Source organism: Rhizobium sp. ZPR4, assembly GCF_040215725.1.
Classification (GTDB): domain Bacteria; phylum Pseudomonadota; class Alphaproteobacteria; order Rhizobiales; family Rhizobiaceae; genus Rhizobium; species Rhizobium rhizogenes_D.
The window spans coordinates 3,047,655-3,105,325 of sequence record NZ_CP157967.1 but is presented as its reverse complement, the minus strand read 5'-3'; the positions used below and the strand labels follow the sequence as shown (position 1 = coordinate 3,105,325).

Annotated in this window: 44 protein-coding genes, 1 tRNA gene and 1 pseudogene (2 of these 46 cut by a window edge); 22 read left to right on the top strand and 24 right to left on the bottom strand. The window is 58.6% G+C overall.

Annotated elements, in window-relative coordinates; translation table 11 throughout:
* The 3 genes from ABOK31_RS15140 to ABOK31_RS15130 form a co-directional block, all read right to left on the bottom strand.
* On the bottom strand, positions 1-4,548 hold the beginning of the coding sequence (locus ABOK31_RS15140; RefSeq protein ID WP_350019260.1) for an amino acid adenylation domain-containing protein. It extends 6,555 nt beyond the left edge of the window; only the first 4,548 of its 11,103 coding nucleotides appear in the window; it begins with the start codon at positions 4,546-4,548; its stop codon lies beyond the left edge, outside the window.
* Positions 4,541-13,042, bottom strand: a complete 8,502-nt coding sequence (locus ABOK31_RS15135) for an amino acid adenylation domain-containing protein (RefSeq protein WP_349956542.1) — start codon at positions 13,040-13,042, stop codon at positions 4,541-4,543. The genes ABOK31_RS15140 and ABOK31_RS15135 overlap by 8 nt, the downstream gene beginning before the upstream one ends.
* A gap of 106 nt (positions 13,043-13,148) precedes the next feature.
* The gene (locus tag ABOK31_RS15130) at positions 13,149-14,048 is read right to left on the bottom strand and encodes a prephenate dehydrogenase dimerization domain-containing protein (protein ID WP_349956541.1); all 900 of its coding nucleotides are present in this window, start codon (positions 14,046-14,048) and stop codon (positions 13,149-13,151) included.
* Positions 14,049-14,525: 477 nt separating this feature from the next.
* Here ABOK31_RS15130 and ABOK31_RS15125 point away from each other — a divergent pair, with 477 nt between their 5' ends.
* Both ABOK31_RS15125 and ABOK31_RS15120 read left to right on the top strand, forming a co-directional pair.
* Positions 14,526-15,656: a hypothetical protein gene (locus ABOK31_RS15125; protein WP_349956540.1), complete on the top strand. Its 1,131-nt coding sequence runs from the start codon at positions 14,526-14,528 to the stop codon at positions 15,654-15,656.
* Between the two features lie 125 nt (positions 15,657-15,781).
* Positions 15,782-17,218 carry a fatty acid desaturase gene (locus ABOK31_RS15120; protein ID WP_349956539.1) on the top strand — a complete coding sequence of 479 codons (1,437 nt, stop codon included), beginning with the start codon at positions 15,782-15,784 and terminating at the stop codon, positions 17,216-17,218.
* A 140-nt stretch (positions 17,219-17,358) separates the two neighbouring features.
* On the opposite strand, the gene ABOK31_RS15115 is transcribed toward ABOK31_RS15120, so the two are convergent.
* Positions 17,359-18,573, bottom strand: a complete 1,215-nt coding sequence (locus tag ABOK31_RS15115) for an isopropylmalate/homocitrate/citramalate synthase (protein WP_349956538.1) — start codon at positions 18,571-18,573, stop codon at positions 17,359-17,361.
* A gap of 431 nt (positions 18,574-19,004) precedes the next feature.
* Here ABOK31_RS15115 and ABOK31_RS15110 point away from each other — a divergent pair, with 431 nt between their 5' ends.
* From ABOK31_RS15110 to cysC, 3 genes and pseudogenes are all read left to right on the top strand, one after another.
* Positions 19,005-19,253 (top strand): hypothetical protein, encoded by a 249-nt coding sequence (locus ABOK31_RS15110; RefSeq protein ID WP_349956537.1) that lies wholly within the window; start codon positions 19,005-19,007, stop codon positions 19,251-19,253.
* Between the two features lie 7 nt (positions 19,254-19,260).
* Positions 19,261-19,983, top strand: coding sequence for an alpha/beta fold hydrolase (locus tag ABOK31_RS15105; protein ID WP_349956536.1), 723 nt, complete (start codon positions 19,261-19,263; stop codon positions 19,981-19,983).
* Between the two features lie 98 nt (positions 19,984-20,081).
* Positions 20,082-20,723 (top strand): annotated as a pseudogene (cysC, locus tag ABOK31_RS15100) (adenylyl-sulfate kinase); the annotation flags it as partial.
* A 118-nt stretch (positions 20,724-20,841) separates the two neighbouring features.
* Here the strand turns inward: cysC and ABOK31_RS15095 are convergent.
* On the bottom strand, positions 20,842-22,380 hold the full coding sequence (locus ABOK31_RS15095; RefSeq protein WP_349956535.1) for an IS3 family transposase: 1,539 nt from the start codon (positions 22,378-22,380) through the stop codon (positions 20,842-20,844).
* A 328-nt stretch (positions 22,381-22,708) separates the two neighbouring features.
* Here ABOK31_RS15095 and ABOK31_RS15090 point away from each other — a divergent pair, with 328 nt between their 5' ends.
* Positions 22,709-23,998, top strand: coding sequence for a DUF932 domain-containing protein (locus tag ABOK31_RS15090; RefSeq protein WP_349956534.1), 1,290 nt, complete (start codon positions 22,709-22,711; stop codon positions 23,996-23,998).
* Between the two features lie 106 nt (positions 23,999-24,104).
* Here ABOK31_RS15090 and ABOK31_RS15085 read toward each other — a convergent pair whose 3' ends face one another.
* The 3 genes from ABOK31_RS15085 to ABOK31_RS15075 form a co-directional block, all read right to left on the bottom strand.
* Positions 24,105-26,444: a S8 family peptidase gene (locus tag ABOK31_RS15085; protein WP_349956533.1), complete on the bottom strand. Its 2,340-nt coding sequence runs from the start codon at positions 26,442-26,444 to the stop codon at positions 24,105-24,107.
* 9 nt (positions 26,445-26,453) lie between these two features.
* Positions 26,454-27,440, bottom strand: coding sequence for an ATP-binding protein (locus ABOK31_RS15080; RefSeq protein ID WP_349956532.1), 987 nt, complete (start codon positions 27,438-27,440; stop codon positions 26,454-26,456).
* Between the two features lie 467 nt (positions 27,441-27,907).
* Positions 27,908-27,982: transfer RNA gene (locus ABOK31_RS15075), tRNA-Gly, on the bottom strand.
* A gap of 244 nt (positions 27,983-28,226) precedes the next feature.
* Between ABOK31_RS15075 and ABOK31_RS15070 the strand changes: the two genes are divergently transcribed.
* The 4 genes from ABOK31_RS15070 (at position 28,227) to ABOK31_RS15055 (ending at position 30,967) form a co-directional block, all read left to right on the top strand.
* Complete coding sequence (locus ABOK31_RS15070; RefSeq protein ID WP_174178195.1) at positions 28,227-28,736, top strand: prolyl-tRNA synthetase associated domain-containing protein; 510 nt, start codon at positions 28,227-28,229, stop codon at positions 28,734-28,736.
* 160 nt (positions 28,737-28,896) lie between these two features.
* Positions 28,897-29,871 (top strand): thioredoxin, encoded by a 975-nt coding sequence (trxA, locus tag ABOK31_RS15065; protein ID WP_349956531.1) that lies wholly within the window; start codon positions 28,897-28,899, stop codon positions 29,869-29,871.
* Between the two features lie 238 nt (positions 29,872-30,109).
* Entirely contained in the window at positions 30,110-30,769 is a 660-nt protein-coding gene (locus tag ABOK31_RS15060; protein WP_174178191.1) for an LON peptidase substrate-binding domain-containing protein, read from the top strand.
* A 9-nt stretch (positions 30,770-30,778) separates the two neighbouring features.
* Positions 30,779-30,967: a Trm112 family protein gene (locus ABOK31_RS15055; RefSeq protein WP_037154712.1), complete on the top strand. Its 189-nt coding sequence runs from the start codon at positions 30,779-30,781 to the stop codon at positions 30,965-30,967.
* 7 nt (positions 30,968-30,974) lie between these two features.
* Here ABOK31_RS15055 and ABOK31_RS15050 read toward each other — a convergent pair whose 3' ends face one another.
* Positions 30,975-32,225 carry an MFS transporter gene (locus tag ABOK31_RS15050; protein WP_349956530.1) on the bottom strand — a complete coding sequence of 417 codons (1,251 nt, stop codon included), beginning with the start codon at positions 32,223-32,225 and terminating at the stop codon, positions 30,975-30,977.
* Between the two features lie 240 nt (positions 32,226-32,465).
* Here ABOK31_RS15050 and ABOK31_RS15045 point away from each other — a divergent pair, with 240 nt between their 5' ends.
* Positions 32,466-33,344 (top strand): LysR family transcriptional regulator, encoded by an 879-nt coding sequence (locus ABOK31_RS15045; RefSeq protein ID WP_349956529.1) that lies wholly within the window; start codon positions 32,466-32,468, stop codon positions 33,342-33,344.
* A gap of 99 nt (positions 33,345-33,443) precedes the next feature.
* Here the strand turns inward: ABOK31_RS15045 and ABOK31_RS15040 are convergent, their stop codons facing one another.
* Positions 33,444-34,658: a ubiquinone biosynthesis hydroxylase gene (locus ABOK31_RS15040; RefSeq protein WP_349956528.1), complete on the bottom strand. Its 1,215-nt coding sequence runs from the start codon at positions 34,656-34,658 to the stop codon at positions 33,444-33,446.
* A gap of 83 nt (positions 34,659-34,741) precedes the next feature.
* Here ABOK31_RS15040 and tesB point away from each other — a divergent pair, with 83 nt between their 5' ends.
* The 6 genes from tesB to ABOK31_RS15010 all read left to right on the top strand — a co-directional run bounded on the left by tesB (position 34,742) and on the right by ABOK31_RS15010 (position 42,337).
* On the top strand, positions 34,742-35,626 hold the full coding sequence (gene tesB, locus ABOK31_RS15035; protein ID WP_349956527.1) for an acyl-CoA thioesterase II: 885 nt from the start codon (positions 34,742-34,744) through the stop codon (positions 35,624-35,626).
* Positions 35,627-35,840: 214 nt separating this feature from the next.
* Complete coding sequence (locus ABOK31_RS15030; protein WP_015341499.1) at positions 35,841-36,191, top strand: P-II family nitrogen regulator; 351 nt, start codon at positions 35,841-35,843, stop codon at positions 36,189-36,191.
* Positions 36,192-36,218: 27 nt separating this feature from the next.
* Positions 36,219-37,571, top strand: a complete 1,353-nt coding sequence (locus ABOK31_RS15025; RefSeq protein ID WP_174178184.1) for an ammonium transporter — start codon at positions 36,219-36,221, stop codon at positions 37,569-37,571.
* Between the two features lie 272 nt (positions 37,572-37,843).
* Positions 37,844-40,519: a DNA translocase FtsK gene (locus ABOK31_RS15020; RefSeq protein ID WP_349956526.1), complete on the top strand. Its 2,676-nt coding sequence runs from the start codon at positions 37,844-37,846 to the stop codon at positions 40,517-40,519.
* A 137-nt stretch (positions 40,520-40,656) separates the two neighbouring features.
* Positions 40,657-41,331 (top strand): outer membrane lipoprotein carrier protein LolA, encoded by a 675-nt coding sequence (locus tag ABOK31_RS15015; RefSeq protein WP_349956525.1) that lies wholly within the window; start codon positions 40,657-40,659, stop codon positions 41,329-41,331.
* A 202-nt stretch (positions 41,332-41,533) separates the two neighbouring features.
* Entirely contained in the window at positions 41,534-42,337 is an 804-nt protein-coding gene (locus tag ABOK31_RS15010) for an exodeoxyribonuclease III (RefSeq protein WP_174178178.1), read from the top strand.
* A 15-nt stretch (positions 42,338-42,352) separates the two neighbouring features.
* Here ABOK31_RS15010 and ABOK31_RS15005 read toward each other — a convergent pair whose 3' ends face one another.
* Together ABOK31_RS15005 and ABOK31_RS15000 are read right to left on the bottom strand one after the other, a co-directional pair.
* Positions 42,353-42,808, bottom strand: coding sequence for a cyclic nucleotide-binding domain-containing protein (locus ABOK31_RS15005; protein WP_174178176.1), 456 nt, complete (start codon positions 42,806-42,808; stop codon positions 42,353-42,355).
* A gap of 7 nt (positions 42,809-42,815) precedes the next feature.
* A complete protein-coding gene (locus tag ABOK31_RS15000; protein WP_092717256.1) occupies positions 42,816-43,499 on the bottom strand; it encodes a response regulator transcription factor in 684 nt (227 codons plus the stop codon).
* Between the two features lie 148 nt (positions 43,500-43,647).
* Between ABOK31_RS15000 and ABOK31_RS14995 the strand changes: the two genes are divergently transcribed.
* Both ABOK31_RS14995 and ABOK31_RS14990 read left to right on the top strand, forming a co-directional pair.
* On the top strand, positions 43,648-44,196 hold the full coding sequence (locus ABOK31_RS14995; protein WP_174178174.1) for a L,D-transpeptidase family protein: 549 nt from the start codon (positions 43,648-43,650) through the stop codon (positions 44,194-44,196).
* A gap of 144 nt (positions 44,197-44,340) precedes the next feature.
* Complete coding sequence (locus ABOK31_RS14990) at positions 44,341-45,171, top strand: aldo/keto reductase (RefSeq protein ID WP_174178172.1); 831 nt, start codon at positions 44,341-44,343, stop codon at positions 45,169-45,171.
* Positions 45,172-45,255: 84 nt separating this feature from the next.
* Here the strand turns inward: ABOK31_RS14990 and ABOK31_RS14985 are convergent, their stop codons facing one another.
* Positions 45,256-45,882 carry an NADPH-dependent F420 reductase gene (locus ABOK31_RS14985; protein ID WP_349956524.1) on the bottom strand — a complete coding sequence of 209 codons (627 nt, stop codon included), beginning with the start codon at positions 45,880-45,882 and terminating at the stop codon, positions 45,256-45,258.
* A gap of 100 nt (positions 45,883-45,982) precedes the next feature.
* Here ABOK31_RS14985 and ABOK31_RS14980 point away from each other — a divergent pair, with 100 nt between their 5' ends.
* Entirely contained in the window at positions 45,983-46,879 is an 897-nt protein-coding gene (locus ABOK31_RS14980; protein WP_349956523.1) for a LysR family transcriptional regulator, read from the top strand.
* A 45-nt stretch (positions 46,880-46,924) separates the two neighbouring features.
* Here the strand turns inward: ABOK31_RS14980 and ABOK31_RS14975 are convergent, their stop codons facing one another.
* Entirely contained in the window at positions 46,925-48,379 is a 1,455-nt protein-coding gene (locus ABOK31_RS14975) for an MFS transporter (RefSeq protein WP_349956522.1), read from the bottom strand.
* Between the two features lie 135 nt (positions 48,380-48,514).
* On the opposite strand from ABOK31_RS14975, the gene ABOK31_RS14970 reads away from it, so the two are divergent.
* Positions 48,515-49,441 carry a LysR family transcriptional regulator gene (locus tag ABOK31_RS14970; protein WP_174178164.1) on the top strand — a complete coding sequence of 309 codons (927 nt, stop codon included), beginning with the start codon at positions 48,515-48,517 and terminating at the stop codon, positions 49,439-49,441.
* Here ABOK31_RS14970 and ABOK31_RS14965 read toward each other — a convergent pair.
* Positions 49,411-49,902, bottom strand: coding sequence for a MarR family transcriptional regulator (locus tag ABOK31_RS14965; RefSeq protein WP_174178162.1), 492 nt, complete (start codon positions 49,900-49,902; stop codon positions 49,411-49,413). The two genes, ABOK31_RS14970 and ABOK31_RS14965, sit on opposite strands and share 31 nt — an antisense overlap.
* A gap of 83 nt (positions 49,903-49,985) precedes the next feature.
* Here ABOK31_RS14965 and ABOK31_RS14960 point away from each other — a divergent pair, with 83 nt between their 5' ends.
* Entirely contained in the window at positions 49,986-50,885 is a 900-nt protein-coding gene (locus tag ABOK31_RS14960; RefSeq protein WP_349956521.1) for an EamA family transporter, read from the top strand.
* 75 nt (positions 50,886-50,960) lie between these two features.
* Here ABOK31_RS14960 and leuC read toward each other — a convergent pair whose 3' ends face one another.
* The 9 genes from leuC to ABOK31_RS14915 all read right to left on the bottom strand — a co-directional run.
* Complete coding sequence (leuC, locus tag ABOK31_RS14955; RefSeq protein ID WP_174178158.1) at positions 50,961-52,370, bottom strand: 3-isopropylmalate dehydratase large subunit; 1,410 nt, start codon at positions 52,368-52,370, stop codon at positions 50,961-50,963.
* A gap of 69 nt (positions 52,371-52,439) precedes the next feature.
* Positions 52,440-52,562: a hypothetical protein gene (locus ABOK31_RS14950; RefSeq protein ID WP_280117190.1), complete on the bottom strand. Its 123-nt coding sequence runs from the start codon at positions 52,560-52,562 to the stop codon at positions 52,440-52,442.
* An 83-nt stretch (positions 52,563-52,645) separates the two neighbouring features.
* Positions 52,646-53,524, bottom strand: a complete 879-nt coding sequence (locus ABOK31_RS14945) for an amino acid ABC transporter permease (protein WP_349956520.1) — start codon at positions 53,522-53,524, stop codon at positions 52,646-52,648.
* A 34-nt stretch (positions 53,525-53,558) separates the two neighbouring features.
* Positions 53,559-54,356, bottom strand: a complete 798-nt coding sequence (locus ABOK31_RS14940) for a transporter substrate-binding domain-containing protein (RefSeq protein ID WP_349956519.1) — start codon at positions 54,354-54,356, stop codon at positions 53,559-53,561.
* Positions 54,357-54,696: 340 nt separating this feature from the next.
* Complete coding sequence (gene rplS, locus ABOK31_RS14935; protein ID WP_174178152.1) at positions 54,697-55,242, bottom strand: 50S ribosomal protein L19; 546 nt, start codon at positions 55,240-55,242, stop codon at positions 54,697-54,699.
* Between the two features lie 268 nt (positions 55,243-55,510).
* The gene (trmD, locus tag ABOK31_RS14930) at positions 55,511-56,203 is read right to left on the bottom strand and encodes a tRNA (guanosine(37)-N1)-methyltransferase TrmD (protein ID WP_349956518.1); all 693 of its coding nucleotides are present in this window, start codon (positions 56,201-56,203) and stop codon (positions 55,511-55,513) included.
* Between the two features lie 24 nt (positions 56,204-56,227).
* Positions 56,228-56,821, bottom strand: coding sequence for a ribosome maturation factor RimM (gene rimM / locus ABOK31_RS14925; protein WP_174178140.1), 594 nt, complete (start codon positions 56,819-56,821; stop codon positions 56,228-56,230).
* Positions 56,822-56,943: 122 nt separating this feature from the next.
* A complete protein-coding gene (rpsP, locus tag ABOK31_RS14920; protein ID WP_113345201.1) occupies positions 56,944-57,306 on the bottom strand; it encodes a 30S ribosomal protein S16 in 363 nt (120 codons plus the stop codon).
* Positions 57,307-57,434: 128 nt separating this feature from the next.
* A protein-coding gene (locus ABOK31_RS14915; protein WP_015341476.1) for a chorismate mutase crosses the window boundary here: on the bottom strand, positions 57,435-57,671 show its 3' portion. 66 nt of this gene lie beyond the right edge of the window; only the last 237 of its 303 coding nucleotides appear in the window; its start codon lies beyond the right edge, outside the window; the stop codon is at positions 57,435-57,437.

Sequence of the window (57,671 nt, the reverse complement as noted above, 5' to 3'; positions counted from 1 at the left end):
CTGTTCGGGGTCTGCCACGATGCCCTCCAGGAGGAGGCGATAGTGGTCCTTCAGACGTTCGATCGTGTCGTGCTCGAACAGATCGGTTGCATATTCCAGGGTGCCGGCGAGGCCGTTCTCCGTCTCCTGGAGATAGAGCGAGAGATCGAACTTTGCGGTGGCACGCTGTTCGGTGACGCGACGCAGGGTCATACCGGGGAGTTCCAACCTCTCCTGTGGCATGTTCTGCAGCACGACGAGCGTCTGGAAGATAGGCTGACGGCTCAGGTCGCGTGCCGGCCTGACCTCTTCGACCAGTCGATCAAAGGGCATCTCCTGATGTGCGTAGGCTTCCAGGGCGCCGTCACGGACCTGTCGCAGCAGCGTCCGGAAGTCGGGATCGCCGGCAAGACTTGTCCGCAAGGCCAGCATGTTGATGAAGAAGCCGATCAGGTCTTCGGTCTCGGCATGGGTGCGTCCCGCAACGGGGGTGCCGACAACGATATCGTCCTGTCCGCTCCACCGTGACAGGACGACTTTGAACGCCGCCAGCAGCACCATGAACAGGGTTGCACCCTCCTGGCGGGCCAGCACTGCGAGCGCCCCCGTCAGTTCCTTCGGCAGTTCGAAGGTGCAGCTGGCACCGCGATAGCTCTGGGTCAACGGACGGGGACGGTCGGTCGGAAGTTCGAGGGCGGGCGGTGCACCCGCCAGACGAGCCTTCCAGTAGGAGACCTGCCTGTCGAGCACCTCGCCCTGCAGCCAGCGTCTCTGCCAGACGGCGAAGTCGGCATATTGCACTGGCAGTCCGGCCAGAGGCGAAGGCCGGCCTTCCATGAAGGCGGTATATAACGCGCCGATCTCACGGATCACGATGGACATCGACCAGCCATCGGAGACGATGTGATGCATCGTCACCAAGATGATGTGCTCCTGGGCCGAAAGCCGCAACAGGGTTGCGCGGATCAGGGGGCCCTGCACCAGATCGAAGCGGTGCGCCGCCTCGTCCTGCTCGGCCCGCCGGATCGTGTCGGCGCGCTGGGCCGGGTCAAGACTGGACAGATCCATCAGCGCCAGCCGGAATGGGGCCGTCTCGTCGATTGCCTGGAAGACCTGGCCGTCGCGAGTGACGAAACGGGTGCGCAGAACCTCGTGTCTGCGCACGAGCTCCGCGAAGGCCCGCTCAAGGGCGACCACGTCGAGATTGCCGTCCATCCGCACCGCCGCGGCGATGTTATAGGCCGCACCGAGCGCTTCCAGCTGTTCCAGCACCCAGAGCCGGTTCTGCGAGAACGACAACGCGATCTCACCATCCCTCGCAACCGGCATAAGACGGGGGGACGTTACTCCTCGCTCTTGCCGCTGGATAATCTCGATGCGGTGTCCAAGTTCAACCACCCTTGGATCCTCGAAGAGGGAGCGCAACGGCAATTCGATGTTGAAGATGCTTCGGACCCGGGCGACCATGCGCATGGCCAGCAAGGAGTTTCCGCCGAGTTCGAAGAAGTTGTCATTGACACCGACCTGACTGACCTGGAGGACGTCGGCCCAGATGGCGGCGAGGATCTCTTCGGTGGGAGTGCGCGGAGCGATGTAGTCGGCGCGTGCCAGGCCGTTATCGTTGTTGGGACGGGGAAGAGCAGCGCGATCGATCTTGCCGTTCGCGGTCAGGGGCATCGCCTCGAGCGCGACAAAGGCGGCCGGCGCCATGTAGTCTGGCAAGGTGTTGAGGATATGAGCCCGCAAGTCCCTCGGGCTCGCCTCGCCGACAACATAGGCGAGGAGACGCTTGTCACCGGTCTGGTCCTCATGGGCGACGACGACAGCCTGGCGAACGTCTGGGTGGGACAGCAGCACGGCCTCGATCTCGCCGAGTTCGATGCGGAACCCGCGGATCTTGACCTGGTGGTCGGCGCGGCCGAGGAATTCCAGATTGCCATCCTTGCGCCAGCGCCCGAGATCGCCGGTGCGGTAGAGCCGGTCCCCTGAGCCGAATGGATTTTGCACGAAGCGTTCAGCTGTCAGGTCGGGGCGGTTGAGATAACCGCGAGCCAGGCCGACGCCGCCAATGTAAATCTCGCCGGTGGCGCCAATCGGAACCGCACACATATGACGATCCAGAACATAGACTTGAGTATTCGACAGTGGTCGGCCAATCAGCGGTAACCCGTTGGAAGTAACCGGATGAATTAAGGACCAAATAGTCGTTTCAGTGGGGCCATATAAGTTCCACGCTCTTCGCTCGTGTTTCGAAAAGAATTGGAGGAGATCCTTTGTGACCGCCTCTCCGCCACAAAGAATTTTCACATCTTCGTTGGGAAGCCATTCCGATGACTGCAACATTATCCAGGTGGACGGAGTCGCTTGTATTGTTGAGATCTTATTTTCTGAAAGGAAAAGCTTCAGTCTGGTACCGTCATTCGCTATAGAGCGCGAAACAATTAACAATTTTGCTCCCGTGATCAGAGGCAGAAAAATCTCCAGTTCTGCAATGTCGAAAGTGATCGGCGTGAGGGCGGCGAGGACGTCGTCGCATGTGAAATCTAAGCGAACTTGTACAGCGACCAGTAAGTTCACCACGCCTTCATGGATGATCATGACGCCTTTTGGCTGTCCTGTTGATCCGGATGTATAGATGACATAGGCGAGGCTGATGGGGTCGGCGCCGGAAGCTGGGGGGGTGTCGGGGCAGGCCTCGATGACATCGTGATGGGCATCGAGATCGACGATGTTCTTGACCTGGTCGGGCAAGCTTGGGCGCGAGACTGTGCGGGTGACGACGACATGGGCTGCGGCGTCGCGCAGCATGTAGGCCAGCCGGTTCCTGGGGTAGGCCGGATCGAGCGGCAGGTAGGCGCCTCCGGCCTTCAGGATGGCGAGCATGGCGACGATCATCTCGGCAGAGCGGTCGACACACAGGCCGACAATAACCTCCGGGCCGACGCCCAGGCTCTGCAGGTGATGCGCGAGCTTGTTCGATCGCCGCTCAAGCTCCCGGTATGTGAGTTGCTGCTGATCATAAATGACGGCGACGGCGTCGGGGGTGAGGGCGGCTTGATCGGCGAAGAGCTCGTGCAGGAGCTTGTCGCGGGGGAAGTCGGCGGTGGTGTCGTTCCAGACGTCGAACAGCAGGTGCTGCTCGGCGTCTGTCAGCATCGGCAGACGGGATATTGGCTGTTCGGGGTCTGCCACGATGCCCTCCAGGAGGAGGCGATAGTGGTCCTTCAGACGTTCGATCGTGTCGTGCTCGAACAGATCGGTTGCATATTCCAGGGTGCCGGCGAGGCCGTTCTCCGTCTCCTGGAGATAGAGCGAGAGATCGAACTTTGCGGTGGCACGCTGTTCGGTGACGCGACGCAGGGTCATACCGGGGAGTTCCAACCTCTCCTGTGGCATGTTCTGCAGCACGACGAGCGTCTGGAAGATAGGCTGACGGCTCAGGTCGCGTGCCGGCCTGACCTCTTCGACCAGTCGATCAAAGGGCATCTCCTGATGTGCGTAGGCTTCCAGGGCGCCGTCACGGACCTGTCGCAGCAGCGTCCGGAAGTCGGGATCGCCGGCAAGACTTGTCCGCAAGGCCAGCATGTTGATGAAGAAGCCGATCAGGTCTTCGGTCTCGGCATGGGTGCGTCCCGCAACGGGGGTGCCGACAACGATATCGTCCTGTCCGCTCCACCGTGACAGGACGACTTTGAACGCCGCCAGCAGCACCATGAACAGGGTTGCACCCTCCTGGCGGGCCAGCACTGCGAGCGCCCCCGTCAGTTCCTTCGGCAGTTCGAAGGTGCAGCTGGCACCGCGATAGCTCTGGGTCAACGGACGGGGACGGTCGGTCGGAAGTTCGAGGGCGGGCGGTGCACCCGCCAGACGAGCCTTCCAGTAGGAGACCTGCCTGTCGAGCACCTCGCCCTGCAGCCAGCGTCTCTGCCAGACGGCGAAGTCGGCATATTGCACTGGCAGTCCGGCCAGAGGCGAAGGCCGGCCTTCCATGAAGGCGGTATATAACGCGCCGATCTCACGGATCACGATGGACATCGACCAGCCATCGGAGACGATGTGATGCATCGTCACCAAGATGATGTGCTCCTGGGCCGAAAGCCGCAACAGGGTTGCGCGGATCAGGGGGCCCTGCACCAGATCGAAGCGGTGCGCCGCCTCGTCCTGCTCGGCCCGCCGGATCGTGTCGGCGCGCTGGGCCGGGTCAAGACTGGACAGATCCATCAGCGCCAGCCGGAATGGGGCCGTCTCGTCGATTGCCTGGAAGACCTGGCCGTCGCGAGTGACGAAACGGGTGCGCAGAACCTCGTGTCTGCGCACGAGCTCCGCGAAGGCCCGCTCAAGGGCGACCACGTCGAGATTGCCGTCCATCCGCACCGCCGCGGCGATGTTATAGGCCGCACCGAGCGCTTCCAGCTGTTCCAGCACCCAGAGCCGGTTCTGCGAGAACGACAACGCGATCTCACCATCCCTCGCAACCGGCATAAGACGGGGGGACGGCACGTCTGTGCCTAGCAACAGCCTGAGAAGCTCCGCACGTTTGGCGGACTGAACTTCTTTGGCGTCATCCATGAATTTTATCTTTCTTGAGCTGATCAAGCATCAGTTGCACCTCATCATCTGTCATCGACAGGATCATCTTTTGGGTATGTGCGATCTTGCTTCCACGATCAGGTAGCATCCCGTCCAGAATCGAGCTCAATCTATAGACATTGGGATCCTCGAAGAGGGAGCGCAACGGCAATTCGATGTTGAAGATGCTTCGGACCCGGGCGACCATGCGCATGGCCAGCAAGGAGTTTCCGCCGAGTTCGAAGAAGTTGTCATTGACACCGACCTGACTGACCTGGAGGACGTCGGCCCAGATGGCGGCGAGGATCTCTTCGGTGGGAGTGCGCGGAGCGATGTAGTCGGCGCGTGCCAGGCCGTTATCGTTGTTGGGACGGGGAAGAGCAGCGCGATCGATCTTGCCGTTCGCGGTCAGGGGCATCGCCTCGAGCGCGACAAAGGCGGCCGGCGCCATGTAGTCTGGCAAGGTGTTGAGGATATGAGCCCGCAAGTCCCTCGGGCTCGCCTCGCCGACAACATAGGCGAGGAGACGCTTGTCACCGGTCTGGTCCTCATGGGCGACGACGACAGCCTGGCGAACGTCTGGGTGGGACAGCAGCACGGCCTCGATCTCGCCGAGTTCGATGCGGAACCCGCGGATCTTGACCTGGTGGTCGGCGCGGCCGAGGAATTCCAGATTGCCATCCTTGCGCCAGCGCCCGAGATCGCCGGTGCGGTAGAGCCGGTCCCCTGAGCCGAATGGATTTTGCACGAAGCGTTCAGCTGTCAGGTCGGGGCGGTTGAGATAACCGCGAGCCAGGCCGACGCCGCCAATGTAAATCTCGCCGGTGGCGCCAATCGGAACCGCACACATATGACGGTCCAGAACATAGACTTGAGTATTCGACAGTGGTCGGCCAATCAGCACGCTTTCATCTCGATTGGAGATTATGAACGCGGTCGCATCTCCGGCGACTTCGGAGCTGCCGTATAGATTTATGATTCTAATATGAGGTATGGTCTCGAACGCACGTCGCAGAAGAGCTCGATCGAACATCTCGCCACTAATGGTAATCCGTCGCAAAGAGTATAGTTTTCGCCCCGCATCCGGCACGAGTAACAATTGCTCCAACAATGTCGGGACAAGGATCAGCCGGCTTATTGCCCTTTGAAAGATGAGTTCAGCTAAAGCTGAGGCGTCGGCGGTGTTAGGGCGAGAGATAATGACGAGAACCGATCCGTAGACCAATGGTCCGATCATCTCGAAGATGGAATCGACAAAGTTAATCGCTGTTTTTTGAGCGCAGACTTCAACTGGCGTTATTGGATCGAAAGTCCTTTGCGCAAATATTCGATTGACCATGCTGAGATGAGGGGCGCCGACGCCTTTTGGCTGTCCTGTTGATCCGGATGTATAGATGACATAGGCGAGGCTGATGGGGTCGGCGCCGGAAGCTGGGGGGGTGTCGGGGCAGGCCTCGATGACATCGTGATGGGCATCGAGATCGACGATGTTCTTGACCTGGTCGGGCAAGCTTGGGCGCGAGACTGTGCGGGTGACGACGACATGGGCTGCGGCGTCGCGCAGCATGTAGGCCAGCCGGTTCCTGGGGTAGGCCGGATCGAGCGGCAGGTAGGCGCCTCCGGCCTTCAGGATGGCGAGCATGGCGACGATCATCTCGGCAGAGCGGTCGACACACAGGCCGACAATAACCTCCGGGCCGACGCCCAGGCTCTGCAGGTGATGCGCGAGCTTGTTCGATCGCCGCTCAAGCTCCCGGTATGTGAGTTGCTGCTGATCATAAATGACGGCGACGGCGTCGGGGGTGAGGGCGGCTTGATCGGCGAAGAGCTCGTGCAGGAGCTTGTCGCGGGGGAAGTCGGCGGTGGTGTCGTTCCAGACGTCGAACAGCAGGTGCTGCTCGGCGTCTGTCAGCATCGGCAGACGGGATATTGGCTGTTCGGGGTCTGCCACGATGCCCTCCAGGAGGAGGCGATAGTGGTCCTTCAGACGTTCGATCGTGTCGTGCTCGAACAGATCGGTTGCATATTCCAGGGTGCCGGCGAGGCCGTTCTCCGTCTCCTGGAGATAGAGCGAGAGATCGAACTTTGCGGTGGCACGCTGTTCGGTGACGCGACGCAGGGTCATACCGGGGAGTTCCAACCTCTCCTGTGGCATGTTCTGCAGCACGACGAGCGTCTGGAAGATAGGCTGACGGCTCAGGTCGCGTGCCGGCCTGACCTCTTCGACCAGTCGATCAAAGGGCATCTCCTGATGTGCGTAGGCTTCCAGGGCGCCGTCACGGACCTGTCGCAGCAGCGTCCGGAAGTCGGGATCGCCGGCAAGACTTGTCCGCAAGGCCAGCATGTTGATGAAGAAGCCGATCAGGTCTTCGGTCTCGGCATGGGTGCGTCCCGCAACGGGGGTGCCGACAACGATATCGTCCTGTCCGCTCCACCGTGACAGGACGACTTTGAACGCCGCCAGCAGCACCATGAACAGGGTTGCACCCTCCTGGCGGGCCAGCACTGCGAGCGCCCCCGTCAGTTCCTTCGGCAGTTCGAAGGTGCAGCTGGCACCGCGATAGCTCTGGGTCAACGGACGGGGACGGTCGGTCGGAAGTTCGAGGGCGGGCGGTGCACCCGCCAGACGAGCCTTCCAGTAGGAGACCTGCCTGTCGAGCACCTCGCCCTGCAGCCAGCGTCTCTGCCAGACGGCGAAGTCGGCATATTGCACTGGCAGTCCGGCCAGAGGCGAAGGCCGGCCTTCCATGAAGGCGGTATATAACGCGCCGATCTCACGGATCACGATGGACATCGACCAGCCATCGGAGACGATGTGATGCATCGTCACCAAGATGATGTGCTCCTGGGCCGAAAGCCGCAACAGGGTTGCGCGGATCAGGGGGCCCTGCACCAGATCGAAGCGGTGCGCCGCCTCGTCCTGCTCGGCCCGCCGGATCGTGTCGGCGCGCTGGGCCGGGTCAAGACTGGACAGATCCATCAGCGCCAGCCGGAATGGGGCCGTCTCGTCGATTGCCTGGAAGACCTGGCCGTCGCGAGTGACGAAACGGGTGCGCAGAACCTCGTGTCTGCGCACGAGCTCCGCGAAGGCCCGCTCAAGGGCGACCACGTCGAGATTGCCGTCCATCCGCACCGCCGCGGCGATGTTATAGGCCGCACCGAGCGCTTCCAGCTGTTCCAGCACCCAGAGCCGGTTCTGCGAGAACGACAACGCGATCTCACCATCCCTCGCAACCGGCATAAGACGGGGGGACGTTACTCCTCGCTCTTGCCGCTGGATAATCTCGATGCGGTGTCCAAGTTCAACCACCCTTGGATCCTCGAAGAGGGAGCGCAACGGCAATTCGATGTTGAAGATGCTTCGGACCCGGGCGACCATGCGCATGGCCAGCAAGGAGTTTCCGCCGAGTTCGAAGAAGTTGTCATTGACACCGACCTGACTGACCTGGAGGACGTCGGCCCAGATGGCGGCGAGGATCTCTTCGGTGGGAGTGCGCGGAGCGATGTAGTCGGCGCGTGCCAGGCCGTTATCGTTGTTGGGACGGGGAAGAGCAGCGCGATCGATCTTGCCGTTCGCGGTCAGGGGCATCGCCTCGAGCGCGACAAAGGCGGCCGGCGCCATGTAGTCTGGCAAGGTGTTGAGGATATGAGCCCGCAAGTCCCTCGGGCTCGCCTCGCCGACAACATAGGCGAGGAGACGCTTGTCACCGGTCTGGTCCTCATGGGCGACGACGACAGCCTGGCGAACGTCTGGGTGGGACAGCAGCACGGCCTCGATCTCGCCGAGTTCGATGCGGAACCCGCGGATCTTGACCTGGTGGTCGGCGCGGCCGAGGAATTCCAGATTGCCATCCTTGCGCCAGCGCCCGAGATCGCCGGTGCGGTAGAGCCGGTCCCCTGAGCCGAATGGATTTTGCACGAAGCGTTCAGCTGTCAGGTCGGGGCGGTTGAGATAACCGCGAGCCAGGCCGACGCCGCCAATGTAAATCTCGCCGGTGGCGCCAATCGGAACCGCACACATATGACGATCCAGAACATAGACTTTCCGGTTGGCAATGGGCCTGCCTATGGGAACTATGCCCGAAGCTGGCTCATCCCCCACCATGAAGAAGGTGGAGGACATTGTGCATTCCGTCGGACCGTACTGATTTACGATTGGAAAGTGATGTCCCATCCTGCTTCTAGTGAGCCGGCATGTCTCGTAGCTCAAGGCCTCGCCGCAGGTCAGCAGGGCACGTAGCTCCATCAGAGGCTCCGCGACTTCCTCCAGAACGGGGGCAGTCAATGCGCTGGGCGTGACGCTCAATACGAGGCTGATCCCAGCCGAGGAGACGAAGCCAAGAGACGAAGCCCTGTCGGCTTGGTCGAGACCGTGGGGGACGACGAGCTTTGCGCCGGCGATAAGAGGGCACCATATGTCTCTGACGGAAGGGTCAAAGGAGATCGACGAGCTTTGCAGCACGCGATCCGAACTGGACAGGGAATAACGGCGGTTGAGAGTGGTGATGTAGTTCACCACGCCTTCATGGATGATCATGACGCCTTTTGGCTGTCCTGTTGATCCGGATGTATAGATGACATAGGCGAGGCTGATGGGGTCGGCGCCGGAAGCTGGGGGGGTGTCGGGGCAGGCCTCGATGACATCGTGATGGGCATCGAGATCGACGATGTTCTTGACCTGGTCGGGCAAGCTTGGGCGCGAGACTGTGCGGGTGACGACGACATGGGCTGCGGCGTCGCGCAGCATGTAGGCCAGCCGGTTCCTGGGGTAGGCCGGATCGAGCGGCAGGTAGGCGCCTCCGGCCTTCAGGATGGCGAGCATGGCGACGATCATCTCGGCAGAGCGGTCGACACACAGGCCGACAATAACCTCCGGGCCGACGCCCAGGCTCTGCAGGTGATGCGCGAGCTTGTTCGATCGCCGCTCAAGCTCCCGGTATGTGAGTTGCTGCTGATCATAAATGACGGCGACGGCGTCGGGGGTGAGGGCGGCTTGATCGGCGAAGAGCTCGTGCAGGAGCTTGTCGCGGGGGAAGTCGGCGGTGGTGTCGTTCCAGACGTCGAACAGCAGGTGCTGCTCGGCGTCTGTCAGCATCGGCAGACGGGATATTGGCTGTTCGGGGTCTGCCACGATGCCCTCCAGGAGGAGGCGATAGTGGTCCTTCAGACGTTCGATCGTGTCGTGCTCGAACAGATCGGTTGCATATTCCAGGGTGCCGGCGAGGCCGTTCTCCGTCTCCTGGAGATAGAGCGAGAGATCGAACTTTGCGGTGGCACGCTGTTCGGTGACGCGACGCAGGGTCATACCGGGGAGTTCCAACCTCTCCTGTGGCATGTTCTGCAGCACGACGAGCGTCTGGAAGATAGGCTGACGGCTCAGGTCGCGTGCCGGCCTGACCTCTTCGACCAGTCGATCAAAGGGCATCTCCTGATGTGCGTAGGCTTCCAGGGCGCCGTCACGGACCTGTCGCAGCAGCGTCCGGAAGTCGGGATCGCCGGCAAGACTTGTCCGCAAGGCCAGCATGTTGATGAAGAAGCCGATCAGGTCTTCGGTCTCGGCATGGGTGCGTCCCGCAACGGGGGTGCCGACAACGATATCGTCCTGTCCGCTCCACCGTGACAGGACGACTTTGAACGCCGCCAGCAGCACCATGAACAGGGTTGCACCCTCCTGGCGGGCCAGCACTGCGAGCGCCCCCGTCAGTTCCTTCGGCAGTTCGAAGGTGCAGCTGGCACCGCGATAGCTCTGGGTCAACGGACGGGGACGGTCGGTCGGAAGTTCGAGGGCGGGCGGTGCACCCGCCAGACGAGCCTTCCAGTAGGAGACCTGCCTGTCGAGCACCTCGCCCTGCAGCCAGCGTCTCTGCCAGACGGCGAAGTCGGCATATTGCACTGGCAGTCCGGCCAGAGGCGAAGGCCGGCCTTCCATGAAGGCGGTATATAACGCGCCGATCTCACGGATCACGATGGACATCGACCAGCCATCGGAGACGATGTGATGCATCGTCACCAAGATGATGTGCTCCTGGGCCGAAAGCCGCAACAGGGTTGCGCGGATCAGGGGGCCCTGCACCAGATCGAAGCGGTGCGCCGCCTCGTCCTGCTCGGCCCGCCGGATCGTGTCGGCGCGCTGGGCCGGGTCAAGACTGGACAGATCCATCAGCGCCAGCCGGAATGGGGCCGTCTCGTCGATTGCCTGGAAGACCTGGCCGTCGCGAGTGACGAAACGGGTGCGCAGAACCTCGTGTCTGCGCACGAGCTCCGCGAAGGCCCGCTCAAGGGCGACCACGTCGAGATTGCCGTCCATCCGCACCGCCGCGGCGATGTTATAGGCCGCACCGAGCGCTTCCAGCTGTTCCAGCACCCAGAGCCGGTTCTGCGAGAACGACAACGCGATCTCACCATCCCTCGCAACCGGCATAAGACGGGGGGACGGTTTACTTTTAGAATAACTCGGATCAATCCTCGGGATGCTCAGATCATCGATCGATCTGAGTTCCCGAATCTTGCGCGCCAATTCCACAACGGTGCTTGGACCGAACAAGACGTCGGATGGTATGGAAACATTGAACAACTCCTCGATCCTGTTGGAAAATCTCATGATTTCAATAGAATCGAAGCCAAGATGAACAAGCGAGCTTTCGAGATCGAGTGGTTGCTGAGGTGACGCTTCAGGATGAAGTATATCTTGGATGGAAGATGAGATGGCTGCGAGCACATCGTCAATTTCGTGGTGCTGGGTGATCCCTTCCGTCAGCGAACGGGTCTCATCCTTGTCAAGTCGCCACAGATGGATCGTAGATAGTTCACCTGACTGAAATGCCTGTCTCGTTGCTGCGCGTCGAACTTTGCCACTGGTGGTCTTTGGAAGTGCTCCTTTTTGCACAAAAGCAATTGAATGCAGGATGATGGCATGGTCGTCCACCAGCCTTTTCCGAAGAACTTGGACAATTTCTTCGAAATGGGCTTTCCATTTGTGCTCAACTTCACAGACGACAGCCACTCGTTCCACATTGTCGATCTCTGTCGCAAAAGCGGCGGTCGTTCCTGCTTTGATGGCGACATGACTGCTTTCTATTAATCCTTCTATATCGTGGGGATAGATATTTTGGCCGTTTATGACAATTAAGTCTTTAATCCTCCCGACAACGAAGAGATGCTCGTTATATGTGAATCCAAGATCCCCCGATCGGAGGTATGCAATATTTTCATTCTGGATATTGGCTCTGAATACTTCAGTTGTTGCAAATTCATTATTCCAATACCCCAAGCCGACATGCGGTCCTTTAATCCAGATCTCACCGATTTTCTCCTTTGGGCAACGCGTTCTCGTTTGTGGATCAACGATTTCTATTTTGCAGGATTCAAGGACAGTGCCAGATGAGACTAGTCTGGTAACATCAATTCCGCTGTCTGCTGGCGCTTCCACCACAGCGCCAGACCGGAATGCGCTCGTATCAACCGAAAGACTGGCAAAGCCGCGAAACGAGGGACCACCCGCGACCATTAAAGTGGACTCCGCAAGTCCATAGCACGGATAAATCGCTTTACGGGAAAAACCGGCGAAACTGAATCTTTCTTGGAACCGCCGCAACGTTGCTTCGCGAATCGGCTCCGCTCCGTTGTATGCGACTGTCCAGGACTTCAAATTGATGTCGAGGATCTCGGCGTCAGGAATACGCAAACATGCTTCGAACGCAAAATTAGGCCCGCCTGAAATAGTAACGCGATTTTCGGAGATGGCTTTTAACCATGACGCCGGTCGAGACATCGCAGAAAAATGCGACATGAGGAATACTGGAAAGCCGGCCACCATTGGTGTGACAATGCCCCCTACAAGCCCCATATCATGGTAATGCGGCACCCAGTTGAGGCCGACGCTATCCTTACTCAATCCCGTCGCATTAATCATTGAGCGAGCGGTAAAGATCAGATTGGCATCCGAAATCATAACGCCTTTTGGCGTCGACGTGGAGCCGGAGGTATATTGCAGGACAGCTGTTCTAGGAGACAAGCTAGCGCTTGAACTCACATCCCATAAGGCGGGAGCCTCCGGTATCGCGTCTGTGCAAAGTACCGTCGCTTTACCCAACTCCAACTTTTGTTGGCTTAGCCGTCGTGAAGTGTCGCTGTCGGTAAGTACTACCGACGGCGCACAATTGGAAATCATGTGATTAAAAAGTGCACGATCGCGAGGCCGGAAGATTACCGGGACAGGGACCGCAATTACTCCCGCAAGATGGCACGCCCAAAATGCTTTCACAAAATCCAAGCCGGGTGGATAGCAAAGCACCGCACGGCCGTTGGCCTCGACATGATCTTGAAGACTATATGCTATATCGCGAACGGCGCAGTAAAGCTGACCATAAGTTATACTCTCCGTCACCGTCGTGGTATGCAGAAAGTTGTAGGCGATATCATCTGCTCTGAGGTGGGCGTTGCGACGGAAGACGTCGACGAGTCCCTCGACGTCGTGTCCTTCTAGGGAAGCCATTTCCTGTCCTTAAAGCTGATCGTCAATCGCAATGGGGAGATTCCATCCACTGGATGCGCGAACCTCCGCGAAACACATACACGCCACTGTCAAACGTCGAACAACACTACTGTGACCTAGGGTTCGGAATCGCGCGAAACATTTCTGCACAAGCCTCCGCATGTTCATAAATGGTGTTGTCACCGAAAAGCGCTCCGCAAGCTTCTCGAACACCTTCGAAGTTCTCAATTTCGTCACTTGAGAAGATCGCGTCGAGCTCCTTTAAAGCCTCCAGAAGAGAATTTCGGGCGCTTTTCGCATGAGGATTTTCCTTCTGGATCGCCCAATAAGTAGCAGGTTGACCGGACAATATTCTTGCCGCGAGAAGTTTAATGGCGCGAGCTGGCGGTGGTGCGAACGTAGAATCTAGTCGTACGTTGGACTTTGACCAAGCTAATACTACAGCAATTACGGCCGCGTGGACGGACACCTGATAAAGGGCAGTCAGTTGATCATGGGAGTTGGGATCTGTCTCCACTAGACGAAGCCCCCACGACTCTATCAAGCGAAGGAATGCTTTCTGGCCCACTCCATCACCGGCTGATGCGGCTGCAAGCGAACGGCCAGATGGGTCAAGGTCCGGTGCAAACAACGGATTGATGAATAAGACGTCCTGCAGTGTGCTGCCATTGGCTTTTGCAGACTGCGTAATTTGGGAGAAATCGTTCATCACAGAACACGTAATAACAAGTAAACAGGATGGGTGTAGTAAATTACAAAGAGTGCGAAGTGCTCGTTTCGCCGGCTCTTCCGGCAGACACAGCAATACCAGATCTGCAGTCTTAAGCGCGTCGTTGAAATCTTCTCCTTGAAGGTTTGCCGCATCACCTACTAAGCAACCGGGGCTAGGGTTGATGTCTACGCGCGTTAAATTCTTCGCGGTCGAGGATAAACGCTGGCTGAAAAAACGACCGAAACCTCCGCCGGCCCCCAACACCACGACGCTGTTGAAATCACCATTGAGCATACGAAGGAGCCCTGTCTAAATTGAACGCGCATGACGCGTTGCATATTAAAAATTTTGCGCGATAATCGAATATATTCATCTACAAATGGTTGTCCACAGCTCCTTTCTCCAATCGTAGCGTTAATATGCCTGTGGTGTCCCAAATGCGATGGTATCAAGCCCGCTCTCGCAGACTGCTCATCGTTGCCGACACGTCGACGCGCCACCATCTCTTGCCCGTAGCAATGAAGCGGTCCCGAACGACCGCCGCCATTGATTGGTGAGAAGCGCTCAGGGTAGATAGAGCTTCCGAACATTGGTCGTCCAGCCCAACCCAATCTTCGTCCTATGATGAAGCGGACGCATGTCGATCAATAGCGGATATGTGCCATTAAGTCTGAATCATATACGAACGTCTCGCGTCCGGCGCCGAGGCTATTGTGAAGCAATTTATTCAATGCTACCTAAAGCGGTATTCAATTTTTTGGGGAAACTTTCGTGTTGAAAAACCTAGCATTGGATGCGCGCGAGCGCGCCTTTCTCGAGCAGCGAGACATTTTTCTCGAGAAAGCTTTGAAAGATATCGGATGTGCTTCTCTAAAAGACGTTCCTGAACCAACCGAGCACCTGCCGGCGGTTCTCCCACCAGTTTTCATCAAAGACTTCAGGAAGATCTCGTCGGAGGAAAAGCAAGCCCTCGCAGATCAGTATTGGGGTGAACGAGGAGGGACCTATTTTATTGTTTTGAACCCCGAGGAACAAAGCAGTTTTTCTCATCCGCTGTTGGAAATTGCCCATCAAATTTCCGATGTCATACCGGTGAAATATCCGATGACGAACCCTGGGGAGGGCTCTCCGGAAGCTGTCGCGCGTTTCGGTCCGCCTGATGGAACTTTGAAGATTTATAATCTTGAGACAAAACCTGAAAAACCGACCGATCGAAATTTGGCAGAAACATCAGAGAAATTCGACGCACATAACGATGGCTTGGGTTATGGCGGAGCGGTTGAAGTGTTTGCTCTATATCTTGATTCGCCGCCAATTTGGGGTGGATTTACCTTCCTCCAGAATGTTGTTCGATTGACCCTTAGTCTCGCGCTAAAGGATCCCGATGCATTCACAAGCCTTTTCCTTCCGGATGCCATTACAGCTCTAAGGCCACTTGGGCGACAAGCTATTAAAGTGACTACACCGGTGTTGTTTTTGAATGAAGCCGAACTGCCGCAGGTGTTTTTTCGTCTCGCGGTAGATGAATGTGATATCATTTGGAGAACGGGTGTTCCTGCGCTCGAGCGTGCAGCTTTGTACCTTAACCACTACACTAAACCTTTTGCTCCAGGTTCATCGGTAATTCACCTCGACAAGACCGGAAGTGGAATTTTCGCAAGGAACCACTGGGTCATTCACGGTCGAACTCCGTTTTTGGATGGTCCCAACCCGACCGAGCGCCGTGTACTTGCGCGCAAATGGTTCGCAAGCGGTCCACAGCACGCTGGCCATAAGCACGTTCCGGGGATGCACATAGCCGAAAAGTTTGCCTCTCTCTATCCAGAGATGTTTGGGCCAGACCAAGTGCAAGGCGCCTGGACCTATGACGCCACAGCAGGGAAGAACATCCGCAAGGTGTGAAGCGACAACAAGGCAGAGTTCTGCGGACCTGCCAGCCTTTTCGCGTTGGCAATAAAGTGAAGTTGCACCGATGGTTTCGGGATTGGTGCAGCTGGTCCTATTGTGAAGCACGGAGCCATCTTACAATGGACGCAGCCATCAGAATGAACGGATTGTCATACGTTTGGAAAATGTTGCGCCAGGCAATTGGCTTCTTACTTTTCATGCTATTCTATTTGCTTTATTGGGCAATTATAGCAATTGCTGCAAGCTCGACATTCATTCTTAAATTCAGCCTTTTAGATAGGGTGATCAAACGTAACCCTTACACTGCAACAATTGCCACATACATATTACTGACTTTAGCCTCTCTGGGCGATAACACATTCGGTGAAATTACCGGCCTTCTAATGAGCTGGCTATGCATTGGAGCTATCAATGTTTCCGCAAGTGCATTTCGCAGCAACAAGAGGCGTAAGCTTCCAGATTTTGTCGAGATCTGGTTTGAAAAAAGGCTACGACAACCTCTAGATATCTATTTCGTGAGGCTAACCTTTTGTTCGTCGCTGTTGTTAATATTCCCGTTTCTTTTGATTGCTTTTCCTCAAACCGTTTCGCTTGCCACAATAACCGTTTACTTATTCGTTCTCTTGAGAACCGCGACAATGCAGGAGAACATCATTCATTATGATGTGCACAATCATTTTTTTCGTTGGAAACACCTGAAGGATGGCCGAGAACGGAACATATTCCAGTTTCTGAACGCCTATGTGAACCTAGTTGTTCCGCTGCTTTCGTGTCGATTTCCGTATCACTATACTGTGGAACATTTAGTCATACATCATGTCGAAAACAACAGTTGGGATGATGTTCAATCTACGCTGCGATATGATAGAAAAAGCTTTTTGGATTTCTGCGAGTTTGCGCTTTCTCTAGGTATGCAGGTTACATTCTCGTTTTCTTGGTATACCTATCTCGCCAAACGAAAGCTGAAAAAGCCACAACGGCTTATCATCAGGGGTCAGATTATTCGATATTCAATTCTTGTAATCCTGTCGTTGTTCAATCCGGTAACTGCGACGCTTTTAGTTATTGTCCCAATTTTGTCTGGAATTCCAAGGGCAGTATCAATTTTCTTTTGGCATGGATTGGTGGATACGAAAGATCCCAATAATATTTATACCAATACAATAAATATTGACGAGCAAACCGGAATGGGTTTTGGATGGCACGTCGAGCACCACTTACGTCCTGGAACTCATTGGTTCAATCAAACGGAAAAGGCGCGCCAAGACATATCGATCTATGATAGTAATGGTGTTATAACCTACGTTCCGACGCCTGAGCTTCAGCATTTGTTCTTGCAAGCCATGTGGAGACGCCGCTTTGATCTTCTTGCGGAACGCTGCTTGCCGACGGACAGTCGTCAGAAAGCCGCTCTTGCGGACCTCATTGAAGGAAGAACGTACCCTTTGGTGCCTTTAAGTCAACCGAGTTGGTATCGGAACTTCGATTTCTTCCTCGGGCGTATTGCGAGCAGAGCCCTTCCCGGATCTTTCCCAATTTCCGCAGCCCAACTGTGATTTGATGGCTGTGAACGAATGCGGCGTACGAGTCTTAGTTTAAGAGTTTTCTTTATGCGGGAGGTTTATTTGTTTTATGAACTTCGCATCCTCAAATTACCAGCGCGAGGTCCGGTCTCGCGGATGGTTAAGTGCAGCCTTCAATAGCTGATCTGTCGCAATAGATGTAGAAAGTCATCTTCCTCTAAAATACCTACCCCGCGCTCGTAAGCGGTTTTTTTGACTAGGGAGAGCAGCCGCTCAACTTGCTCGACGTCGAGAGAAAGTCCTCTCACGCGAAGCGCAGCTTCTATGACCCTTTTGCTGGCCAGTTGGGTGACGTGGATTTTCGGCGAAACACCAAGTGTGGCTTCGGGGTCATAAGGTTGAAACAAAAGCGTATCTACGAAAGGCGTGCCTGTGGAAATGGAGTTCACGCCCGGCCCGACAATCGGATCTGTCGTCAACAGGGGCCGACCCACCACCTGGCTCACAAATCTCGCAGTGGGAGCAATCTCTTTGAGATTCGGCGGTTGCGACCAAATATTTGACGGTACATTCAAACGTGAACTGAGCATTTCCGTTTGGTGTCCAAGAGCGAACAGGAGCTGTTCCGTCGCGGGCATTCCAGACCGCTCGCCGAGACCGAGCCATGATCCAGTTACAGCTCGTACCCCACAGCTCACTGCTTCCAAGGTGTTGACTAGGCCAAAGCCAAGATCGTTATGCATATGTGCGACGAAGCTTACCTTATCCTTAGTCCTTTGAAGGAGTGCACCAAAGAAACTTCGCGTTTCAACCGGGAAAAGCCCTCCCACGGTATCACATATGATGATCATGGATACCCCAGCTTCGGTCAATGCGCTAGCTGCCTCGGCTACGAATCCAATATCGGCCCGCGTCGCATCCATGAAAGCCACATCGATGCAAGATGTGGTTTCGCTGTCTAGGATGAATTTGACTACGTCTTGTAGTTGGGATAAGCAAACATCCGGCGATTTGTGCATCATAGCAGAGCACATAGCCTCCGACACCGGCACTGCTATCGAGAGTCGCCCAAAGGCCGCCCCCCTCATCGAGCGTATCAGAAGCTGAGCCTCTTGGATGGTTGCGCGCCCCGATGCGCCGATATAGCAGAAATCAACATTGTCAACCACTTCCCGAACAGTCTCGAACTCCTCTTGGCCGATGCTAGGAAAGCCAGCATTGAAGACGAGTCGCTCTATGTCCCCTTCGCCAAAAATCTGCATATGTTTACGAGCGATCGATACTCGTTGGTGGCCAAGGAGCAATGTTTTCCCTTGTGCGCCGTCTCGTGCAATCTCCTCGTGAAAAATAATTGCTCCCGATCTAGCAGCCTGCTCAACACGATCCAACAAAATATCACCTCTCGCTTGGGAAGCTACGTAAATAGCGGCATTTCATAACAAAAACAGAATTCGGGTTTTGGAGTCGTGCCACGTTGTACGTTCGCTCCGCTTTCTGATGGCGTGCTCTTCATGATTGAAGTTGCATGCTTGAAGTCTGTTTGTACAACTGCTAGCTCTATCACCGATGGTGGCAAGTATCGATACATACGGTTGAAAAATTTGACGACCATATCCTGTTCCTTGCGGACGCAATCAGTGCTTGCCTCTTTCCGCCTTTGGCGGCGATGGCCCTTCATAACCGGTTAGGATGCAACGAGTTATTTAACCCGGAATAAGAAGCGAGATTGTCAAGCATACTGGAATGAGTTGGGCCGATTTAGCAACACCTTCATGAGGCAATGTCGTATACACCACGGTATGTAAATGAGGATTTTGAAATGGATGCCAGCCAAGAATTGCCAATTATTGCAATGCCGGGAACTGTCGGTAATGACCCCGCACAGTTGGACTCTCTTCAGGTCTTTGTGCAAAGCCACATTGCTGGAATAGAGACTTTGTGGTGGTGTCTGTGGGCGGCGACTCTTGCATTTGTTTTTGTTCGGTTCGTCATTATCCCAAGGCTATCGGGTGTCTTGACCGGAAATGCGGGCGTCTCAATCGAGAAGGAAAAGGCCGCAAGAATCTAAGAGAAAAATGCGAAGAATAGATAGGTGGCTCATCGAGCTGGATGCGGGGATCGAGCGCCAAGCTACTATAATTCTCTTCCCATTTGCCGGAGGAGGCGCCTCTTACTTTCGCGCATGGCCAGCGAAAGGGTCTCAATTTTCGTTTTACTGTGCAGAACTTCCCGGCCGGGGCTATCGTTTTGCGGAGCCCTTTGCCAATTCGCTTACTGAATGCGCTGCCGCTATTGCCGACTCAATTTTAAAGTGGCGTCGTGGGCCGATTTATCTTGCCGGCCACAGCATGGGATCCCTCATCGCCACCGAAGTTGCCCACCTCTTGGAGCAGTCTGGACATTCGGTGGCCCATCTCCTGGTTTCTGGATGCGGTGCGCCCGGTTCGGTGCGAGCAGCGCTTAAAGGGAGCTTGACAGATCACCTTATTTCGCTCGGTGGCATTCCGTCAGAACTTTCCGAAAGCACTGACTTCATGTCCATGCTCAAAACAGTATTTACTTCCGATATTGGGTTAATAGACGATTATGTTCCACGAGAGATTCTGAAACTATCATGTCCCATTATCGTTTGCTCAGGGGACAGTGATGAAATCCTCCAACGTTCGGATATCCAAGATTGGCGCAAGGTTACCGATGGCCAGTGTGACTTTGTGCCGATGAAGGGAGGGCATTTCTATCAATCCGGCACACTGTTTGAACTTCGAGAAGAACTCATAAAGCGATTCGTGCTCAGGTAGAGCCTATTAGCTTCTGCTGTCTTTATACGAGCTTTCAACCTTGTTGAGGAATCGACCTTCATGATCATAGGTTGGCCTGCATTAGTCTGTTTATGTGAATCACTAACGTGGCAATTGGTGCTGGCATGAAGCTCTCTCCCCTCCAGCCCTCAAAAAATATCCTTAAGCACTCTCTGTCGGTTGCGAAGGAGCAGCGCGCGGCGCTCACAAACCAAAGACCTGTCGTGATTTGGCTGACTGGCCTTTCCGGAGCGGGCAAATCGACCATAGGCAATATCCTTGAAGCAAGACTTCATGCGGCGGGGCGCCTAACGTATCTAATTGACGGCGACAACATCCGGCTTGGTTTGAATCGAGACCTAGGCTTTAGCGACTTAGATCGAATTGAAAACATCCGGAGAGTAGCTGAGGTCGGGGGCTTGATGATCGACGCTGGTCTGATCGTCATTGTCTGTCTCATTTCGCCCTTTCGTGCCGACCGGAAGATGGCGCGGGAACTGTTGGACGCCGGGGAGTTCGTTGAGGTGTTCGTGGATACCCCTCTTGAAGAATGTCAAAGGCGTGATCCGAAAGGCCTTTACGCGAAGGCTCTTCGTGGCGAGATCGCCAATTTCACCGGAATTGGGTCTATTTACGAGCCGCCTGAGCATCCAGATATCCATTTACATACATCTTTGATGTCTGCCAACGAGCTTGCTGGGACGATGGAATTGTGGCTTCGCGAGCGCGCATACTGCTGAGATGTGCAGGCGACCTCCGGCAAGCCACCGACCCGGCGGTTTTCGGTGTGGTTTGGCGGTTTGTTCATGTGTGTTGAGATTTCAGCCAACGGGGGTGCGGATAAAAAGTTGGACTGATTTATACGTTAAGGCCGAGACTTTTTCGATATTCGATGGGGCTGAGAGAGCCAAGGGAGATCTTGATCCGCTTTTCGTTGTACCATCGGATGTAGGCATCAACCTCCCTGACGAACCGTTCGATTGTGATGTCCTTCCAATCTCGCGGGTAGAAGAGTTCAGTTTTCGACCGGCCGAAGAAGCCTTCGCACGCGGCGTTATCTTGTGAGCAGCCCTTGCGGGACATAGAACGAACCAGCTTCGAAGCGTTGATCCGAGTAAGCCAGCCAGGCCAGCGATAATGGGCGCCACGATCTGTATGGATGATTGTTCTTTCCTCGCCGTCGGTCACCGTCTCGATGGCGGCGTCCAGCATTGTATTGACTAGCCCCGCATCTGGTTGCGTTCCAATCGACCAACTGATCACCATTCCATCGAAGCAATCTATAATGGGCGAAAGATACACCTTGCCGGCTGGGATCTGGAACTCCGTGATGTCCGTGAGCCATTTCTCGTTCGGTGCTTTTGCATGGAAGTCGCGGTTGATCAGGTTCTCAGGCGCAGGACTGATTTCTCCCAAGTACGAGCCAAAACGCCGTCGCCGTGGTCTGGCAACGATCAAACGCTCCTGTTTCATCAATCGCTGCACAACCTTTTCCGAGATCGTCACGCTCTGCCTGGTCAGCGACGCCTGCAGTCTGCGATAGCCGTAACAGCGATGGCTGGTTTCAAAGATCTCCGTGATGCTGCGACGGATGGTGGCATACTTGTCTGCCAAGCTCACACGGGCGCGGTGGTAGAAGTAGGTGCTTCGCGCAAGCCCCAGCTGGGCAAGCAGTTCTGGCAAGCCATAGATATCCTTGAGGGCGTCAACCAGCTGTGTCTTCTCCCTATTACTCAGGAGCTGCAGATCGACGCCCAGGGCTTTTTTTAGGAGTTCATTGGCCTTCTTCAATAAATCATGCTCGAGCTGCAACTGGCGGACATCGCGTTGGAGGGCTTCAAGCTGTCGCTCGAGTTCCTCGCGTTCGGGCACCGGCGGGGCGGTGTTGCGGCGTTTCATGGATGAGGGAGCCTCATGACCGAGTAGCTGATTTCTCCAGTTGTACAACGTCGGTCTGCATACGCCCAGCCGGTCGGCTACCCGTTGGGCACTTTCCTCTCCACTGCAAAGCCCGATGACGCCGACCTGCTTCAACGCCTCGGGATACCTGGGACGCCAGGATCGACCGACCATGGAAGTACTCGTCTCCGGAAACGCCTCTCGAACCCAAGCAGTTAACGTTCCACGACCGGGATAACCCAATGCCCTCATCGTCGCAGAGATACAGCGATCGTGGGTGCGGTAATGCTCAAGCGCCGCCTGCTTCTCAGCCTCAGAATATTTCGGCGCTCGAGCCACGCTGCGAACCCGCACGTCGAGATGCTGCTCGTACTCACGGTACCAACTCTTCAGGGCGTTCTTGGTCGGATAACCCAACTGCCGGATAGTCGCCTTAACCCGCTTGCCGAGCTTGAGATAAAGCTCCACTGCGCGAAGTCTGTCTGCGTAGGAATACATGCACTACCTCCGGGTGGTCCAAGTTTTCGTCCGCACCCCCAACTTTGCATTTCATCGCGACCCTGCCTGGACACTGATACCGCAAATTCGTCAACGGGTTTCCAGCCTCAGCCACTGATTGGATCGGCCCCAAATGCAAATCTGGGTCAAAGTGTTGTGAAACTGAACAACGAAGGACTTCCCCTACGGCCGAGCCCTGCGTCCTGACTGACCCCTTCCAGCGGGAAAAACCCCGCAACGCCCGCAGAGTGAGAGTGTGGATCGGAGATCCGCGACGGGTTGAGTGTCGAGGGAGAAGCTCTCGGCGCCCGTCATGGAGTTTGGTCCCATGACTATGCAGGTTCTCGATGCTTTTCGTGACATGAGCGGCGGATATAAGGTGGATGTCCACCGCGGCGAGCGGATCGGCCGCGTTTCCTCGGAATGGTTCTCGCGTCCCGATGACGAGCGGTACCTCTCTCTATCGGAGCTGGGGGACTTTGTGCGCAGCCGGTCGGAGCACAGCCGGACGCGCGTAGTGGAAGCCTCGCTCATCCATGTCGAGGCGAGCCGCACCGATCCGGAGCGGCTGTCTCTCATCCTGCCGGGTTTGGATATGCCTGTCGTGCCAACGCACTGGAGTTTCGGCCAGCTCGCCAGCCAGGTCGGTGCCCCCGCCGCCTATCTGCGCCAGCTCACGGCTGCGCTGGCTGGCATCAATCTGCAATACGGTCTGACCATGCATCGGGCCGAGCAGATCAAGACGCTCGAAACCGATGATGGCCGCATCGGGCTGCGCGCTGTCACTGGCCCCGACTACGGGCGTATCTTTGACCATGAGCTCGTCGCGGCCGTGCAGCGCATCGCCGGCAACGGCACCGGAGACACACGCTGGAAGGTGCCGGGCGTGCTCGACTGGTCGACGGGCGTCTACAATCCCCGCGTTGACATCACCCGGGACACGACAACGCTCTACGCATCCGACCGGGACGTCTTTTTGTTTCTAGTCGACGACTTTAACCCGATCGAGGCTGGCCGGCTGCCCGATGGCTCGCCCGACCTCTATTTCCGTGGGTTCTATTGCTGGAATTCTGAGGTCGGCGCGAAGACACTCGGCATGGCGAGCTTTTATCTCCGCGCGGTCTGCCAGAATCGCAATCTCTGGGGCGTCGAGGATTTCGAGGAGATCACTATCCGCCACTCGAAATACGCCGCCTCGCGCTTCGCCCACGAGGCGGCGCCGGCGCTCACCCGCTTCGCCAACTCCTCGCCGCTGCCTTTCGTCAACAGCATCAAGGCGGCGCGCGAGAAGATCGTGGCCCGCTCCGACGAGGACCGCAGCGACTTCCTGCGCAAGCGCGGCTTCTCGAAGACGGAGACGGCGAAGATCATCGAGACCGTCTTGGCCGAGGAGGGGCGCAAGCCCGAAAGCGTGTTCGATTTCGTGCAGGGCATCACCCTGGTCAGCGAGAGTCTTGCAAAGATTTTGCGCGTTGATCGCACGGTGTGGCGACCGATCGCTGGGCCTACCAGCTTCAATCAGGTTTCAGCGATTTGGCTTGAGTCGAATCCGAAGCGTGCTGTCTTCCGCTTGGTTGCTCTTGCGAAACGTTTGAATTGTTCTGCACGTGCTGAATAAGGGGTGGGATAATTGCCGTATGTTCGTCGAAGCCGATAAACGCGGCAAGCGAACACAATTCTGGAAATTACAGATAAGCCACTATTCGAAAATAATGCATCGATGATTACAGCTTGACTCTGATGCGTTGCAGCAGTCGCTCATACAACTGTACTTCCGCCTCATGAGCCAGTTCGACGGTCACCGCAAACGCTTGGTGCCCCACTTCCCCGGCCCAGCCGCCGGCACAACGCACGACCAAATAATAGGTGTCGCCGTAGCCCGTAATGGCTCTGTCGAAGGTTACCGTTGCGGTCTGAAGCGAGGATTTTTCGCGGAGCGTGGAACTAGGTGTCAGCTTGCAATTATATTTCCCGGGCATTTCCGGGAACTTGCCGTCATCGATGTCACGCTTCTTGAAGTGGTCGAAGACGAAATCTGCGTCGCACCCCCGGATCAATCTAAAACCTATGGTAACGCCGGCGTAGTCTAGGCGACTGTGTTTGACCGGTGGATCATAGGCCAGTGAAATGCGAATGTGCCGGCGGCCTTTGGTCTCCTGGAATACGTCGGGGATAGGGATCTGATACACTGCGAAGTGATCAATGGCCAACTCATCTTCTGCGTAGAAAACAACTCGCGAATCGTCGGAAAAAACCGCTTTCTCAAGATCCACTTGGCCATTGCCGCAAATATTGCGCACTGCCCGATCGCCAAGAAGGGCGAGCTTTGCTGCACTGGCCTCGGGAATGGAAGCGCTGGCTGCCAAGAGCGTCCTGATGAGGTTGGCCGATGCACCCGGAAAGCGCGCAAGTATTTGACTGGCTTTGAACGCGACCAGAGGCGCTGAATAAGAGGTCCCCGAGGCGGTCGTGAAAAGCTGATCGATAAAGCGATGATACAGGCTAAGCACGCCGGCTGCAGGCACTTCCTCGCCGCCCCGCAGCCGCGCGACACCGCCGTCGAAAATAAGGGTGCCCCCGATATCAACCAGATCCGGCTTGATGCCCCCGCGTAAGCCTGGACCTACGCGGGTAAATGGCGATGGCTGAAGTGCCTGTGTGATCGCTTGCACCTTGATGTCATCACCAAGTTTCGCCGGAATCCCGTGATCGTGTGTCAGGGCGCCGACTGTCAAGACATTCATTGCCCCTGCCGGCTCGCAGAGCCGATTGTCGCTTTCCGTAAGGTATTGCGGATAATCTGTAATGGCTTCTTCAATCCGAAGCCCCTTTCGAGGCGGGCGGTTGCCCGACGACACAACGATGACAATGTCTAGTTCACGCACGAGTTCGTCTAGCGTCGCTGCCCAAACACCCACCTTCCCGCCGTCGTAAATTTTCTTCTTATCTCCCAACGCGATTACAAAAATCCGACATCCGTAGGTCTCGTGGAGCCGTGTAATGGCTTCGCGCATCTGACCGGCCGTCAGGCGCTTGTTTGGAAACTCACCGTTATCATCGAGTACCCGGGCCGAACACAGGCGGGCGCCCCGGGCAAGTGTTCCAGCACCAAGCTGCTGGCGCAGATCGCCAAACACAGCCACTCCCGCCACCTTAGTGCCATGACCCCATTCGTCGCTCGTTCCCAGTGTATCCGGCACGCCAATTGCCCCAACGATAATGTCCTCAATGAGCGGATGGGTGTTCAGGCCACTATCGATAACGCCAATAAGGGGTGCATCATCATGGATATCGGTTGCAGCAGGCAGGTCAGCGAGCGTCAACTTGACCAAATCGTGTGTATCAGTATCGACGGCCGGCCGAAAATCCAATTCGGCAACGGACTCGACACTTAGAAGATTTCTTACGACACTACCGTCGCATTCGAAGCGGACCATCGTAATTGCTGGGCCGATGTATCGGTCCAGTTCCTGCCCGCCGTTCGCCTCCACGAATGTGGAGAGATCCTCGAGCGTGCGTTCGCGATAGTCGCGCCGGCCAATATCCCATAGCTCAATATCGACCACATAAGAGACGCCACTGATAAAGTCGTCTGAAGAAACGAAACCGTCACCTCGCGCCCTAACGCCAATACGATCCTTTGGTTCGACAGAGCCTATCGCTTCGATGCCGCTGATGAATGCGTTATAGGAAGGGTTCTTCTGGCCAGCGGGTGTGCCTTTCGCATATGAGTCGATTCGCCGTCGAAAATCGGTTAGCTGATCGGAATCGGCAAACAGGACGAGCGTACGATCTTCGTCGCTGGAAAGCAGTGTCAGGCCTGCTTTGTTCCAGTCCTCCTCCAAAAGTGGGCCGGTCATCTGAACGCGTAAAATAAGTGTAGGGTCGACGGCATCGGGTCTGCGTCGGCGAACCTGCGTCTCGACAGCTGCGTCGAGATCTTTGGTCAGCTTCCTAGCATGTGCTCCGGGTTCCCGTTTCGGTGCTTCGCCACCGCCGCCCGTTTTGCGCCGCTCTAGCCTCTCAGGCAGCCGTACGAGCTGCAGGTGCTCATACTGTGCCATTGATCCCTTTTATGATCGATTTTCCAGGCGCGAGTAATCGCGCCTGCGTCGGCGTTCATCCGCCAAGGCTTGTTCAAAATCGTCCGCGCGGACGTCTTTCTGTCTTTTTACGATAGCGGCCTTTATTGCCTGAACACAGACGCGTTCTATGTCGGCGAAAGAGAAGCCCGCCAGGCTGGTGATATGCTCACTTGGATCGAAGCCCAAGATCACATTCTTAAATTTTCTTCCCAGATACTGCCGGATCATCTTATCGTCCGGCCGATCGAACCAGACAACCTCTTCAAATCGCCGCCAAACGGCCGGATCGAGAGAGCGGTCGAGATTCGTCGCCGCGATCAGGAAGCCGGCTGGCTTGATGCGGTCGATAAAGATCAGCAGGCTGTTGACGACGCGGCGCAATTCATTGTGCTCCCCCGCATCATCGCGCGCCCTCGCCAAGGCGTCGAATTCGTCGAAGAACAGCACACATGGTTGTTTACGCGAGAACTCGAATAGCTTGCGGATATTCGCAGCCGTTTCGCCAAGATAGGACGAAATCAGCCTGTCTAGTTTGACGATGTATAGTGGTAGTCCCACTTCGGAGGCGAAAATTTCGGCGCAAAGCGTCTTACCGCAACCAGGCGGCCCACAAAAGAGAAGCTTGGAACGGACAGACAACCCTCGGCGCCGAATTTGCTCTCCACTACGAAATTCCATCAATAGACCGGCGAATACGCGAACATTATCGTGACTGAGGACAATGTCTTGTCGAGAGTGGACTGGCTCGACGCGTTCTATGAAATCGCCTGCCGCTTCCGGAAACGGGATGAGCGGAGCAAGCGCCTTTGGCCGGGTGGGCTTTGATGGGTTTTCAAGAGTCTTGCGCAAAGACCGCGCCAAAACGACGTTGTTCTTTTTTTCCTCTTCACTGATGATTTGTTCGGCGACGGCGCGGAACTCTTCGTCCCGGCCATAGCTTGCCAACAATTTTTTCATCAGTTCGCCACGGGCCATGAGGGTAGGGTTCCTTTTGCAAGAATAGTATTCTGACTCGCAGCGAATTGCCATAGATCGCTTAAACGCGCGTTAGCCGCGTCGTGCTTGGGATAAGACGGTTCAGCGTCAAGTCTCGCCAGATTCACGCGACGCTTACGGGCTTTCGATCGTCAATCGTGGGAGGTTTCTATTCTAGAAACTTCTTACCATTCCAGCCGCGAACTTGCCCTGATTGATATGGTTGAGCAACGGAAAGCCGCTCGCATCCCGTCGGGTGAGGTCGTTGGAAAGCCTCACATTGAAGACGAACTCAAGCGCAAGGCAGTTCAAACTGACTTCAGCAGATCGTCAACCATTCTTGTGCCCGTCGCAGAAATCCTCGGCGACCCAAACGGAATGGTGGTATCTCGGTGGTATCTCGTGGAAAAATACTAAGGAGTCTTCGCTCGACAAATGGGCTAAGGTACCGTTTTCCTTAAGGAAACTGGAGCGGGCGAAGGGATTCGAACCCTCGACCCCAACCTTGGCAAGGTTGTGCTCTACCCCTGAGCTACACCCGCTCATTCCCGTCGCGATCCGGGGTAGTGTGTTGGACCGCTGGGCGTCGTCTTGCGGCGACGGGCGCTATATGGCCTAACCATTTTTCAAATGCAACAGGGAAATGACGAGTTCGCGAAGAAAAATTGCATGTTCTTTTGAAGAGCCGCCGGAAAACCCGGAAACGCCGGGCTTTGTCGTCTCAAAGATTGCAATGAAAATGTGGGCGACGTATCAGGGGCGGACCATTTTTGATTGCGAGATGCCATGACCGAGACCAGCCCGAAAAACCGCGACGATCTTTTCCGATTCCTGGACGGGCTCGGCATCAGCCACACGACCAAGGATCACGCCCCGGTCTTCACCGTTGCCGAATCGGTGTCGCTGCGCGACGAGATTCCGGGCGGCCATACGAAGAACCTGTTCGTGAAGGACAAGAAAGACAATTTCTTCCTGCTGACCGTCGAGGAAAATGCGACGGTCGATCTGAAGACCGTGCACACGCTGATCGGCGCGGCAAGCAAGGTGTCCTTCGGCAAGCCGGAAAAGCTGATGGAGTATCTCGGCGTCATTCCCGGTTCGGTCACTGCATTCGGCGCGATCAACGATGCGGGCAAGAATGTTACCTTCGTGCTCGATGCCGAGCTGATGGCGCATGATATCGTCAATTGCCATCCTCTGTCGAACGATGCGACAACGTCGATTGCCAGCGGCGATCTCGTACGTTTCATGGAGGCGACCGGTCATACGCCGCTAGTCTTGAAAGTGACGAGCTAACGTACGATTTTAGCGCTAAGATTATAGCGGCCGGCGTTGTCTTCGGATCGTCCGGTCGCTTTGGCCATTTCATGGAGCGTGCTGTCAGGCGAACCCTATCGTCTCGTCTGGAGATCATGCTTCTCACAAAATCAAGGATGCCGGCAGGCGGGAGACACTCATGAGCGGTTCGAACAATCCCTATAACGCTTCCTTCGGCGGTCAGATGTCGGCCACGGCATCCTTTGGCGCCGCGCCTGCGGCATCAGGTGCTTCGCCGATCAAGGATACGACGACGGCGACCTTCGCCAAGGACGTTATCGAAGAATCGCGCAACCAGCCTGTGCTGGTCGATTTCTGGGCGCCCTGGTGCGGCCCGTGCAAGCAGCTGACACCGGTACTCGAAAAGGTCGTCACCGAGGCCCAGGGCCGCGTAAAGCTGGTCAAGATGAATATCGACGATCATCCGTCGATCGCCGGCCAGCTCGGCATCCAGTCGATCCCGGCCGTCATCGCCTTCGTCGACGGTCGCCCGGCCGACGGATTCATGGGTGCAGTTCCAGAGAGCCAGGTCCGTCAGTTCATCGATCGACTCGGTGGTCCAGCAGGCGGCGCCGACGATCAGGCAGCCGAGATTGCCGCCGTTCTGGAAGAGGCGAGCGGATTGCTTGCCGGCGGCGACGTCAATGGCGCGGCCGAGCTCTTCGGCGCGGTGCTGCAGGCAGATCCCGAAAATGCCAAGGCGCTTGCCGGCATGGCGGAATGCATGATCGCCGCCGGCCAGAGCCAGCGCGCTCGCGAAGCGCTTGCCGACCTGCCTGAGACGCTTGCCAACGATGCCGGCATTCAGGCCGTGGTGAAGAAGCTCGATCAGATCGACGAGGCCCGCAAGCTCGGCGATCCCGTGGCGATCGAACACGAGCTGGCATCCAATCCCGACAATCACGAACAGCGCATCAAGCTTGCCAAGATCCGCAATGTCGAAGGCAAGCGGGAAGAGGCGGCCGATCACCTTCTGACCATCATGCGCAAGGACCGCAGCTATGACGATGACGGCGCGCGCCGCCAGCTGCTGGAATTCTTCGAGGTGTGGGGGGCCAAGGACCCCGCCACGATCGCGGCACGGCGCAAGCTTTCCTCCATCCTGTTTTCGTAAAGGGCCTGTTTTCCTGATACAGATGGCGATCGTGCGAAACATTTCGCATGATCGTTTGTTTAGATGAAAGCGGCCAAGAACGCGGCGTATCGGCACCCCGGCTAAAATACTCTTGTGTTTTCGGCAGACGGGCTCACATTGTCGGTGACGCGGCGCAGGATGGGGAGCGGCCGCGAGTGTGTCGTTCCTGTGCGGCCCACCGCGGGCGGCAGCGCGGTGTTCTAGCGGGATGGAAGAGATGCAAGTCGGCAATGCCAGATATCTGAAGCCGGGCGACCTGCCCGAATCGGTGGTTGTCTTTCCCTTATCCGGCGCACTGCTGCTGCCCGGTGCGCAGCTGCCGCTCAATGTCTTCGAGCCGCGCTATCTTGCCATGTTTGATGCGGCGATCGCCGGCAACAGGCTGGTCGGCATCGTGCAGCCCGCTCTTTCCGAACCGGTTGAAACCCCTAACCTTGCGCATGTCGGCTGCCTTGGGCGCATCACGTCCATTGCTGAAACCGGCGACGGGCGCTACATCGCCGCGCTGACGGGCATATGCCGTTTCCGGCTGATGGATGAAATCACTGCCCATCAGCCCTATCGCACCTTTCGCATCACGCCCTTCATCTCCGACCTGAAATCCCATCATGAGGAAGGTACGGTCGATCGTCCGGCGCTGCTTTCGGCTTTCCGGGCCTATCTGGAGGCCAACAAGCTGGAGGCGGATTGGGAAAGCGTCGAGCGCGCCGACAATATGATGCTGGTCAATTCGCTGTCGATCATGGCGCCGTTCGAGCCGGCCGAGAAACAGGCGCTTCTGGAAGCCCCGGACCTCAAGACCCGTGCTGAAACCTTTATCGCCATCGTCAAGATCGTGCTTGCCGGCTCCGGCGACACCGATTCGCTGCTGCAATAGGAGCTTCCCATGGATGTCACGGTCAGCAAAGTCGATCCGAAACTGCTCGATCTGCTCGTCTGCCCGCTGACCAAGGGACGGCTGAGCTATGATCGGGAAAAGAACGAGCTGATCTCGGAAAAGGCGCGTCTTGCCTATCCGATCCGCGACGGCATTCCGATCATGCTGATCTCGGAAGCGCGCCGCATCGAGGATTGAGGCTGGCTCAACTCCTTTGCGATGCGTGATTTATTCGGCGATGCCGCAGCAAAAGCCCGAGAAGTGCGCAATATGCGAAGATCGAGATCGCCAGGGCCAACCACAGAGCAGCATGGGGGCCGGCGTAGGTCATCACGGCGGTAAATAAGGGTGGCGCGGCGGCATAGGAGAGATTGAGCGGCACCGCCAGCTGCGCCGACGCGCGGGCATAGGCGCCGGTGGGGAAAATCTGCAGCGGCAGCGTGGCGCGGGTGACGGCAGTGATGCCGCTGGCAATGCCGTAAAGCGTCGCGAAGAGCATGGCGCCGGCAAAGCTGTTGCTCAATAGAAGAACCGCGAAGCTCACAGGAAACAAGGCGGAGCCGGCAAGACCGGTTGCAAAACCCGACCAGCGCCGGCCGCCGAGAAAATCGACCATGCGCCCCGCCCATCGCGCAATGCCGATGAAAGCGGCCGCCGCCAGTGCACTGGCATGATCGAGACCTGCGGCCTCGAAGAGGATGATGATCGTCAGGGCAAATCCCCAGGTTATGAAGCCATTGGCGGCAAAGCTCGCGGCCAGAAGGGTGAAACTCGGCTTGTCGATGGCAGCAGGCTCTGCTGTCGCCTTGGCAGCGGATTTTTCCCTGGGCTGGCGTGCAAGTGTCGTCCAATGCAGCGGCAGGCAGACAAGCAGCATGAGGGCAGCAAAAACGAGCGTCGTCATGCGCCAGCCCCATCGCGCCTGCAGCAGCTCCGTCAATGGCCAGACGATAGTCGATGTCAGCCCACCGGCCAGGATCAGCACGCCGAGCGCTCGCCGCGTTTTTTCGCCGGCGACCTCGCTGAGCGCGATCTGCGCAGGCGTTGTCAGCATGCCGGCACCGGCAAGGCCGAGAATGGTCCATGACAGGATGTAGGACGCCGGACCATTGGCGAGGCCCATGACCAGCAGGCCTGCTGCGCCGAGGAATGATCCCAAAACCATCATAGGCCAGGCGCCATGGCGCTCGAAGACAGCGCTCAGCGGCCAGGACACCACGGCCATGACGACAAGCATGACCGTCGGCCCTGCCATGACCATGGGCAAAGCCATGCCCAGCTCACCGGCCATGGCAGGCCCGGTTACCGCCGGCAGGTAGAAGGTCGCGCCCCAGCCGATGAGCTGGGTCAGGGACAGGGCGGCAACGGCACGAACTGTGGGCGAGCGGAATGGCATCCAGGCAATCGGTGCGGGAAGGGCGATCGGGCTGCGACAGCGATGTCTAAGGGGAGGCATCAAGGACCTTTTGGGCGGGAGCAGTTTTTCGTTTCTAGCGGAATGAAGAAAAGGCGGCGCTTCCACGGGAGCGAGGAATAAAATTAATGCTGTCTTGGCCGCTACTCATGCTATGGCTCGGGTGCTTGAAAGAGCCTGGTCGAGCATTTAGCATGCGTTGAAGCGCTTTTCGTATTTGCTTGTGCTTGAATTTTGCCCGCTGCTCAAACGAGGAATTTGAAGGGAGCTTGAGGAAAATTCATGCAGAGAAGGCATCGTGTTTCTCTCAACGCCATCAGGGTTTTCTCGATCGTGGCGCGCACCGGAAGCCTGACTGCGGCCGGTGCTGAGCTCGGCGTGACCTCTGGTGCGGTCAGCCACCAGCTCAAAAAGCTCGAGGACGAGCTTGGGGTGAATTTCTTCCATCGCGGCAATAACACCGTTTCGCTCACAGACGTCGGGCGGCGCTTTTATCAGGAGGTGGCGCCGGCGATCGGGCTCATCGAGCGCTCGGCCGATGCCCTTTACCGCGACGAAAACGAAATCAGCGTCCATGCAACGACATCGCTGGCGCTGCGCTGGCTCATCCCGTCACTGGATCGTTTTCGCGCGCTCTGCCCGCAGGTGCGCGTTCGGGTGGAAACGAGCTCCGCGCGCGGTTTTCCTGTCGTTCCCGACTCCGACGTCAGCATCCGTCATTTTCGGATAGGAGAGGCGGCCGAGGGGTGGGAGTTCCTTGCACGCGATCTGCGCCGCCCGGTTATCTCTCCGAGCCTGCTGACAAAAGATGGCAGCCGCCATGAGATTGCCATTGCCAATATACCGGCTCTTCAGTGCAGCGTGGGTAACTGGGACTGGCAGCTTTGGTGCGAGACGTTCGATGTTGCGCTGGCGGACCTTTCCCTTGCCCACGCGTTCGATACGGACGACGCTGCACTTCATGCCTGTGTTGCCGGCCTCGGTATGGTGCTTGCCCCGACGATTCTCACGGGCAGGGAAATGAAATCGGGCGCCTTGGTGACTTTGCCCGAATATGAGCCGGTGGAGACCGGAACCTATCTCTACCAGCGCCGCTCGGAATCGCGAGCGGTCCGGCAATTCTGCGGCTGGATGGATGGTGAGATGCGGAACCTCGAATAGGGGCTTCTGTCTGGAGGCCGCTTATCTAAGGCGCCATGACCAGAGTAGGGTCATGATAGGTTTGCCTCGCGCGCGAGACTTCCTTCTGGTCCCGCTCGTTCAAATCGCCTCGCCAGCAAGCAGCCGCGGATTGTGCTTTGCGATGGTGCCGGCAGCCTGGCCGATGAAGAAGGATTTGAGGCTTGGCAGACGGTCGACGATCCCTAGCCCGAAGTCGCGGGCGATGCGCAGCGGCGTGTTGTCGTTGGAGAAGAGCCGGTTCAGCACGTCGGTCGTCACCCCCATGCGGAAGGTGTCGAAGCGGCGCCAGGTCTGGTAGCGCTCGAGCGTATTGATCGAGCCGATATCGAGGCCGAGGCGGTCGGCTTCGACGATGGTTTCGGCCAGTGCTGCCACGTCCTTGAAGCCAAGATTGAGCCCCTGGCCGGAAATCGGGTGAATGCCGTGGGCGGCATCGCCGGCCAGCGCAAAGCGCGGGGCGACGAAGTCGCGGGCGATCGTCAGGCCGAGCGGGAAGGCGCGGCGCTCGCCGATGGTGGTGAGCGCCCCGAGCTTGTGGCCGAAACGGCGCTCCAGTTCCTCTTCGAAAAGGAGGTCGTCGGAAGCAACCAGCCGTTCGGCGTCGGAGGTGCGCTCCGTCCAGACGAGCGAGGAACGGTTGTTCTTCAGGGGCAGGATGGCGAAGGGGCCGGAGGGCAGGAAATGCTCCTCGGCGCAGCCGCCATGCGGCCGCTCATGCTCGACTGTCACGACGATGCCGGACTGGCCGTAATCCCAGTTGACGGTCTTGATGCCGGCCATGTCGCGCAGCTTGGAGCGCACGCCGTCGCAGGCGACGAGAAGCCGCGTTTCCAGCGTGCTGCCGTCCGAGAGGGTGAGGGTGGTTTTGTTGTCGTCGGTAACGAAACCGGTGGCGCTGAGCCCATGCCTGATGGTGATGCCGAGGCGTTCGCAGGCACCGCGCAGCGCCCCGACCATGGTGAGGTTCGGTACCATATGGGCGAAGGGCTGGCCTTCAGTCACTTCGCCGTCAAAGGTGAGGAAGACGGGGCGAACGGGATCGCCGGTGCGCGAATCGGTGACGATCATGCGGGTGATCGGCTCTGCTTCCGGCGCGATCTCGTTCCAGACACCGAGGACTTCAAGCATCTTCGAGGCGGCCGCGATGATCGCCGATGCCCGCATGTCCTTCTTCCACGCGGTTTCGGGAGCAGCCTCCACGATCATGACGTCGAGATGGGGCGCGGCCTGCTTGACTGCGACCGCTGCAGCAAGACCCACATATCCGCCACCCACTACCAGCATGTCCAACATAGCGCTTCCCTGTGTCTTACTGTCACGTCCTGCTCTATATAGAGCATCCTGTTCGTGGTTCCTACCATTGGAGTTCAAGCAAAATGTCGCGAGAGACCGAGAAGCTCACCCCGATGGAAACCGTGCTGGCGACGCTCGATCTCGAGACGATCGAAATGAACCTGTTTCGCGGCAACAGCCCACAGGTCGGCTGGCAACGCGTTTTCGGCGGCCAGGTCATCGGCCAGGCACTGATGGCGGCGCAGAGGACTGTGGATGGCGATCGCTTCGCGCATTCGCTGCATGCCTATTTCATGCTGCCGGGCGACCCCTCGGTGCCGATCCTCTATCAGGTCGACCGGCTGCGCGATGGTTCGAGCTTCAATACGCGGCGGGTGCTTGCGGTCCAGCACGGCAAGGCGATCTTTGCGCTGACGGCTTCCTTTCAGGTCGATGAGCCCGGTTTCGACCATCAGGTTGATATGCCCGACGTGCCGATGCCGGAGGACTTGATGGACGAGGAGCAGGTGAAGCAGCGCTACCTCGCCCATGCGCCCGAGAATGTGCGCCGGTACTGGGAGCGCAAGCGTGCCGTCGAAATCAGGCCGGTATCGATCGAGAGCTATTTCTCGCGCTCGCAGCCAAGCCAGCGGCAGAATATCTGGGTTCGCCTGACTGGGCCGGTGCCGGATGACCGGCTCTATCAGAATGCCGTGCTTGCCTATCTCTCCGACATGACGCTGCTCGATGTTTCTCTGAATGCGCATGGCACATCGGTTCTGGACCCGACCATTCAGGTGGCAAGCCTTGACCACGCCATGTGGTTCCATCGTCCGTTCAAGCTCGACGACTGGCTGCTTTATAGTCAGGAGAGCCCCAGCGCTTCCGGCGCGCGCGGTTTTACCCGCGGCAGCCTGTTTACGCGATCCGGTGTCCTGATTGCGTCCGTTGCGCAGGAAGGCCTGATTCGTAAAAAGGCAAATGATTAAATAAGCGGCAAACTTGTAAATTTGCACTTTATTTGTGCGGCTCTCGCGACGAGAAATGCCGCTTTATTGGGTCTGTGCAATAAATCTGTTTTATTTCAATACGTTATAAATGTGTCACGAATCTGGCACGTCCTTTGAATGTGTATGCCCAGTCGCTGCAGAAACACTCGTCGGCGGCAAGGAGAGTCGGCTCCGTGCCGAGGGTAAACAAAGGATGGGAAATCAGATGAAAATTGTGATGGCCATTATCAAGCCGTTCAAGCTCGATGAGGTCCGTGAGGCCCTCACGGCTGTCGGCATCCAGGGCCTGACTGTGACCGAAGTGAAGGGCTACGGGCGCCAGAAGGGGCACACCGAGATCTATCGCGGCACCGAATATGCCGTCAGCTTTCTGCCGAAGCTGAAGATCGAGGTCGCGGTCGCATCCGAAACCGTCGACAAGGCCGTCGAGGCCATCGCGTCGGCCGCCAAGACCGGCCAGATCGGCGATGGCAAGATCTTTGTCTATTCCATTGACCATGCCGTGCGCATCCGTACGGGCGAAACCGATTCAGAAGCGCTGTAAGACACGGCGGATCAGGGAGTTATTTGCATGTCATTTTCCAAGCTTTCCTCCGCCTTGACACGGGTGGGCGCGCTTTCTGCGGCCTTGCTTGCGCCGGCGATTGCCTTCGCGCAGACAGCAGCACCAGCTGCCGCTGCTCCGGTTCCGGACAAGGGCGATACCGCCTTCATGTTCATCTCCACCATTCTCGTGCTCTTCATGCTCGTGCCGGGTCTGGCGCTGTTCTATGGCGGTCTCGTCCGTTCGAAGAACATGCTCTCGGTGCTGATGCAGTGCACGATGATCGGCGCGGTCGTGATGATCCTTTGGGTTCTCTACGGCTATTCCTTCGCCTTCGGCGGCGGCACCAGCCCTTATTGGGGTGGCACGGCCAAGATGTTCCTTTCGGGCGTCTCGACCTCGACGACGGCTGCAACCTTCTCCAAGGGCGTCGTCATTCCTGAATTCATCTTCATGCTGTTCCAGATGACCTTTGCCGCCATCACGCCGGCTCTGATCATCGGCGCCTTCGCAGAGCGCATCAAGTTCGGCGCAGCCGTGCTCTTCTGCGCGCTGTGGGCGACCTTCGTCTACTTCCCGATCGCTCACATGGTCTGGGATTCGAACGGCATGCTGTTCAAGATGGGCGCGCTCGACTTCGCAGGCGGCACCGTCGTTCACATCAATGCCGGTATTGCAGGCTTCGTCGGCGCCATTCTCGTCGGCAAGCGCGTCGGCTTCGGCAAGGACATGATGGCTCCGCACTCCATGACGCTGACCATGGTCGGCGCTTCGATGCTCTGGGTCGGCTGGTTCGGCTTCAACGCCGGCTCGAACCTCGAAGCTTCCGGTGGCGCGATGCTCGCAACCGTCAACACCTTCGTCGCAACGGCTGCCGCCATCATCTCCTGGTCGCTCGTTGAAACCTTCACCCGCGGCAAGGCCTCCATGCTCGGCGGTGCTTCGGGCATGGTTGCCGGTCTCGTCGCCATCACGCCTGCAGCCGGTATCGCCGGTCCGATGGGCGCGATCGTCATGGGATTGATCGTCTCGCCGCTCTGCTACTTCTTCGTCTCGGTCGTGAAGAACAAGTTCGGCTACGACGATACGGCTGACGTCTTCGGCGTACACTGCATCGGCGGCATCTTCGGCGCCATCGCAACCGGCATCTTCGCCAGCGCCTCGCTCGGTGGCGTCGGCTATGCCGATGGCGTCACCATGGGCAGCCAGGTCGTCGTTCAGCTGACCGCCGTCGTCACGACAATCCTGTGGTGCGGCATCGGCTCGGCGATCCTCTATAAGGTCGTCGACGTCATCATCGGTCTGCGTGTTGCTCCGGAAGCCGAGCGCGAAGGTCTCGACCTCGCCTCGCACGGCGAAGCCGCCTACCACAATTCCTGATCGAAGCTTGCGAAACCGGGGCAAAGCCTCCGGTTTCGCTCAACATCCCGTCGCGTTCTATTTCATCGAAATAGGACGCCCTTGGCCCGGACCTTGGTTCGGGCCCTTTTCGTTTGTGCAATGATATTCAGTTGCAAAAGCCGGCAATCCTTTGGGTTGGCGTGCATGGTTAACACGCCATTAACTCTCCTCTGATTAGGTAGGGCTAACCTGCCGGCGAGTGGGCATAGACCGATTCGTTTGCGCTTTGGACAGGAACGGGGCTGGATATCATGGGCAGAAGCAATTCGGCGGCGTTGAGCGGTCGCCCCGACCGTTTATCGCTATCGAGCGTGGTTTGGCGTCAGGTCAAAGGCCTGGCAGGTTTTGCGATATTGTTCCTGCTGGCGCTTGCCGCTGTGGCGCTGGCGACCTGGAACGTCATGGACCCCAGCTACTCCTACGCAACTGCCAATGCGCCGACCAACCTGCTCGGCTTTCCCGGCGCCGCCTTTGCCGACATCATGATGCAGTCGCTCGGTCTTGCCTCGGTTCTGGCGATGCTGCCCGTCGCCGCATGGGCCTTGGCGCTGATCACCAACCGCAAGCTTCACCGAGTGCCCTCGCGCCTCGGCGCCTGGTTCGGCGGCTGCATCGTCGCAGGCGGCTCCATTGCCTGCTTCCCCGCACCGCCGACCTGGCCGATCCCCAACGGTATCGGCGGTGTCGTCGGCGATCTTCTTTTGCGTCTTCCCGCCCTCTTCATCGGCACCTATCCGAGCGGCGTCGTTGCCATCGTCATCGGCTCGGTTCTTGCCGTTCCGGCCATTTGGCTCATGCTCTTTGCCTCCGGCATCATCGGCGAAAACCTTGTGGAAGATGAAGAGGACGAGGATGACTACGAGGAAACCCGCAGCCGTGCCCGTCGGGTGGGTGATGTGGACGAAGATGACGATCGCGGCAGCTTCCTCGGCAATTTCATGGCCTTCGGCGCCGTCATGCATGCCTGGTACAACACGCAGGCCCGCCTGCGCCGGCTGTTCGGCATGGGTCCGCGCAAGCGCCGCGACCATGCCTTCGATGCGCCTTACGATTTCAACGATGACGAATTCGGTACGCTGAACGAGCCGGTGCGCGCCAAGGCACCGATGGCCCGGGGCGACCGTCTCGATCCGTCGATGGATGGCCCGGCCGCACGCCGTGTCGTGTCCGCGCCCTCGATCAGCCTCGGCGATGACGAGGATGACGACGAAGATGCGCTCTATGATCGCGATCCGCGTCGCCCGGCCGATATCCTGCCTGACGACGAAGACGAGGATTGGCCGCTAGCCCCCGCGTCCGCGAAGGGAGCCGTAGCCGGCCATCGCGTTACTCCCGCCGCGCCGCGCCCGAAGCCCGGCGCGCGGGCTGAGCGCGAGGCGCAGACCTCCTTCATTCGCCCCTATGGTTTCCAGCTTCCTGCCGTCCACCTGCTGGCCGAGCCGAAGGCCGTTGCTCGCGATGCGACGCTTTCGGCCGATGCGCTCGAGCAGAATGCCCGCATGCTCGAAGGCGTACTGGAGGATTTCGGCGTCAAGGGCGAAATCATCCATGTCCGCCCCGGTCCGGTCGTCACCCTTTACGAGCTTGAGCCGGCGCCCGGCATCAAGTCCTCCCGCGTCATCGGCCTTGCCGACGATATCGCCCGCTCGATGAGCGCGATCGCTGCCCGCGTTGCCGTCGTTCCAGGCCGCAATGCCATCGGCATCGAGCTGCCGAACTCGACGCGCGAGACGGTCTATCTCCGTGAGCTCGTCGCCAGCCGCGATTTCGAGACTTCCAAGGCGAAGCTTGCCATGTCGCTTGGCAAGACGATCGGGGGCGAGCCCGTCATCGCCGATCTCGCCAAGATGCCGCATCTGCTCGTCGCCGGTACCACCGGTTCGGGTAAATCCGTCGCCATCAATACGATGATCCTGTCGCTGCTCTATCGCATGACGCCGGAGCAGTGCCGTCTGATCATGATCGATCCGAAGATGCTGGAACTCTCCGTTTACGACGGCATTCCGCATCTCCTGTCGCCCGTGGTCACCGATCCGAAGAAGGCTGTCGTCGCGCTCAAATGGACCGTCCGCGAGATGGAAGAGCGCTACAAGAAGATGTCGAAGATCGGCGTGCGCAACATCGATGGTTTCAATACGCGCGTCGAGCAGGCCGTTGCCAAGGGTGAGGCCATCAGCCGGACCGTGCAGACCGGCTTCGATCGCCAGACCGGCGAGGCGATCTACGAGACCGAGGAATTCGATCTGAAACCGATGCCCTATATCGTCGTCATCATCGACGAAATGGCCGACCTGATGATGGTCGCCGGCAAGGATATCGAAGGCGCGGTGCAGCGTCTGGCGCAGATGGCGCGCGCCGCCGGCATCCACGTCATCATGGCGACGCAGCGCCCGTCGGTCGACGTCATCACCGGCACGATCAAGGCAAACTTCCCGACCCGCATCTCTTTCCAGGTGACATCGAAGATCGACAGCCGCACCATTCTCGGCGAACAGGGCGCGGAACAGCTGCTCGGCATGGGCGACATGCTCTATATGGCCGGCGGCGGCCGCATCCAGCGCGTTCACGGCCCCTTCGTCTCCGACGGCGAAGTGGAGGATATCGTCGCCTATCTGAAGACGCAGGGCGCGCCGCAATATCTCGATGCGATCACGGCCGATGACGACGAGGACGATGAGGACGGCCGCGGTCCGGCGGGCACGTCCAATCTTTCCGATTCGGAAGATCCCTACGACCAAGCGGTTGCGATCGTTCTGCGCGACGGCAAGGCCTCGACCTCCTATATCCAGCGTCGTCTCGGCATCGGCTACAATCGCGCCGCCTCGCTGATCGAGCGCATGGAGCAGGAAGGCCTGATCGGCCCGGCCAACCACGCCGGCAAACGCGAAATTCTCGTTCCGACCGAAGCCGATATTCTCGATCGCTGAGGGCAGTCCGCCTTTCTGTGTCGCATATCCCGTCTATGTTCAGGGAAATTTGATCGCAGCCCCTTACCAGCCCTGGGCCGTTGCGCCATGAAGACGCCGATTTTGCGCGCCATGGACGAAGCATGAAGGAGAATTCGATGACAAAGTTTGATGCGCAGCCGTCCAGCCGACTTTCCCTGAGCCGCCGGCGCCTTCTCGGCGCCATGGTTGCGGTCGGCGTGGCAAGCGCTCTGCCGGTTTCGGCCTTTGCGCAGGCCCAGGGGCAGACACAGACGCAGGCGGCCGCAGCCACTCTCAATCCCAATATCGCCCAGGCCATCGCCGATCATTTCTCGTCCATCAAATCGATGAAGGGCGGCTTCCTGCAGATCGGGCCGCGCGGCGATCAGATGAGCGGCGCATTCTTCATCCAGCGGCCCGGCAAGATGCGCTTCAATTACGATCTGCCGTCACGCATGCGCGTGATCTGCGATGGCAACAATGTGCAGGTCATCAACGACCAGACGCAGACCAGAAACATGTATCAGCTGTCGAAGACGCCGCTGAGCCTGCTGCTTGCCAACAAGATCGACCTTTCCGCCGACATGGTGCGCAATGTCGATTCGCAGCCGGATCTGACCAAGATCACACTCGGCAACCGCACGGTCTTCGGCGATTCCACCATCACGATGATCTTCGATTCGAAGACCTACGACCTGCGCCAATGGACCGTCATCGATCCGCAGGGCAAGACGACGGACGTCATCATCAACAATGTGAAGACGAACGTTGCCTTCGACGACAGCGTTTTCCGCATTGACTACACGCGCTGAGCGCCGTCTTCCTCTCAGCCTTAGGTAAGTGCCGAATGGCGCTTTCCTTTCCGTAACAGCCGGTCTAAAGCCTTTAGCCTGACTGGAGCGGTTCAGCGTTTCACCGAGTCGCTGAACCGCTCCAGCTGTCTGTTTGACGCAATTCCGGATGGAAAACCGCTGCACACTTTTCCTGGAGTTGCCGTAAGGGAAAGGCTTGGGCATGGGATTTTCGATTGCGACCTGGAACATCAACTCGGTGCGGCTGCGCATGCCCATCGTCGAGCAGTTCGTCATGCAGACACGGCCAGATATTCTCTGCCTGCAGGAAACCAAGGTTCCGAACGAGCTTTTCCCCTATGCGCCGCTGAAGGCGCTTGGCTATGAGCACATCATCATTCATGGCCAGAAGGGCTATCATGGCGTGGCGATCGCTTCGCGTTTCCCACTGACCGAGGATCATCGCCAGGATTATTGCAATGTCGGCGACAGCAGGCACATCTCGGCGATCTTCGAACGCGGCGGCCGGCGCATTCGCCTGCATAATTTCTATGTTCCGGCCGGCGGCGACGAGCCGGATCGGGAAATCAACCCGAAGTTCGGCCACAAGCTCGATTTCATCGAAGAGATGAAGAAGCTGCATGCCAATGCCGAGCAGAACACCTCTGCCATCCTCGTCGGCGATCTCAATATCGCGCCGCTGGAGCATGACGTCTGGTCGCACAAGCAGCTCCTGAAGATCGTCAGTCATACGCCGGTCGAGACCGACGGGCTTATCGAGGTGATGAAGCGCGGTGCCTGGCTCGACCTGATGCGCCAGCGGGTGCCGGAAAGCGAGAAGCTCTATACCTGGTGGAGCTATCGCGCCAAGGATTGGGAGGCTGCCGACCGCGGCCGCCGCCTCGACCACATCTGGTCGTCATCCGACCTCGGCCCACATCTGCAGCGGATCGAAATCCTGAAGGCGGCGCGCGGCTGGGATCGCCCGTCCGACCACGTGCCCGTCACGGCGCATTTCGATCTCTAAGCTGGATTGAATGTCTCAGGAAAAGCGGCCGAGAAGCGCGGCCGCTTGCCGGGCAAGGGTGGCAAAATTTTCCCGGATGCGGTTCTGGATCAGCAGGCCGGCATCGGGATATTCCTCGATCAGGCGGTGGAAGAGGGCGCGTGTGATGCGGATCACGTCGGCTTCCTCCGCGGCAACTGCCGTATATTTCCGCTCCACCAGCGTCACCATCGCCAGTTCGGAGAGCATGGTGCCGGCTTGGACGACTGCTTCCACCTGCTTCTGGCCGTTGGCGTCGACGGTGCTGAGTTCGAAACTGCCGCGCGTGATGACATAGGCGCATTCGGCGGGCGATTTCTCCCGGAAAAGCGTCTGGCCCTCGTTCACATGGCGGCGATCGGCGCCGAAGGCGATCAGCCGCAGCGGCTCATCGCCCATGCCGTGAAATAGCGGCAATTGCGACAGCAGTCGGATATCGTCGTTCAGCGCCATCGATTGCCTATGGAATGATCTTGTAGCCGCCGTTTTCCGTTACCAGGATCTCGGCATTGGAGGGATCGCGCTCGATCTTCTGGCGAAGGCGGTAGACATGGGTTTCGAGCGTGTGAGTGGTCACGCCGGAATTGTAGCCCCAGACTTCTTCGAGAAGGATATCGCGGGTCACGACCTTCTGGTCGGCGCGATAGAGATAGCGGATGATGGCGGCTTCCTTTTCCGTCAGGCGGATCTTCTGTCCGTCTTCGGTGGTGAGCAGCTTCTGGCTCGGCTTGAAGAGGTAGCGGCCGACGGTGAAGGTTGCGTCTTCGCTCTGCTCGTGCTGGCGTAGCTGCGCACGGATGCGGGCGAGCAGTACGGCGAAGCGGAAGGGTTTCGTCACATAGTCGTTGGCGCCGGCTTCCAGACCGAGGATGGTGTCGGAGTCCGTGTCGTGACCCGTCAGCATGATGATCGGCGCCTTGAAGCCGTTCTTGCGCAGCAGCTTCACGGCCTCGCGGCCGTCCATATCAGGCAGGCCCACATCCATGATCAGGAGATCGACGGGCACGGTGCGCGCGGTTTGCACGCCCTTTCCGGCAGTCGCCTCCTGCAGGACGTTGAATTCCTCGTAAAGCGATAATTGCTCGACCAACATCTCGCGCAGGTCATTGTCATCGTCCACCAGGAGAATGGTGCGTGCGGTCATGCCGTTCGGATCCTCGTTCTAATCCCACTTAAGTCCTACGCCAAATTGCATTTTTAGCAAGTCGCGACGCGGCTCAGGCTTGGTCGTTTGGTTGAAACTGCTATGATTTCAAATGAAATCACGCGCAAAGCAAAAACATGTGAGGAAAATGCAAAAGACAAGGGCGGGGGCCAGGCGGAGCGCTTCGACGATCGTCGTGCGTCCTCAGCCGGGTAAGAAAACGCGGGCGCTGGTGCAGGTGGGAGGCGTGACCGTGCCGGCGGCGATCGGCCGGTCCGGACGCAGTATCCTGAAGCGCGAAGGGGACGGCGCGACACCGATCGCGGATATGAAGCTGCTCTACGGCTTCACGCGGGGCGATCGGGTCCGTTCCCTGAAAACGACCCTGCCGATGCTGCGGATCCGGAAGGATATGCTCTGGTGCGACCAGCCCGGCGATCCCAATTACAACAGGCTGGTGAAGGCTCCTTTCAGGCCGAGCCACGAGGAATTGCAGCGAGGCGATGGCCTTTACGATGTCTGCCTGGTGCTTGACTGGAATGTGAGCTCGCGCCGGCGCAACCGCGGCTCGGCGATCTTCTTCCATCTGATCAGGCCGGGATATGAGCCGACGGCCGGGTGTGTCGCAATCAGCCTTCGCGACATGAGGCGTATCCTGCCATCGCTGCGAAGAGGCACGACCGTTCGGGTTGTCTGAAATGTCGGCTGGGGTTAAAATCCCAACACTCTCCACTATATGGCATCTAGACCGGTGCACCCATGCGGACCGGTCCGGCCCTTTTCTTTTAGAATTTAAATCACGCCTTCACTCCACCCGCTTCTCATCCCTTGGAGACTTATCGTGACCACGCAACCGACAATCACGTTCAATGACGGCAATTCCATTCCGCAGGTCGGCCTCGGTGTCTGGCAGACGCCGGAGAATGTCGCGCCAATGGCTGTCAGCACGGCTTTGAAAGCCGGCTATCGCCATGTCGATACCGCAGCCATCTATGAAAACGAGGATGGTGTCGGCGAAGGCATGCGCCAGTCCGGCGTCGCCCGCAAGGATATCTATCTCACAACCAAGCTCTGGAACGAGGCGCAGGGCTTCGATTCCACGCTGAAGGCCTTCGACGAAAGCCTGAAGCGCCTTGGCACCGACTATGTCGACCTCTACCTGATCCACTGGCCGTCGCCGCACCGCAACCGCTATCTCGACACCTGGAAGGCTTTTGTGCGTCTGAAGGAGGAAGGCCGCGCCCGTTCGATCGGCGTTTCCAATTTTGCCGCCGCGCATCTCGACCGTATCATCGGCGAGACCGGCGTCACGCCTGTCCTGAACCAGATCGAGCTGCATCCGACGTTCCAGCAGAAGGAACTGCGCGCCGTTCACGACAGGCTCGGGATCAAGACCGAATCGTGGAGCCCGCTCGGCCAGGGCAAGCTTCTCACCAATGACGTCATCGGCAAGGTCGCCGCCAAGCACGGTCGCACGCCGGCACAGGTCATCATCCGCTGGCACATCGACAACGGGCTGATCGTCATCCCGAAATCGGTGACGCCGAGCCGCATCGAGGAAAACCTCAGGGTTTTCGACTTCAAGCTCGACGGCGACGATCTGGCTGACATCGCCAAGCTCGATTCGGCTGGCGGCCGTATCGGTCCTGACCCGCTGACGGCTAGTTTCTGATCGATAGGAGCCGTCGATCATCCATTCGGCAAGGCCCGGAGCGAAAGTTCCGGGCCTTTTTCGTATGTGTGCTAACGCGTGTCCTCAGAGCTGAACCCAGGCGGGTGCTACGGAAGGACCCTTGCCGAGGAAGAAGCCGAAGTGGATGTTCATCTCGCCGATGGGCTCGATGAAGCGGGCATTGGAAAGCGGGCCAGCGTCAACCGCTTCGAAGCCGGCGGCATTGACGAAGCGAGAGACGGCGTCCTTGGCTTTTTCATCGTCACCGGCGACGAAGACCTGCACCGTCTTGTCCTTGCGTGCTTCGAGCGGCAGCAGCTGCGCGAAGATGGTGTTGAACGCCTTTATCACCGTTGCCCCAGGCGCGAGAGCCTGGATCTCCTCGGCCGCCGAAGTCGAGTGTCCGACAACCAGGCCGCGGAAGTCTGCGGTGATGGGGTTGCTGATGTCGACCAGAACCTTTCCCTTGATATTGCCGGCTTCCTTCAATGCTTCCGCTATCGCGCCATAGGGCAGCGCCAGAATGGCGATATCGGCGAGCTTGACGGCGGCGGCAATGCCGCCTACCTCGACATTTTCACCCAGCTCTGCGGCAAAGGACGCAGCCTTTGCCGGGTCGCGATGGCCGATCACCAGATCATAACCCGTTTTTGCCAGCAGGCGGGCGAGGCCAGCACCCATATTGCCAGTACCAATCACAGCGATTTTCATATTCATCAGCTCCTTTGTGGTTGCTGATGAATGAATATGATTATCGTCATATCGAGATAAATGATCTATATGGAGTTATACTCGAAACAGGTTATTTCTAATGGATCGCTTGTCCAGCATGAGCATCTTCGTGAAAGCGGTCGAGCTCGGCTCGTTCAGCGCTGCCGCGGATGCGCTGAACATGTCGCCACAGCTTGTCGGCAAGCATGTGCAATTTCTCGAACAGCATCTGGGCATTCGGCTCATCAACCGAACCACGCGCCGCCAGCATCTTACCGAAGTCGGAAGCCAGTTCTACGAGCGCTGCCGTAATATTTTGGCCGAGGTCGAATCCGCAGAGGCCTTGGCGGCCGAGACGCGGGTGGTGCCGCGCGGAAAGTTGAAGATCAACGCCCCCGTCTCATTCGGAATTCATGCTCTTACGCCGAGGCTTCCCAAATATCTCGGCGCATATCCGGAGGTTTCGATAGAGCTGTCGCTCTCCAACCGCTTGGTCGATTTGATCGATGAGGGCTATGACGCGGTCTTTCGCGTCGGCGAACTTGTCGACAGCGGCTTGATCGCCCGACGCCTCGATCCCTATCGGCTGGTGGTCTGTGCGGCGCCGAACTATCTCCGCTCCCGTGGCATGCCTTCGAAGCCGGATGATCTGAAGGTGCATGATTGCCTCATCTTTTCGCACACCATGTTGAGGACGCATTGGGATCTTGAAGGGCCGGATGGGAGCGTGAACATTCCCATTTCCGGCCGGCTGATGATCGACAACGGCGAGGCGCTGCTACAGGCAGCGCTCGCCGGGCTTGGCATTATCCTGCAGCCTTTCGAGCTCGTTCGATCCAGCCTGGAAGCCGGATTGTTGGTGGCCGTCCTGCCCGAATACAATGTGCCGACGCGCTCGCTTCACATCCTCCACGCGCCCGATCGGCGTATCACGCCGAAGCTCCGCAGTTTTCTCGATTTCGTTTCTTCTGAATTCGGCGGTCGCGGGGCGGCCTAGTCGGATGGCGGGTTTGTCGGCCGCCGCCTTTTCTTTGTCTGGGTTTCATGTCGTTTCCCTGGAGACAGCAGAGCGCTTTGTGAAGGTCAGTCCCGTCAGTGCGATGACGAGCGTTGCAGCGATTAGAAGAGCGGCAACGACGAAGGTTATCTGCATTCCATTTGCCACCGCCTCAGGGCGCGCCGTCATCATGTCAATCGTCCCGGAGGAGAATGCGAAGACCGCGCCCATGACGGATGCGCCGGTGACGAGACCAAGATTTCGCGACAGGCTCAGCATGCCCGAAATGACGCCGCGCTGCTCGGGGCGGATGTCCTTCATGATGGTGGTATTGTTGGATGCCTGAAACAGCGCATAGTGCGAGGTGACGATGACAAGCGGTCCGATATAGCCGGTGGCGCCAAATCGGCCTTGCAGCGCTGCCATCAGGAACAGGCCGATGATCATACCCACAAGGCCAGTCATGGTCATGCGGGAGGCGCCGAAGCGATCGACGATGCGGCCGGCCGGCACGCCTGTCAGCGCCGACACCAGCGGACCGGCGGACATGATGGCGCCGACCTGGGCGGCATCGAAACCGAGAGTGCGGGAGAGATAGAAGGGGCCGACCACCAGCGTCGCCATAATGACGGTGGAAACGAGAGTGCTCATGGCAAGACCCGTGCTGAACTTGCGATCGCGGAACATGGAAAGGCGTAGCAGCGGCGACTTGACCTTCGTCTCGGTGAAGGCAAACAGGGCGATGCCTGAAGCTGCGGCTAGCAGCAGATCGATATTCAAAACGCCAAAGCTTCCATGCCCGATCGTCATTGCCAGCGCATAGGCGGCCAGCGTCAAGGCCAGCAGCAAGGTGCCAATCCCGTCCAGGTGCCCCTGAGCCGTTTTGCCGTCTCGTCGATCAGCCGGCAGGAAGCGGGCGGCGAGCAGGAAATTCACGATCCCGAGCGGCACATTGACAAGGAAGATGGTCTCCCAGCCGAAGCTGGCGATCAAGATGCCGCCGAGCGACGGGCCGAGCGTGGTACCGATCGCGGACATGGTGCCGAGCAGACCCATGGCGCTGCCCGTCCGCTCTTTCGGCACGGCTTCACCGACCATTGCCACGGTCAGCGCCATCATCATGGCGGCGCCGAGACCTTGCAGGCCTCTGGCTGCGAGCAGTAGCCACAGTGTCGGCGCGATGCCGCAGAAAAGCGAGGCGAGGGTGAAGAGGCTTATGCCGATCAACAGCAGGCGTCGCCTGCCGAAAATGTCGCCCAGCCGTCCGACGCTGACGATCAGCGTGGTAATGGCGAGCAGATAGGCAAGCACGATCCACTGCACCTGCTGGAAGGATGCATCGAATGATCGAGCGAGCGTCGGCAGCCCGACATTGGCAATGCTGGTATCGAGCGAAGGCATCAGCATGGAGAGCGATAGGCTGGCAAGGGCCCAGCGGACCGAGGATGCTGACTTTGTGTGGCCGGCTTTACCCGGCTCTTCAATGATCGGCTTCAACATGAGCTCCGTTTCTGGCGACATAAAAAGTCCCGGCAGAACGGTAGCTCTCGACACCATGTAGCGGAATATGCAGCATTTGCACTTCATTCGTGCATCTGACGCCATATATCGGGAAAACCGTGCTATGGTCGCATCATGTCCACGCCCGATCTCAACCTGCTTGTCACTCTCAATGTTCTGCTAGCCGAAGGCAGCGTCGCGCGCGCCGCCCGGCGATTGCGGCTCAGCCCATCCGCCATGAGCCGGCAGCTTGCCCGCCTGCGCGAGACGACAGGGGATCCGCTGCTGGTCAGGGCCGGACGCGGGCTTGTGCCGACGCCGCGGGCACTGGAGTTGCGTGAAAGTATCGGCCGGCTCGTGCAGGAAGCGGAAGCAGCCTTACGGCCGGCCGAGGCCCTGAATTTGAAACAGCTTTCTCGAATTTTCACGTTGCGCACCCGCGAAGGCTTCGCGGAGAACTTCGGCGCTGAACTGATTACGCGCATTGCCGAGCAGGCGCCTGGCGTCCAGCTTTACTTCGCGCAGAAGCTGGACAAGGACAGTACGCCGCTGCGTGATGGGACGATCGACTTCGAGACTGGTGTTGTCGGCGACGATACCGGTCCGGAGTTGCGAACGCAGGCGCTGTTCCACGATCGCTTCATCGGCGTGGTCCGAAGCGGGCATCCGTTGAGCGAAGGGGAGATGACCCCGGAGCATTATGCCGCCGGGCAACACATTCTGGTTTCACGCCGTGGCCTGCAGAAGGGAGAGATCGACGAGGCGCTGGGAGAGTTGGGGCTTGCGCGGCGGATCGCGACGCTTGTCGGCAGTTTTTCGGCGGCGCTGGCTCTGGCGCGGGCGTCGGACCTGATCGTCAGCGTTCCCGAACGATATACGGGCAATCTACGTGTCGGCATGTATAGTTTCGCGCTGCCGGTGCCGACATCCGATGTGACGATCTCGCTGCTCTGGCACCCGCGGATGGATGCTGATCCGGCGCATCGCTGGTTGCGCGGCTGCATACGCGATGTTTGCGCCGGCGCGCGGGCTTATGAATGGGGCTCGAAGTCGGCTAAATAATTGCGTAGCAGGCGGTCAAGAGCCTTTCTTTCGCCTTCCGAAAGGGTCGAGATCAAACGCCTCTGCGTTTCGACATGCGCCGTCACTGCCGCGTCGATCAGGTCGAAACCCTTTGGTGTCAGAGATATCAGGAAGCCGCGGCCGTCATTCGGGTTCTGGCTGCGGGCGACGAGGCCGGCCCTCTCCAGCTGATCGATGCGATTGGTCATCGTGCCCGATGACACCATCATCGTCTCCATCAGGTCGCCGGGGGAGAGGGTATAGGGCTCGCCCGAGCGGCGCAGGGTCGCCAGCATGTCGAAGTTCGCCGAGTTCAGGTTGAAGCGGCCGAAGGTCTTCTCCATCTCGCGCGAGAGATGGAGGGTGAGATTGCGCATGCGCCCAAATAGACCCATGGCCGAGGTGTCGAGGTCAGGCCGTTCGCGGCGCCATTGCTCGAGAATTTTGTCGATGCGATCCATACCTGGATCTCGCCATGAATTTATCTTGACGTCAAGGCACTTCAGTTTATCTTGAGATCAAGATAAATTTCGAGACCAAGACCATGAACCGCAATTTCGATCTGTTGTTGACCGCCATCGCGCCGGCGATCTGGGGCAGCACCTATCTGGTGACGACGCAGCTTTTGCCGGCCGGCTATCCCCTCACTGTCGCCATGCTGCGTGCCTTACCGGCAGGGTTACTTTTGCTCGCCATTGTCAGGCAATTGCCGCATGGCGTCTGGTGGCTGAAGTCGCTGGTTCTCGGGGCGCTGAATTTTTCGGTCTTCTGGTGGCTGCTGTTCATTTCGGCCTATCGGTTGCCCGGCGGCGTTGCCGCGACCGTCGGTGCCGTTCAGCCGCTGATCGTCATCGTACTGGCGCGATTGCTGCTGGGATCGCCGATCCGCAGCCTTTCGATCATCGCAGCCATTGCCGGCATCGGCGGGGTTGCGTTGCTGATCCTGACACCGAATGCGACGCTCGATCCGATCGGTATCGTCGCCGGCATTGCCGGAGCCTTTTCCATGGCAGCCGGCACCGTGCTCAGCCGCCGCTGGCGGCCCGATGTCTCGCCGCTGGCCTTCACGGCATGGCAGCTGACGGCGGGTGGCCTGTTGCTGCTGCCGGTGGCGCTGCTGCTCGAACCGCCGCTGCCGCATCTGACCGGCGCCAACATTCTCGGCTTTACCTATCTCGGCCTGATCGGCGCAGCGCTCACCTATATTCTCTGGTTCCGCGGCTTGTCGCGGCTTGAGCCCTCCGTGGTCTCTCCGCTCGGCTTCCTCAGCCCGACGACCGCTGTGATCCTGGGTTGGGCAGTGCTCGGCCAGCAGCTGAGCCCAATGCAGATGTTCGGCATCGTCATCGTGCTCGGTAGCGTCTGGCTCAGCCAGCGGGCGCAGCAGGCTCCGCAGGCAGGACTTGCCGCACCTGATAGCCAGCCTGTCGCGTCAAAGCGATAGGTTCGGCATCTGGTATTACTCGCAAACAAAAAGGGCGGCCATCGGGCCGCCCTTTGTCATTCATGCTTTGAAGGTTTACTTCCACTCGCGGATATCGACGAAGTGACCGGCGATCGCGGCGGCTGCGGCCATGGCCGGCGAGACCAGATGCGTGCGGCCCTTGAAGCCCTGACGGCCTTCGAAGTTGCGGTTCGAGGTCGAAGCGCAACGCTCGCCCGGCTTCAGCCGGTCGTCGTTCATGGCGAGGCACATGGAACAGCCAGGCTCGCGCCAGTCGAAACCGGCAGCCTTGAAGATCTTGTCGAGGCCTTCGGCTTCCGCCTGCTCCTTCACGAGGCCGGAGCCCGGAACGATCATGGCGTCGACTGTGGAGGCCACCGTCTTGCCTTCGACGACCTTGGCAACGGCGCGCAGGTCTTCGATGCGGCCGTTGGTGCAGGAGCCGATGAAGACGCGATCGACGTTGATCTCGGTCATCGGGGTGCCGGGCTTCAGGCCCATATAGTCGAGGGCGCGCCACTTGGAGGTACGCTTGGTCTCGTCCTGGATTTCATCCGGGTTCGGGACGACGCCCTGAACGGAGATGACGTCTTCCGGCGAGGAGCCCCAGGAAACGATCGGCGGCAGGCTGGCGGCATCGAGCTTGACGATGCGGTCGTAATGCGCGCCTTCGTCCGACTGCAGCGTTTTCCAGTAGGCGATTGCCTGTTCCAGCGCTTCGCCCTTCGGCGCGCGCGGCTTGCCCTTGATGTATTCGAAGGTGATCTCATCCGGCGCGATGAGGCCGGCGCGGGCGCCGCCTTCGATCGACATGTTGCAGATGGTCATGCGGCCTTCCATCGACAGCGCGCGAATGGCTTCGCCGGCATATTCGATGACGTAGCCGGTGCCGCCCGCGGTGCCGATTTCGCCGATGATGGCAAGGATGATGTCCTTGGCGGTGACACCCGGCGGCAGCTGGCCGTCGACCTGCACCAGCATGTTCTTGGCCTTCTTCTGGATCAGCGTCTGCGTGGCGAGCACATGCTCGACCTCGGAGGTGCCGATACCGTGGGCGAGCGAGCCGAAGGCGCCATGGGTCGAGGTGTGGCTGTCGCCGCAGACGATGGTCATGCCGGGCAGCGTGAAGCCCTGCTCGGGTCCGATAATGTGAACGATGCCCTGACGCTTGTCGTTTTCGGAGTAGTATTCCACGCCGAACTCGGCGGCATTCTTGGCGAGCTGCTCGACCTGGATGCGGCTTTCCTCGTTCTTGATGCCGAGATGGCGATCGGCCGAGGTCGGTACGTTATGGTCGACGACAGCCAGCGTCTTCTGCGGCGCGTGAACCTTTCGACCGGTCATGCGCAGGCCTTCGAAGGCCTGCGGTGACGTCACCTCGTGAACGAGATGGCGGTCGATATAGAGAAGACAGGTGCCGTCGTCTTGCGCGTCGACCAGATGGTCATCCCAGATTTTATCGTAAAGTGTGCGTGGAGCGCTCATGGCTACAGATCCATATTGGCATTGTCGAAAAGGGGATTGACGGATCAGGACCGCCGGCCTCGGGTGTGATCAGCGAAGTCGGCTGTTGAGCGCGCCCGAAATCATCGCAAAGAAACGTGCCGGCAGGCGCTTGTGGTCCTGCAGCACGAAAGCCGTGACGTAACGCCCGTCCTTGCTCATGATCTTACTCATGGCCATGCTCATATCAATTTTCAAAACCTTCGGCAATGGCGACGATGGGGTGTGTCGGTACGGTCGGCATTTGGCCGCACCGATCAAACTTGCGCGCCTGGCGGCTGTGCTGCTGCCATACGAGGGAAGGCGGAGCGATCGCTGCCCGAACGCCGGCGCATCCAGGCTTCGAGCTGCCTGAGCAACAGCGAGAGGCCGACCGTCAGAAGCAGATAGATGAAGGCGAGGATCGACAGCGTTTCGAAATAGCGGAAATTGGCGGAGTAGTAGAGCTTGGCGAGCTGGCTGATATCGGCGACGCCGAGCACGGAGACCAGCGAGCTGTCCTTCACCATGGCGATGAAATCGTTGGAGAGCGGCGGCAGGATGACGCGGATCGCCTGCGGAAAGACCACAAGGCGGAAGCGCTGGAAGCGGCTGAGGCCGAGCGCCTTTGCCGCCTCGATCTGGCCCTGGTCGACCGCCTGGATGCCGGCGCGGAAGATTTCGGCGATGAAGGAGGAATAGGCAATGGTCAGCGCGATGATCGTGCGCCAGACGAACGGCACGTCGCGGGTGATGAGCGAGCTCATCCAGCCCGCGGAAATCAACGGCGAGACGATGAAATTATAAACGGCGACGAAGGCCGGCGTGCCGACGAAGGCGATGTAGGAAAGCAGCACCAGTATCGGGATGCCGCGCACGATCTCGATATAGAAACGCGCGACCTGCCTGAGCACGAGGAAATCCGACAGGCCGAGCAGCGCCAGCGCCAGGCCAAGCAGCATGGCGAGCGTAAACGCCACCAGCGTCACGAAGACCGTGACGCCGATGCCGTTCAACAGAAGAGAGAAAATCTGGGCATAGAGGCCGTTCGCCGCGATTGCGAAGGAGGCGGCGATGCCGAGAATGGCAAGCGCAACCAGCCACCAGGGAAAGTCTTCCTTGCCGCGGTGCCCGCCCGGGCCTGCCAAAGGTGCCATCAGAGCGGGCTTCCGATATATCGATCTTCAGAGTTCATTGGCCCATCTTGTAGTCGAGGAACCACTTCTTGTTCAGCGCCTCGAGCGTGCCGTCAGCCTTGAGGCTCGCGATCGCGGCATTGACCGGAGCGACGAGATCGGAACCCTTCTGGAAGATGAAGCCGAAATCCTCGGTGCCGAGCGGGCCGCCGACCAGCTTCAGACCGCCGTTCGAGGCATCGACATAGCCCTTGCCGGCGGTGCCATCGGTCAGAACCGTATCGACGTCACCCGTCTTCAGTGCCTGCACGGTGGCGCCGAAGGTTTCGAAGGTCTTGATGCGCGGGTTCTGCTCGTTGCCGTCGAGGACCGAATAGACGGCGGTGTAGAAGGGCGTCGTGCCCGGCTGTGCGCCGATCAGACCGTCCTTGAAAGCGGCGAAGCTCTTGGCATCCGTGAAGCGCTTCTCGTCGCCGCGCACGAGCATGAACTGTTCGGAGCGCATGTAGGGATCGGAGAAATCCACCTTCTGCTTGCGGTCGTCCTTGATGGTGATGCCGGTCATGCCGATGTTGTACTGGCCTTCGGAGACGGCCTGGATCATCGCATCCCAGCTGGTGTTCTGGTATTCGACCTTGAAGTTCAGGCGCTTGGCGATCTCGTTCATCGCGTCATATTCCCAGCCGATCGCCTTGTTCGTCTTCGGATCGATGAACTGCAGCGGCGGATAGGCATTCTCGGTGACGACGACGACGGTCTTGCCCTTGAGATCAGGCAGATCGGCGGCGAAGGAGGCGAAAGGCGCAAGCACGAGGGCGCTGAGGCCCAAAAGAAACGAACGACGGAATGCCATGGAAATCTCCCCGATTAGAGCATGATGCCGAAAAGTGTCAGCGGTTTTCGGATGACGTCATGCTCTCCCTATTTGATACTGGCGCGGCCTCAGATTTCAGGTCGGTTCGACCTGAACTCATCCGGCGCAAGCGTGGCGGAAAACTGTCATATTTGTGAAGGGGATGGCAAGGCGATTGCCATGGTCGCGATCATAAAAATGGAAAAGCAACCCCAAAGTGGACAGCGAATAGAGAAATATTCTTTTCGCCCGATGCAGACCCGCCCTGTGTATGTGGCAGGCAGCAAAAAAGGCGACCCGAGGGCCGCCTTCCATTGCTGCGATCCGTGTGGATCGAAGCTTATTCTGCTGCCGGCTCGGCTGCTGCGGCTGCAGCAGCAGCTTCTGCAGCTGCCTTTGCTTCTGCGGCTTCAGCTGCTGCCTTCTCGGCTGCGAGCGCCTGGGCGGCTGCAACCTTCTCGGCTTCGATGCGTGCCTTCTCTTCGGCCAGAGCCTGGCGCTCGGCGTCGTTGAGCTTGCGGGCGCGGGTGCCGGTGTTCTCGACGATACGGGCAGCCTTACCGCGCAGGTCGCGCAGGTAGTAGAGCTTGGCGCGACGGACCTTACCGCGGCGAACGACTTCGACGCTTTCGATCATCGGAGAGTAGACCGGGAATACGCGCTCGACGCCTTCGCCGTAGGAGATCTTGCGAACCGTGAAGTTTTCCTGCAGACCGCCGCCGGAGCGGGCGATGCAAACGCCTTCATAGGCCTGAACGCGGGTACGGTTGCCTTCCGTGACCTTCACGTTGACGCGAACGGTGTCGCCAGCGGAAAATTCGGGAAGCGTGCGCTTGGCTTCGATCTTGGCAGCCTGTTCGGCTTCCAACTGCTGAATGATGTTCATAGTATCAACCTCGTTGTTGCTTCAACAGCCAGAGCGCCCGAACGATCTATCCTTGGTCGGACCCGAAAGTCTCGCCTCGGATATATGCCTGTTACGGCAGGGGCGGATACGTCTGCTTTTCTTTGGTGGTTGATGGGAAATTTCCCATGCCGGGCGCGCACATACCTCATTGTCACGGGTTTGTCACCCCTTGCGGCCGATTTAAGTGGCCTTTGTTGCGGATTGGGGTGCCCCGGGGGCAGTTTTTGATCTGGCGGCCGGTTTGGAGCTATTTCGCTGATGGTTTTGGCAGAAGATCCGGCCGGCGCTCCTTCGTCAGCTGCTCGGCCTGCTCTTTCTGCCATTTGGCAATTGCCGCGTGGTTGCCTGAGGTGAGGATGGCTGGAATCTCGCGACCCTCCCAGATTTGCGGGCGGGTATAGTGCGGATGTTCCAGCAGGCCGCCTTCAAAACTTTCGTGCAGGCCGGAGAGGTCGTTGCCCATGACGCCGGGCAGGATGCGGACGATGGCGTCGAGCAGGATGAGGGCAGCCGGCTCGCCGCCTGAGAGGATGTAGTCGCCGATCGAGACTTCCTCGAGGTCGCGGCCGTCGATGACGCGCTGGTCGACGCCTTCGAAGCGGCCGCAGACGATGATGACGCCGTCTCCATCAGCAAGTTCGCGCACGCGCTTCTGCGTCAGCGGCTTGCCGCGCGGGCTCATCAGCAGGCGCGGGCGGCTGTCGTTCTCGCTGGCGTGGTCGATGGCGCGGGCAAGCACATCCGGCTTCAGCACCATGCCGGCGCCGCCACCGGCCGGCGTGTCGTCGACGGTGCGGTGCTTGTCGGTCGTGAAGTCGCGGATCTGCAGAGTGTCGAGCGACCACTGCCCGCGTTCCATCGCCTTGCCGGCAAGCGAGGTGCCGAGATGACCGGGAAACATCTCGGGATAAAGCGTCAATATGGTCGCCTGGAAACTCATGGCGCGGTCACTTCCCAACGAGGATCACTTCTTCTTCGGCTTGCCCTGCGGCTTCTCGGGTTTTTCCGACTTTTCCGGTTTGCCGATCAGGTCGTCGGGACTGTCGATCAGGCCGGCGGCCAGAGGATCTATTAAAATCTTGCCGCCCTCCAGATCGATTTCGAGCACGGCGGCTTCAGAGAAAGGGATCAGCACGGGGCGCTTGCCGGGGCCTTTCAGCTCCAGCAGATCGCCGGCGCCGAAATCATAGACGCCGCTGACCGTGCCGTAGCCGGTGCCCTCGTCGTCGACGGCTTCCAGACCTTCGAGGTCGGTGTAGAAGAATTCGTCGTCGTCGAGTTCCTCGTCCGGCAGGTTGTCGCGCTCGATGTAGAGTTCCAGCCCGTTCAACGCTTCGGCGGCGTTGCGGTCATTGACGCCGCGAAAGCGCACCACCACAACGTTCTTGGCTTCGCGGATTTCCAGCACCTCGAAGCTGCGGCCGTCCATGCTGTGCAGGTGGCCGTAGTCGCCGAGTGCGGTCGGATCGGATGTATAGGCGCGGGCGCGCACCTCGCCTCTCAGGCCCTGCGCTGCGCCGATCGTTGCCATCAGTACCGGATTTTGCAGTTTCGTCATGGTTTCTTCGCCGATTGCCGGGATCAATTGCGTTCTCTCATAGGCTGAACGCCAGCCGATGGGAAACAAAAAACGGGCGGCATGTTGCCATGCCGCCCGTTTTCGACAGTCACAAGGACCGATTATTCAGAAGCAGCAGCGGCGGCGTCAGCAGCCTTCTGTGCCTTTTCAGCAGCGCGTTCCTGAGCGCGCTTGCCCGGCTTTGCCTTTTCCGGGTTGTTCTTGGCTTCGCGCGTTGCGATGCCGGCTTCGGCGAGGAAGCGCAGAACGCGGTCGGTCGGCTGTGCGCCGTGGTCGAGCCAATGCTTGATGCGCTCGGCCTTGAGTTCAACGCGCTTGGCGTCGTCCTTGGCAAGCATCGGGTTCCAGGAGCCGAGGGTCTCCAGGAAACGGCCGTCGCGCGGCGAGCGGGCGTCGGCAACAACAACGTGGTAGTACGGGCGCTTCTTGGAGCCACCGCGGGCGAGACGAATTTTCAATGCCATGTTCATTCTCCTTAGGCTTTTCTTGACCGCTTCGTTGTGCGGTATGGTTACGTCGCGCTGCTTTTCTCGTGCTGCGTGATCCCTCTCGAAAACGTGCTCGCGTCTTTCGGGATCATGCGGCCAGGGGGTTACCCTTTGAAATCCGCAGCGATCTGTTCATGATGCCGGATGACTTCCTTGATGACGAAGTTCAGGAACTTCTCGGCGAAATCCGGGTCCAGATTTGCGTCCTTTGCCAGGCGGCGCAGGCGCTCGATCTGAAATTCTTCGCGCGCCGGGTCGGCCGGCGGCAGGTCGTACTTGGCCTTCAGCACGCCGACCTCTTTGGTGCAGCGGAAGCGTTCGGCCAGCATATGCACCAGTGC

What these genes read in the sequence shown, in the direction of transcription:
- ABOK31_RS15135 (WP_349956542.1), bottom strand. Translation starts at nt 13,042, where the DNA reads ATGGCTTCCCTAGAAGGACACGACGTCGAGGGACTCGTCGACGTCTTC.
- ABOK31_RS15130 (WP_349956541.1), bottom strand. Translation starts at nt 14,048, where the DNA reads ATGCTCAATGGTGATTTCAACAGCGTCGTGGTGTTGGGGGCCGGCGGA.
- ABOK31_RS15120 (WP_349956539.1), top strand. Translation starts at nt 15,782, where the DNA reads ATGGACGCAGCCATCAGAATGAACGGATTGTCATACGTTTGGAAAATG.
- ABOK31_RS15110 (WP_349956537.1), top strand. Translation starts at nt 19,005, where the DNA reads ATGGATGCCAGCCAAGAATTGCCAATTATTGCAATGCCGGGAACTGTC.
- ABOK31_RS15105 (WP_349956536.1), top strand. Translation starts at nt 19,261, where the DNA reads ATGCGAAGAATAGATAGGTGGCTCATCGAGCTGGATGCGGGGATCGAG.
- ABOK31_RS15095 (WP_349956535.1), bottom strand. Translation starts at nt 22,380, where the DNA reads ATGTATTCCTACGCAGACAGACTTCGCGCAGTGGAGCTTTATCTCAAG.
- ABOK31_RS15090 (WP_349956534.1), top strand. Translation starts at nt 22,709, where the DNA reads ATGACTATGCAGGTTCTCGATGCTTTTCGTGACATGAGCGGCGGATAT.
- ABOK31_RS15085 (WP_349956533.1), bottom strand. Translation starts at nt 26,444, where the DNA reads ATGGCACAGTATGAGCACCTGCAGCTCGTACGGCTGCCTGAGAGGCTA.
- ABOK31_RS15080 (WP_349956532.1), bottom strand. Translation starts at nt 27,440, where the DNA reads ATGGCCCGTGGCGAACTGATGAAAAAATTGTTGGCAAGCTATGGCCGG.
- ABOK31_RS15070 (WP_174178195.1), top strand. Translation starts at nt 28,227, where the DNA reads ATGACCGAGACCAGCCCGAAAAACCGCGACGATCTTTTCCGATTCCTG.
- trxA (WP_349956531.1), top strand. Translation starts at nt 28,897, where the DNA reads ATGAGCGGTTCGAACAATCCCTATAACGCTTCCTTCGGCGGTCAGATG.
- ABOK31_RS15060 (WP_174178191.1), top strand. Translation starts at nt 30,110, where the DNA reads ATGCAAGTCGGCAATGCCAGATATCTGAAGCCGGGCGACCTGCCCGAA.
- ABOK31_RS15055 (WP_037154712.1), top strand. Translation starts at nt 30,779, where the DNA reads ATGGATGTCACGGTCAGCAAAGTCGATCCGAAACTGCTCGATCTGCTC.
- ABOK31_RS15050 (WP_349956530.1), bottom strand. Translation starts at nt 32,225, where the DNA reads ATGCCTCCCCTTAGACATCGCTGTCGCAGCCCGATCGCCCTTCCCGCA.
- ABOK31_RS15045 (WP_349956529.1), top strand. Translation starts at nt 32,466, where the DNA reads ATGCAGAGAAGGCATCGTGTTTCTCTCAACGCCATCAGGGTTTTCTCG.
- ABOK31_RS15040 (WP_349956528.1), bottom strand. Translation starts at nt 34,658, where the DNA reads ATGTTGGACATGCTGGTAGTGGGTGGCGGATATGTGGGTCTTGCTGCA.
- tesB (WP_349956527.1), top strand. Translation starts at nt 34,742, where the DNA reads ATGTCGCGAGAGACCGAGAAGCTCACCCCGATGGAAACCGTGCTGGCG.
- ABOK31_RS15030 (WP_015341499.1), top strand. Translation starts at nt 35,841, where the DNA reads ATGGGAAATCAGATGAAAATTGTGATGGCCATTATCAAGCCGTTCAAG.
- ABOK31_RS15025 (WP_174178184.1), top strand. Translation starts at nt 36,219, where the DNA reads ATGTCATTTTCCAAGCTTTCCTCCGCCTTGACACGGGTGGGCGCGCTT.
- ABOK31_RS15020 (WP_349956526.1), top strand. Translation starts at nt 37,844, where the DNA reads ATGGGCAGAAGCAATTCGGCGGCGTTGAGCGGTCGCCCCGACCGTTTA.
- ABOK31_RS15015 (WP_349956525.1), top strand. Translation starts at nt 40,657, where the DNA reads ATGACAAAGTTTGATGCGCAGCCGTCCAGCCGACTTTCCCTGAGCCGC.
- ABOK31_RS15010 (WP_174178178.1), top strand. Translation starts at nt 41,534, where the DNA reads ATGGGATTTTCGATTGCGACCTGGAACATCAACTCGGTGCGGCTGCGC.
- ABOK31_RS15005 (WP_174178176.1), bottom strand. Translation starts at nt 42,808, where the DNA reads ATGGCGCTGAACGACGATATCCGACTGCTGTCGCAATTGCCGCTATTT.
- ABOK31_RS15000 (WP_092717256.1), bottom strand. Translation starts at nt 43,499, where the DNA reads ATGACCGCACGCACCATTCTCCTGGTGGACGATGACAATGACCTGCGC.
- ABOK31_RS14995 (WP_174178174.1), top strand. Translation starts at nt 43,648, where the DNA reads ATGCAAAAGACAAGGGCGGGGGCCAGGCGGAGCGCTTCGACGATCGTC.
- ABOK31_RS14985 (WP_349956524.1), bottom strand. Translation starts at nt 45,882, where the DNA reads ATGAAAATCGCTGTGATTGGTACTGGCAATATGGGTGCTGGCCTCGCC.
- ABOK31_RS14980 (WP_349956523.1), top strand. Translation starts at nt 45,983, where the DNA reads ATGGATCGCTTGTCCAGCATGAGCATCTTCGTGAAAGCGGTCGAGCTC.
- ABOK31_RS14975 (WP_349956522.1), bottom strand. Translation starts at nt 48,379, where the DNA reads ATGTTGAAGCCGATCATTGAAGAGCCGGGTAAAGCCGGCCACACAAAG.
- ABOK31_RS14970 (WP_174178164.1), top strand. Translation starts at nt 48,515, where the DNA reads ATGTCCACGCCCGATCTCAACCTGCTTGTCACTCTCAATGTTCTGCTA.
- ABOK31_RS14965 (WP_174178162.1), bottom strand. Translation starts at nt 49,902, where the DNA reads ATGGATCGCATCGACAAAATTCTCGAGCAATGGCGCCGCGAACGGCCT.
- ABOK31_RS14960 (WP_349956521.1), top strand. Translation starts at nt 49,986, where the DNA reads ATGAACCGCAATTTCGATCTGTTGTTGACCGCCATCGCGCCGGCGATC.
- leuC (WP_174178158.1), bottom strand. Translation starts at nt 52,370, where the DNA reads ATGAGCGCTCCACGCACACTTTACGATAAAATCTGGGATGACCATCTG.
- ABOK31_RS14950 (WP_280117190.1), bottom strand. Translation starts at nt 52,562, where the DNA reads ATGAGTAAGATCATGAGCAAGGACGGGCGTTACGTCACGGCTTTCGTG.
- ABOK31_RS14945 (WP_349956520.1), bottom strand. Translation starts at nt 53,524, where the DNA reads ATGGCACCTTTGGCAGGCCCGGGCGGGCACCGCGGCAAGGAAGACTTT.
- ABOK31_RS14940 (WP_349956519.1), bottom strand. Translation starts at nt 54,356, where the DNA reads ATGGCATTCCGTCGTTCGTTTCTTTTGGGCCTCAGCGCCCTCGTGCTT.
- rplS (WP_174178152.1), bottom strand. Translation starts at nt 55,242, where the DNA reads ATGAACATCATTCAGCAGTTGGAAGCCGAACAGGCTGCCAAGATCGAA.
- trmD (WP_349956518.1), bottom strand. Translation starts at nt 56,203, where the DNA reads ATGAGTTTCCAGGCGACCATATTGACGCTTTATCCCGAGATGTTTCCC.
- rimM (WP_174178140.1), bottom strand. Translation starts at nt 56,821, where the DNA reads ATGACGAAACTGCAAAATCCGGTACTGATGGCAACGATCGGCGCAGCG.
- rpsP (WP_113345201.1), bottom strand. Translation starts at nt 57,306, where the DNA reads ATGGCATTGAAAATTCGTCTCGCCCGCGGTGGCTCCAAGAAGCGCCCG.